This window comes from Aeromicrobium wangtongii, from assembly GCF_024584515.1.
In the GTDB taxonomy this organism is placed as follows: domain Bacteria; phylum Actinomycetota; class Actinomycetes; order Propionibacteriales; family Nocardioidaceae; genus Aeromicrobium; species Aeromicrobium wangtongii.
Genome location: NZ_CP102173.1, coordinates 279,355 through 336,565 on the forward strand (window position 1 = coordinate 279,355; position 57,211 = coordinate 336,565).

Annotated in this window: 54 protein-coding genes and 1 tRNA gene (2 of these 55 running past the window's edge); 42 read left to right on the forward strand and 13 right to left on the reverse strand. The window is 70.4% G+C overall.

Annotation, left to right across the window (positions count from 1 at the left end; translation table 11 throughout):
• Positions 1-1,718, reverse strand: partial view of a DEAD/DEAH box helicase gene (locus NQV15_RS01430; RefSeq protein ID WP_232403181.1) — the 5' portion only. The gene continues 598 nt to the left of window position 1, outside the view; only the first 1,718 of its 2,316 coding nucleotides appear in the window; the start codon lies at positions 1,716-1,718; its stop codon lies beyond the left edge, outside the window.
• Positions 1,719-1,845: 127 nt separating this feature from the next.
• Between NQV15_RS01430 and NQV15_RS01435 the strand changes: the two genes are divergently transcribed.
• From NQV15_RS01435 to NQV15_RS01445, 3 genes are all read left to right on the forward strand, one after another.
• Positions 1,846-2,187, forward strand: a complete 342-nt coding sequence (locus NQV15_RS01435; RefSeq protein WP_232403182.1) for an anti-sigma factor antagonist — start codon at positions 1,846-1,848, stop codon at positions 2,185-2,187.
• Positions 2,188-2,285: 98 nt separating this feature from the next.
• On the forward strand, positions 2,286-4,769 hold the full coding sequence (locus tag NQV15_RS01440; RefSeq protein ID WP_232403183.1) for a sodium-translocating pyrophosphatase: 2,484 nt from the start codon (positions 2,286-2,288) through the stop codon (positions 4,767-4,769).
• Positions 4,770-4,884: 115 nt separating this feature from the next.
• Positions 4,885-6,351 carry a DUF7059 domain-containing protein gene (locus NQV15_RS01445; RefSeq protein ID WP_232403184.1) on the forward strand — a complete coding sequence of 489 codons (1,467 nt, stop codon included), beginning with the start codon at positions 4,885-4,887 and terminating at the stop codon, positions 6,349-6,351.
• A gap of 26 nt (positions 6,352-6,377) precedes the next feature.
• Here the strand turns inward: NQV15_RS01445 and NQV15_RS01450 are convergent, their stop codons facing one another.
• Positions 6,378-6,869: a GNAT family N-acetyltransferase gene (locus NQV15_RS01450; protein ID WP_232403185.1), complete on the reverse strand. Its 492-nt coding sequence runs from the start codon at positions 6,867-6,869 to the stop codon at positions 6,378-6,380.
• Positions 6,866-8,077: an MFS transporter gene (locus tag NQV15_RS01455; protein ID WP_232403186.1), complete on the reverse strand. Its 1,212-nt coding sequence runs from the start codon at positions 8,075-8,077 to the stop codon at positions 6,866-6,868. Before NQV15_RS01455 ends, NQV15_RS01450 begins: the two co-directional genes overlap by 4 nt.
• Before the next feature lie 135 nt (positions 8,078-8,212).
• On the opposite strand from NQV15_RS01455, the gene topA reads away from it, so the two are divergent.
• The 5 genes from topA (at position 8,213) to NQV15_RS01480 (ending at position 16,582) form a co-directional block, all read left to right on the forward strand.
• Positions 8,213-10,993 (forward strand): type I DNA topoisomerase, encoded by a 2,781-nt coding sequence (gene topA / locus NQV15_RS01460; protein ID WP_232403187.1) that lies wholly within the window; start codon positions 8,213-8,215, stop codon positions 10,991-10,993.
• A gap of 64 nt (positions 10,994-11,057) precedes the next feature.
• Positions 11,058-13,157, forward strand: a complete 2,100-nt coding sequence (locus NQV15_RS01465) for a PI-PLC domain-containing protein (RefSeq protein ID WP_232403193.1) — start codon at positions 11,058-11,060, stop codon at positions 13,155-13,157.
• Between the two features lie 112 nt (positions 13,158-13,269).
• On the forward strand, positions 13,270-13,914 hold the full coding sequence (gene tmk / locus NQV15_RS01470) for a dTMP kinase (RefSeq protein ID WP_232403194.1): 645 nt from the start codon (positions 13,270-13,272) through the stop codon (positions 13,912-13,914).
• Positions 13,911-15,068: a DNA polymerase III subunit delta' gene (locus NQV15_RS01475; protein ID WP_232403196.1), complete on the forward strand. Its 1,158-nt coding sequence runs from the start codon at positions 13,911-13,913 to the stop codon at positions 15,066-15,068. The genes tmk and NQV15_RS01475 overlap by 4 nt, the downstream gene beginning before the upstream one ends.
• The gene (locus tag NQV15_RS01480) at positions 15,065-16,582 is read left to right on the forward strand and encodes an alpha/beta hydrolase (protein ID WP_232403199.1); all 1,518 of its coding nucleotides are present in this window, start codon (positions 15,065-15,067) and stop codon (positions 16,580-16,582) included. Before NQV15_RS01475 ends, NQV15_RS01480 begins: the two co-directional genes overlap by 4 nt.
• 80 nt (positions 16,583-16,662) lie before the next feature.
• On the opposite strand, the gene NQV15_RS01485 is transcribed toward NQV15_RS01480, so the two are convergent.
• Positions 16,663-16,950, reverse strand: coding sequence for a chorismate mutase (locus NQV15_RS01485; protein ID WP_232403201.1), 288 nt, complete (start codon positions 16,948-16,950; stop codon positions 16,663-16,665).
• A gap of 97 nt (positions 16,951-17,047) precedes the next feature.
• On the opposite strand from NQV15_RS01485, the gene NQV15_RS01490 reads away from it, so the two are divergent.
• Both NQV15_RS01490 and NQV15_RS01495 read left to right on the forward strand, forming a co-directional pair.
• A tRNA-Thr gene (locus NQV15_RS01490) sits at positions 17,048-17,123 on the forward strand.
• Between the two features lie 113 nt (positions 17,124-17,236).
• The gene (locus NQV15_RS01495) at positions 17,237-17,932 is read left to right on the forward strand and encodes a GAF and ANTAR domain-containing protein (RefSeq protein ID WP_232403203.1); all 696 of its coding nucleotides are present in this window, start codon (positions 17,237-17,239) and stop codon (positions 17,930-17,932) included.
• Between the two features lie 12 nt (positions 17,933-17,944).
• On the opposite strand, the gene NQV15_RS01500 is transcribed toward NQV15_RS01495, so the two are convergent.
• Positions 17,945-18,661, reverse strand: coding sequence for an MBL fold metallo-hydrolase (locus NQV15_RS01500; RefSeq protein ID WP_232403211.1), 717 nt, complete (start codon positions 18,659-18,661; stop codon positions 17,945-17,947).
• 53 nt (positions 18,662-18,714) lie between these two features.
• Here NQV15_RS01500 and NQV15_RS01505 point away from each other — a divergent pair, with 53 nt between their 5' ends.
• The gene (locus tag NQV15_RS01505) at positions 18,715-19,344 is read left to right on the forward strand and encodes a TetR/AcrR family transcriptional regulator (RefSeq protein WP_232403213.1); all 630 of its coding nucleotides are present in this window, start codon (positions 18,715-18,717) and stop codon (positions 19,342-19,344) included.
• Here the strand turns inward: NQV15_RS01505 and NQV15_RS01510 are convergent.
• Entirely contained in the window at positions 19,272-19,628 is a 357-nt protein-coding gene (locus NQV15_RS01510) for an ArsR/SmtB family transcription factor (protein WP_232403222.1), read from the reverse strand. The two genes, NQV15_RS01505 and NQV15_RS01510, sit on opposite strands and share 73 nt — an antisense overlap.
• An 82-nt stretch (positions 19,629-19,710) precedes the next feature.
• Here NQV15_RS01510 and arsB point away from each other — a divergent pair, with 82 nt between their 5' ends.
• From arsB to NQV15_RS01525, 3 genes are read left to right on the forward strand one after another with little or no spacing between them, the layout of a single operon-like run.
• On the forward strand, positions 19,711-20,784 hold the full coding sequence (gene arsB, locus NQV15_RS01515) for an ACR3 family arsenite efflux transporter (RefSeq protein WP_257125080.1): 1,074 nt from the start codon (positions 19,711-19,713) through the stop codon (positions 20,782-20,784).
• Positions 20,781-21,197 (forward strand): arsenate reductase ArsC, encoded by a 417-nt coding sequence (locus tag NQV15_RS01520; protein ID WP_232403224.1) that lies wholly within the window; start codon positions 20,781-20,783, stop codon positions 21,195-21,197. The genes arsB and NQV15_RS01520 overlap by 4 nt, the downstream gene beginning before the upstream one ends.
• A gap of 5 nt (positions 21,198-21,202) precedes the next feature.
• Positions 21,203-22,540 carry an NAD(P)-binding domain-containing protein gene (locus NQV15_RS01525; RefSeq protein WP_232403225.1) on the forward strand — a complete coding sequence of 446 codons (1,338 nt, stop codon included), beginning with the start codon at positions 21,203-21,205 and terminating at the stop codon, positions 22,538-22,540.
• 80 nt (positions 22,541-22,620) lie between these two features.
• On the opposite strand, the gene NQV15_RS01530 is transcribed toward NQV15_RS01525, so the two are convergent.
• On the reverse strand, positions 22,621-23,577 hold the full coding sequence (locus NQV15_RS01530; RefSeq protein ID WP_232403226.1) for a GGDEF domain-containing protein: 957 nt from the start codon (positions 23,575-23,577) through the stop codon (positions 22,621-22,623).
• 85 nt (positions 23,578-23,662) lie between these two features.
• Positions 23,663-24,838 carry a pyridoxal phosphate-dependent aminotransferase gene (locus NQV15_RS01535; protein ID WP_232403227.1) on the reverse strand — a complete coding sequence of 392 codons (1,176 nt, stop codon included), beginning with the start codon at positions 24,836-24,838 and terminating at the stop codon, positions 23,663-23,665.
• A 50-nt stretch (positions 24,839-24,888) separates the two neighbouring features.
• Here NQV15_RS01535 and NQV15_RS01540 point away from each other — a divergent pair, with 50 nt between their 5' ends.
• From NQV15_RS01540 to NQV15_RS01570, 7 genes are all read left to right on the forward strand, one after another.
• Positions 24,889-26,043 (forward strand): MFS transporter, encoded by a 1,155-nt coding sequence (locus NQV15_RS01540; RefSeq protein ID WP_232403228.1) that lies wholly within the window; start codon positions 24,889-24,891, stop codon positions 26,041-26,043.
• A 222-nt stretch (positions 26,044-26,265) separates the two neighbouring features.
• Complete coding sequence (locus NQV15_RS01545; protein ID WP_232403229.1) at positions 26,266-26,955, forward strand: sortase domain-containing protein; 690 nt, start codon at positions 26,266-26,268, stop codon at positions 26,953-26,955.
• A 22-nt stretch (positions 26,956-26,977) separates the two neighbouring features.
• Complete coding sequence (gene pyrE, locus NQV15_RS01550; RefSeq protein ID WP_232403230.1) at positions 26,978-27,625, forward strand: orotate phosphoribosyltransferase; 648 nt, start codon at positions 26,978-26,980, stop codon at positions 27,623-27,625.
• On the forward strand, positions 27,622-28,251 hold the full coding sequence (locus NQV15_RS01555) for a TrmH family RNA methyltransferase (protein ID WP_232403232.1): 630 nt from the start codon (positions 27,622-27,624) through the stop codon (positions 28,249-28,251). The genes pyrE and NQV15_RS01555 overlap by 4 nt, the downstream gene beginning before the upstream one ends.
• 62 nt (positions 28,252-28,313) lie before the next feature.
• Complete coding sequence (locus NQV15_RS01560; protein WP_232403238.1) at positions 28,314-29,678, forward strand: FAD-dependent oxidoreductase; 1,365 nt, start codon at positions 28,314-28,316, stop codon at positions 29,676-29,678.
• A gap of 67 nt (positions 29,679-29,745) precedes the next feature.
• Positions 29,746-30,765: a class II fructose-bisphosphate aldolase gene (gene fbaA, locus NQV15_RS01565; protein WP_232403239.1), complete on the forward strand. Its 1,020-nt coding sequence runs from the start codon at positions 29,746-29,748 to the stop codon at positions 30,763-30,765.
• 78 nt (positions 30,766-30,843) lie between these two features.
• Positions 30,844-31,257: a DUF3151 domain-containing protein gene (locus NQV15_RS01570; protein ID WP_232403240.1), complete on the forward strand. Its 414-nt coding sequence runs from the start codon at positions 30,844-30,846 to the stop codon at positions 31,255-31,257.
• Here the strand turns inward: NQV15_RS01570 and NQV15_RS01575 are convergent.
• The gene (locus tag NQV15_RS01575; protein WP_232403241.1) at positions 31,254-32,144 is read right to left on the reverse strand and encodes a diacylglycerol/lipid kinase family protein; all 891 of its coding nucleotides are present in this window, start codon (positions 32,142-32,144) and stop codon (positions 31,254-31,256) included. The two genes, NQV15_RS01570 and NQV15_RS01575, sit on opposite strands and share 4 nt — an antisense overlap.
• Positions 32,145-32,157: 13 nt before the next feature.
• Positions 32,158-33,120, reverse strand: a complete 963-nt coding sequence (locus NQV15_RS01580; protein ID WP_232403242.1) for an EamA family transporter — start codon at positions 33,118-33,120, stop codon at positions 32,158-32,160.
• Between the two features lie 39 nt (positions 33,121-33,159).
• Here NQV15_RS01580 and NQV15_RS01585 point away from each other — a divergent pair, with 39 nt between their 5' ends.
• The 15 genes from NQV15_RS01585 (at position 33,160) to NQV15_RS18100 (ending at position 47,427) form a co-directional block, all read left to right on the forward strand.
• Positions 33,160-33,693, forward strand: a complete 534-nt coding sequence (locus tag NQV15_RS01585; protein ID WP_232403244.1) for a CGNR zinc finger domain-containing protein — start codon at positions 33,160-33,162, stop codon at positions 33,691-33,693.
• A gap of 93 nt (positions 33,694-33,786) precedes the next feature.
• Positions 33,787-35,070, forward strand: coding sequence for an adenylosuccinate synthase (locus NQV15_RS01590; protein WP_232403245.1), 1,284 nt, complete (start codon positions 33,787-33,789; stop codon positions 35,068-35,070).
• An 8-nt stretch (positions 35,071-35,078) separates the two neighbouring features.
• Positions 35,079-35,921 carry a DUF72 domain-containing protein gene (locus NQV15_RS01595; RefSeq protein WP_232403246.1) on the forward strand — a complete coding sequence of 281 codons (843 nt, stop codon included), beginning with the start codon at positions 35,079-35,081 and terminating at the stop codon, positions 35,919-35,921.
• A gap of 82 nt (positions 35,922-36,003) precedes the next feature.
• Entirely contained in the window at positions 36,004-37,200 is a 1,197-nt protein-coding gene (locus tag NQV15_RS01600; RefSeq protein ID WP_232403247.1) for an Ig-like domain-containing protein, read from the forward strand.
• Positions 37,201-37,385: 185 nt separating this feature from the next.
• Positions 37,386-38,354 (forward strand): hypothetical protein, encoded by a 969-nt coding sequence (locus NQV15_RS01605; RefSeq protein WP_232403248.1) that lies wholly within the window; start codon positions 37,386-37,388, stop codon positions 38,352-38,354.
• Between the two features lie 89 nt (positions 38,355-38,443).
• On the forward strand, positions 38,444-39,700 hold the full coding sequence (purD, locus tag NQV15_RS01610; protein ID WP_232403249.1) for a phosphoribosylamine--glycine ligase: 1,257 nt from the start codon (positions 38,444-38,446) through the stop codon (positions 39,698-39,700).
• Positions 39,697-41,118, forward strand: a complete 1,422-nt coding sequence (gene purB / locus NQV15_RS01615) for an adenylosuccinate lyase (RefSeq protein WP_232403250.1) — start codon at positions 39,697-39,699, stop codon at positions 41,116-41,118. Before purD ends, purB begins: the two co-directional genes overlap by 4 nt.
• A 13-nt stretch (positions 41,119-41,131) precedes the next feature.
• Positions 41,132-41,518 carry a DUF3592 domain-containing protein gene (locus tag NQV15_RS01620; RefSeq protein ID WP_232403251.1) on the forward strand — a complete coding sequence of 129 codons (387 nt, stop codon included), beginning with the start codon at positions 41,132-41,134 and terminating at the stop codon, positions 41,516-41,518.
• Positions 41,519-41,527: 9 nt separating this feature from the next.
• Positions 41,528-42,391: a phosphoribosylaminoimidazolesuccinocarboxamide synthase gene (locus NQV15_RS01625; protein ID WP_232403252.1), complete on the forward strand. Its 864-nt coding sequence runs from the start codon at positions 41,528-41,530 to the stop codon at positions 42,389-42,391.
• Between the two features lie 69 nt (positions 42,392-42,460).
• Positions 42,461-44,017 (forward strand): long-chain-fatty-acid--CoA ligase, encoded by a 1,557-nt coding sequence (locus tag NQV15_RS01630; protein ID WP_232403253.1) that lies wholly within the window; start codon positions 42,461-42,463, stop codon positions 44,015-44,017.
• Between the two features lie 389 nt (positions 44,018-44,406).
• Positions 44,407-44,649, forward strand: a complete 243-nt coding sequence (gene purS / locus NQV15_RS01635; RefSeq protein ID WP_232403261.1) for a phosphoribosylformylglycinamidine synthase subunit PurS — start codon at positions 44,407-44,409, stop codon at positions 44,647-44,649.
• Positions 44,646-45,317 carry a phosphoribosylformylglycinamidine synthase subunit PurQ gene (gene purQ, locus NQV15_RS01640; RefSeq protein ID WP_232403262.1) on the forward strand — a complete coding sequence of 224 codons (672 nt, stop codon included), beginning with the start codon at positions 44,646-44,648 and terminating at the stop codon, positions 45,315-45,317. Before purS ends, purQ begins: the two co-directional genes overlap by 4 nt.
• A gap of 26 nt (positions 45,318-45,343) precedes the next feature.
• On the forward strand, positions 45,344-45,562 hold the full coding sequence (locus NQV15_RS01645) for an SCO4848 family membrane protein (protein ID WP_232403263.1): 219 nt from the start codon (positions 45,344-45,346) through the stop codon (positions 45,560-45,562).
• 14 nt (positions 45,563-45,576) lie between these two features.
• Positions 45,577-45,855 carry a GNAT family N-acetyltransferase gene (locus NQV15_RS01650; RefSeq protein ID WP_232403264.1) on the forward strand — a complete coding sequence of 93 codons (279 nt, stop codon included), beginning with the start codon at positions 45,577-45,579 and terminating at the stop codon, positions 45,853-45,855.
• 162 nt (positions 45,856-46,017) lie between these two features.
• A complete protein-coding gene (locus tag NQV15_RS18100) occupies positions 46,018-47,427 on the forward strand; it encodes a DEAD/DEAH box helicase (RefSeq protein WP_304523591.1) in 1,410 nt (469 codons plus the stop codon).
• Between the two features lie 94 nt (positions 47,428-47,521).
• Here the strand turns inward: NQV15_RS18100 and NQV15_RS01660 are convergent, their stop codons facing one another.
• The gene (locus NQV15_RS01660) at positions 47,522-47,890 is read right to left on the reverse strand and encodes a hypothetical protein (protein WP_232403265.1); all 369 of its coding nucleotides are present in this window, start codon (positions 47,888-47,890) and stop codon (positions 47,522-47,524) included.
• Between the two features lie 126 nt (positions 47,891-48,016).
• On the opposite strand from NQV15_RS01660, the gene NQV15_RS01665 reads away from it, so the two are divergent.
• The 3 genes from NQV15_RS01665 to NQV15_RS01675 are packed head-to-tail and all read left to right on the forward strand — an operon-like array spanning position 48,017 to position 51,413.
• A complete protein-coding gene (locus NQV15_RS01665) occupies positions 48,017-49,198 on the forward strand; it encodes an Nramp family divalent metal transporter (RefSeq protein ID WP_232403476.1) in 1,182 nt (393 codons plus the stop codon).
• Between the two features lie 28 nt (positions 49,199-49,226).
• Positions 49,227-50,549, forward strand: coding sequence for a cation:proton antiporter (locus NQV15_RS01670; protein WP_232403276.1), 1,323 nt, complete (start codon positions 49,227-49,229; stop codon positions 50,547-50,549).
• A 3-nt stretch (positions 50,550-50,552) separates the two neighbouring features.
• Positions 50,553-51,413 (forward strand): Fpg/Nei family DNA glycosylase, encoded by an 861-nt coding sequence (locus tag NQV15_RS01675; protein ID WP_232403279.1) that lies wholly within the window; start codon positions 50,553-50,555, stop codon positions 51,411-51,413.
• 6 nt (positions 51,414-51,419) lie between these two features.
• On the opposite strand, the gene NQV15_RS01680 is transcribed toward NQV15_RS01675, so the two are convergent.
• A complete protein-coding gene (locus NQV15_RS01680; RefSeq protein ID WP_232403280.1) occupies positions 51,420-52,247 on the reverse strand; it encodes a DMT family transporter in 828 nt (275 codons plus the stop codon).
• Positions 52,248-52,265: 18 nt separating this feature from the next.
• On the opposite strand from NQV15_RS01680, the gene NQV15_RS01685 reads away from it, so the two are divergent.
• Complete coding sequence (locus NQV15_RS01685) at positions 52,266-52,904, forward strand: hypothetical protein (protein ID WP_232403282.1); 639 nt, start codon at positions 52,266-52,268, stop codon at positions 52,902-52,904.
• Between the two features lie 4 nt (positions 52,905-52,908).
• On the opposite strand, the gene NQV15_RS01690 is transcribed toward NQV15_RS01685, so the two are convergent.
• Entirely contained in the window at positions 52,909-55,305 is a 2,397-nt protein-coding gene (locus NQV15_RS01690; RefSeq protein ID WP_232403283.1) for a hypothetical protein, read from the reverse strand.
• Positions 55,306-55,431: 126 nt separating this feature from the next.
• Between NQV15_RS01690 and NQV15_RS01695 the strand changes: the two genes are divergently transcribed.
• Together NQV15_RS01695 and purL are read left to right on the forward strand one after the other, a co-directional pair.
• Entirely contained in the window at positions 55,432-56,517 is a 1,086-nt protein-coding gene (locus tag NQV15_RS01695) for an NADH:flavin oxidoreductase/NADH oxidase (protein WP_232403478.1), read from the forward strand.
• A 17-nt stretch (positions 56,518-56,534) separates the two neighbouring features.
• Positions 56,535-57,211: the 5' end (the start) of a phosphoribosylformylglycinamidine synthase subunit PurL gene (gene purL, locus NQV15_RS01700; RefSeq protein WP_232403284.1), read on the forward strand. It continues 1,630 nt past the right edge of the window; only the first 677 of its 2,307 coding nucleotides appear in the window; its start codon is at positions 56,535-56,537; its stop codon lies beyond the right edge, outside the window.

The window sequence follows — 57,211 nt, forward strand, 5'->3', positions numbered from 1 at the left end:
ATCTCGGTGATGGACCGCGCCGACGTGGAGTACTCGGGGTTGTCCCGGTGCACCATCGCGACCCCGTGCTCGACGTCGTACTCGTCCACGACGTGCACATCGCCCTGGTGCACGTAGACGGCTCCCTCGTGCACCGTCGAGTCCGCCGATCCGGCGTCGACCGTCCCGATGAGCCGCCCGGTCGAGGCATCGACGATCTGGACGGGGGCGCCACCGCTGGAGCGGATGTCGGCCAGGTCGCTGGCGCGCTCACGCTTGGTCCAGAACCATCCGGCCTGCCGCTTGCGCAACCAGCCGGCCGCCTCCAGCGCCTCGACCCCCTCGGCCGCTCGGGGGCCGAACATCGAGAAGTCCTCCTCGGTGAGGGGCAGCTCCTGGGCCGCAGCCGCCAGGTGGGGGCCGAGGACGTAGGGATTGTCCGGGTCGAACACGGATGCCTCGACCGCCGTGCCGAGCAGGGCCTCGGGATGGTGCACCAGATAGGTGTCGATCGGCTCGTCGCGCGCGACCAGGATCCCGATCGAGTCGCGTCCCGCCCGTCCGGCCCGGCCGAACTGCTGCTGCAGGGCGGCCCGGGTGCCGGGAAAGCCGACCGTGATGACGGCGTCGAGGCCGGCGACGTCGATGCCCAGCTCGAGGGCGTTGGTGCTGGCCAGCCCCAGCAGGTCTCCGCTCCGCAGCCGGTGCTCCAGGTCGCGGCGCTCCTCGGGCAGGTAGCCGCCGCGGTAGGTGGCGACACGCCCCACCAGCTCCGGGTCGACCTCGGCCAGTCGCCGCTGTGCCGTCGCCGCGACGGTCTCGGCGCCACGACGCGACCGGACGAAGGCGATCGTCCGGACCTTGCCGATCACCAGGTCGGTCAGCAGCTCGCCGGCCTCCGAGGTGGCCGAGCGTCGCACCACGGTGGCCGACTCCGGATCGAGCCCCGGAAGGATCGGCGGCTCCCACAGTGCGATCGTGCGGGCGGCGTGCGGGGAGGCGTCGTCGGTCACGGGCACCACGTCCAGCCCGGTCAGCCGTCCCGCGAACACCTCCGGCTCGGCGACGGTCGCCGACGACAGCACGAACGTCGGGTCGGCCCCGTAGTGCGCGCAGATGCGACGCAGCCGCCGCAGGACGTGCGCGACGTGGGCGCCGAACACGCCGCGGTAGTGGTGGCACTCGTCGATCACGACATGGGTGAGCCCACCCAGCACCCGGGCCCAGCGGGCGTGTGCCGGGAGGATCGAGTGGTGCAGCGTGTCGGGATTGGTGAGCAGGTAGTTCGCGTGGTCGCGGGCCCAGGCGCGTTCCTCCCGCGAGTTGTCCCCGTCGACGGTCGCCGGACGCGCGAAGGCCGAGGCCCCTGCGAGGCGGCGCAGCTGGTCGGCGGCGAGGGCCTTGGTCGGCGCGAGGTACAGCACGGTCGGGCGGCGATTGCCGCGCAGCGCGCTGCCGGTGCGTCCGGCGGCCAAGCCGGTCAGGGCAGGGGCCTGGAACACCAGTGACTTGCCCGAGGCCGTACCGGTCGAGATGACGGTGTGCCGACCGGCGTGCACGTGGTGCAGCGCCTCGGCCTGGTGGCCCCACAGGGTCTCGATGCCCTCAGCTGCGTACATGGCCCGGACGTCCGGGTCGATCCAGTCCGGCCACGGCTCGACGACGGCCTCGCGGGCGGGAACCTGCTCGACGTGGGTCACCCGGTCGCCGTAGCGCAGCACGAGATCGGCGGGGTCCACCCCCTGATTCTCCCAGAGCACAGGTCAGCGGCGCCCGCCCGCGTCTCCCGACGGCGGGCCCGCCGTGGTGATGCATGATTGAATGCAGCCCCGTACGGGTTTTGCGTGAGCACAAGGGAGATCGTTGATGGAGCTGGCACTGACGGCCCGCACGGATGGTGACTTCGAGATCATCGAGGTCGGCGGCGAGATCGACGTCTACACGGCGCCCCGCCTCCGCGAAGCCATCGTGGCCGCCGTCGATGCGGGCCACATCCGGCTGATCGTCGACGTCCGCAAGGTCGACTTCCTGGACTCCACCGGTCTGGGCGTCCTCGTGGGCGCCCTCAAGCGGGTGCGGGCCGACGGCGGATCGCTGGACATCGTCTGCACGCAGGAGCGCATTCTCAAGATCTTCCAGATCACGGGCCTGGACAAGGTGTTCGGTCTTCACGCATCGGTCGAAGAGGCTCGTACGGCACAGCCGTAACTTTGTGTCGATTTTCCGCAGTTCCTCCATGTAACGTGCGTCACGCGGTCTGCCCGCCAGCCCGCTGCAGTCCCTGACCTGCTCTCTGGAGGATTTTCATGGCGAACGCGACTCTCGTTGCGGCTGCCGGAGACATCGACCTGTCCAACGACAACACGATCATCGTGGCTGTCGTGGCGGGCATCGGTCTCCTGGCACTGATCATGGCCGCGGTCTTCCGCGCCGAGGTACTCAAGGCGTCCGAGGGCACCGAGAGGATGCAGGAGATCGCGTTCGCGGTCCAGGAGGGGGCCTCTGCCTACCTCGGGCGCATGTTCAAGACCTTGGCGGTGTTCGCGATCCTGGCGTTCGCCCTGCTGTTCCTGCTGCCGGGTGACGCCGACATCCGCATCGGCCGGTCGGTGTTCTTCCTGCTGGGTGCCGGCTTCTCGGCCGCGATCGGATATCTGGGCATGTGGCTGGCGACCCGGGCGAACCTGCGTGTGGCCGCGGCCGCCCAGGAGGCCGGACGCGAGGACGCGATGCGCATCGCCTTCCGCACCGGCGGGCACGTCGGCATGCTGACGGTGGGTCTGGGCCTGCTCGGCGCCGCCGCGGTCGTCCTGATCTACCAGGGTGACGCCCCGTCGGTCCTCGAGGGCTTCGGCTTCGGCGCCGCGTTGCTGGCGATGTTCATGCGCGTCGGCGGCGGCATCTTCACCAAGGCCGCCGATGTGGGCGCCGACCTGGTGGGCAAGGTCGAGCAGAACATCCCCGAGGACGATCCGCGCAACGCCGCGACGATCGCCGACAACGTGGGCGACAACGTGGGCGACTGCGCCGGCATGGCGGCCGACCTGTTCGAGTCCTACGCCGTGACCCTGGTCGCCGCCCTGATCCTGGGATCGGTCGCGTTCGGCGAGCAGGGCCTGGTGTTCCCGCTCATCGTCCCGGCCATCGGCGCCGTGACCGCGCTCCTCGGCGTCTACCTGACCCGCCCCCGTGCGGGGGAGGGCGGACTGACCACGATCAACCGCTCCTTCTACATCTCGGCGCTCATCTCGGCGATCGTCTCCTCGGTCGCGGCCTGGTTCTACCTGCCGTCGTCGTTCGACCAGCTCGACTTCGCCGCGGCCGGTGAGGAGAACGAGCTGGTCACGCAATTCTTCTCCACCACCGACACCGCCGCGCTGGACGGCGATCCCCGGGTCATCGCGATCGTCGCGGTCCTGATCGGCATCGTCCTGGCTGCGGTCATCCTGGCCCTGACCGGCTACTTCACCGGCACCGAGACCCGTCCGGTCAAGGATGTGGGCAAGACCTCGCTGACCGGCGCGGCCACCGTCATCCTGTCCGGGCTGTCGGTCGGCTTCGAGTCGGCCGTCTACACCGCCCTGGTCATCTCGGCGGCCGTGTTCGGCGCCTTCCTGCTGGGCAGCGGATCGATCGTGGTCTCGCTGTTCGCGGTGGCCCTGGCGGGCTGCGGGCTGCTCACGACCGTTGGTGTGATCGTCGCGATGGACACCTTCGGACCGGTCAGCGACAACGCACAGGGCATCGCGGAGATGTCCGGCGACGTCGACGAGTCGGGCGCGCAGATCCTCACCGAGCTGGACGCCGTCGGCAACACCACCAAGGCCATCACCAAGGGCATCGCGATCGCGACGGCCGTGCTGGCCGCGACGGCGTTGTTCGGCTCGTTCTCGGATGCCATCAAGGAGGAGTTCTCCAAGGTCCTGCGGTCGTTCGACATCCAGTCCCAGGCCGGCATCGCGGAGTTCCAGGACTTCGCCAGGGACATCACGTCCGGCGAGGTCGACTCGCTGCGCGGCGTGCTGAACGTCGGCGATCCCAGCCTGCTGGTCGGGCTGATCATCGGCTCCGCGGTCGTGTTCTTGTTCACCGGCCTGGCCATCAACGCGGTCGGCCGGGCCGCCGGTGCGGTCGTCTACGAAGTTCGCCGCCAGTTCCGCGACATCCCCGGGATCATGGAGGGAACCGGGCGTCCCGAGTACGGCAAGGTCGTCGACATCTGCACGCGTGACTCGCTGCGTGAGCTGGCCACCCCCGGCATCCTGGCCATCTTCGCCCCGATCGCGGTCGGTTTCGGCCTCGGCGTCGGCCCCCTGGGCGCCTATCTCGCCGGTGCGATCGGCACGGGTCTGTTGATGGCGGTGTTCCTGGCCAACTCCGGTGGCGCGTGGGACAACGCCAAGAAGCTGGTCGAGGACGGCAACCACGGCGGCAAGGGATCGCTCGCCCACGAGGCGACCATCATCGGCGACACGGTCGGCGATCCGTTCAAGGACACCGCCGGCCCGGCGATCAACCCGCTGCTCAAGGTCATGAACCTGGTGTCGCTGCTGATCGTCCCGCTGATCATCCGGTACTCGTACGGCGAGGACGCCAGCGACGTCATCCGCTACACGATTGCCGGCGTCGCCGTCGTCATCATCGCGGCCGCGGTCTACGCGTCCAAGCGCCGCCCGATCACGTTCGAGACCGGGAGCATCGACAACGACGGCACCGGCGGCACCGGCGGCAACGGAACGGGCGTCCACAACATGAGCCCCGACCCCGACAAGTCGGTCCCCGCCACCTGACCCCGCCCAGATTCCGCGAGTGGCGCAGATCGGACCTTTTGAGACGGCGTGTCGTCCCGGTCTGCGCCACTCGGGGGTGGGTCTGCGCCACTCGCAGATCTGAAAGGGTGGGGGCATGCTGCCCTCCCGTTTCGTCCCGGCCCTCCGCTCCGCCCTCGGGCGCGCCGACTTCACCGTCGACGCGGTGTACGCCCTGATCGGTGACGAGGCGCACCGCGCTCTGGGTCGCAACCAGAGCGTCCCGGCACTCCGTGCGACGCGCGGCGGGGGAGTCCTGGCGACCTTGGTGCGCCTGTTCGCGCTGCAGGTCCCCGTGGCGCGTGACGAGGCGGATGCGGCGCTGCCGGGCCTGGTCGACGCCCTCGCCGAGGCCGGCATGGTCGTGGCATCCGGCGGCGAGGTCCGCGCGCTGGTCGACATCCGGCCGTACGGCGACGAGGACCACGACTGGTGGATCGTGTGCGACCCGACGCCGGGCCTGGACGGCCGCCAGGCGCCCATGGATCCGTCCTATGTCCTGGGCATCAGCGAGGCGTCGTCGTCCCTGGCTCAGCTCACCATCCGCGAACCGGTCGGTCGCGCGCTGGACATCGGCACCGGGTGCGGGGTGCAGGCCCTCCACCTGGCGCAGCACGCGCGCGAGGTGGTCGCCACCGACGTCAACCCGCGCGCCCTCGCGATGGCCCACCTGACCGCCCGGCTCAACGAGCTGGACGTCGACGTCCGCGACGGCAGCCTGTTCGAGCCCGTGGCCGGCGAGCGGTTCGACCTCATCGCGACCAATCCGCCGTTCGTCATCTCGCCCCCCGGCAGCCAGGTGCTGGTGTACCGCGACTCCGGGATGCCCGGGGACAGCGTCGTGCGCCACCTGGTCGAGAACGCCGAGACGCACCTCACCGACGGGGGCTGGTGCCAGATCCTGGCCAACTGGGCGCACCGCGAGGGCACCGCGTGGGAGGACGAGCTGGGCCAGTGGCTCCAGGACCGTCCGCTGGACGCGTGGATCCTGCAGCGCGAGCTGGTCGACCCGCCGGCCTATGTCGAGATGTGGCTGGCCGACGCCGGGCTCGCGACCGCACCCGACTACGTCCAGCGCTACGACGCGTGGCTCGACTGGTTCGAGAGCGAGCGCATCGAGGCCATCGGCTTCGGCTGGCTCAGCCTGCGCAGGACCACGCAGACGCCGGTGCACCGCATCGAGGAGTGGACCGGCGAGATCGCCCCGCCCGTCGGTCCGGGCATCGCCGCCTGGGGCGATCGGATCGACCGTCTGCGCGGGTTCGGGGACGACGCCCTGCTGGACGTCACCTTCCGGCAGGCGATCGACCTGGTCCAGGAGACGCGTGGCGCGGCCGGTGCCGACGATCCCGAGAGCATCGTGATCCGCCTGCAGCACGGCGTCCGGCGTACCCGCCAGGTCGACACGGTCGAGGCAGGGCTGGTCGGCGCGAGCGACGGCGACCTGACCTCGGGTCAGATCCTGGACGCACTGGCCTCGCTGCTCGGCCGGGACGCCGGTGAGCTGCGCCGGACCTACGCGCCGGTCGTCCGCGAGCTCGTCGAGGAGGGTTTCCTCATCTAGCCGGCGGGGTCGTGCGCTGAGCCCGGTCAGTCGAGGTCGAGCTGCATGATCGTCAGATCGAGCCAGCGGCCGAACTTCTGACCGACCTGCGTCAGCTCGCCGACGGTCCGGAACCCCCGGCGCGCGTGGAGCTCGATCGAGAGCGTGTTGGTCGACTCGATCATGGCGACCATGCGGTGCAGCTGCGCCTCGCGCGCCCGGACGATCAGTGCGTCGATCAGGACTGACGCCAGACCCCGGCCCTGGTGCGTCGACCGGACGTACAGCGAGTTCTCGACGGTGTGCCGGTAGCCCGACTTGGGTCGCCACGGCCCGTACGAGGCATAACCCGCCACGACCCCCTCGACCTCGGCTACCAGGACGGGGAAGCCTGCCGACAGGCGTCCCTCGAGCCAGGCGCTGCGGTCGGCGAGGTCGACCTCGCTCTCGTCCCAGATCGCCGTCGTGTCGCGGACCGCCTCGTTGTGGATCACGAGCAGATCGGCGGCATCGGACGGCACGGCGTCCCGGATCGTCATCGCCGCACCCCGTCGATCGAGGCCAGCTCGGGGCTGGGACGCCAGCGGGGCACCATCTGCGCGAACAGGGCCACGCACGCGATCGCTGTCGCGATGGCACCGCCGATCACGAAGCCGCCCCAGGCGCCGACGCCGTCGATGCCTGCGCCGATGACAGGGGAGGAGACCGCCCCACCGACCGTGTAGGCGGTGCCCTGCCAGCCCATGGCCTCGCCACGACGCGCCTCCGGGACGAGCTTGGCGATCCACTCGGAGGCCGCAGTCATCGTCGGGGCGCACAGCAGCCCGGCCGGGATGACGAGCAACGACAGCGACCACACGCCGTCGGCCAGGCCGACCGGGATCGTGGCCAGCCCCAGCGCGAGCAGCAGGTACGTGGGCCGGATGGAGCGGCTCAACGATCCGTAGACCAGTCCGCCGACCAGCGACGACAGGCCCCACGCGCCGTACGCGATGCCGACCGAGCTGACCTCGTCAAGCTCGCGCAGCTCGGCGACGACCCCCAGGTCGGTGCCGAACAGGGCCGCCATCGCGCCACCGGACAGGAGGAAGAGGAACACCAAGGGTGCCGACACGAACGAGGTCGCGACGGGGGTCGTCTCCGGCTCCTCGGCGTCGACGGCTGTCACCGATCGGGTCGGCGGGTCCAGCACCCAGAAGATCAGGCCCGCGATCACCTCGCAGGCCCCGATCGCGTACAGCGCGGCCGCAGCACTGACCTGGGTCACCAAGAGTGCACCCACGGCCGGACCGATGATGAAGCTCGCCTCGGCGACGATCGAGTCGGCCGAGAACGCGGTGCGGCGCTGGCGCTCGGTGACCATGACGCTCAGCGCCAACCGCACGATCGAGAAGATCGGGATCAGGAACAGCCCCATGAGGAAGGAGACCGGGATCAACCACGCATACGTCGCCACCGTCGCCACGGGATAGAGCAGACCGATCATGACGATCGACGGCACGATGGCCCGGCGGATGCCGAGGCGGTCGATCAGGCGCCCGCGCCAGGGCGACCCGACGCCGGCGCCGACGGTCGTGGCCGCGGCGATGAGGCCGGCCTGCTTGTAGTCGCCGCCGAGCTCCTCCACGACGTACAGCGTCAGGACCAAGGGCGCGGCCAGCGCCGGGATGCGGGCGAAGAAGGCGGCGACGAACAGTGCGCGGAGCCGCCGATCGGACCACAGCTGCGCATACCCGGAGAAACCCACGGGTTCCATTGTTTCACCCGCCACGGACACGAAGAACCGCCGAGCGCCGCTCCGGTGCTTGGGACACGGCGGTGGGATCTGTCTTGACAGCACGCGCTACGGTCATCACCGTCTGACCAATTCAGGAGTTGCCCAGTGACCAGTCTCGTCATCGTCGAGTCCCCCAACAAGGTTCGCAGCATCGCGGGCTACCTCGGGGACGGCTATGTCGTGGACGCCTCCGTGGGCCACATCCGCGATCTCCCGCGCGGCGCCGACGAGGTGCCGGCCGCCTTCAAGGGCGAGTCCTGGGCGCGCCTCGGGGTCAACATCGACTCGGAGTTCGAGCCGATCTATGTCGTCTCCGCCGACAAGAAGTCGCAGATGGCCAAGCTCAAGAAGCTCCTTAAGGATGCCGACGAGCTCGTCCTGGCAACCGATGAGGACCGCGAGGGCGAGGCCATCGCGTGGCACCTGTTCGACGAGCTCAAGCCGAAGGTGCCGGTCAAGCGCATCGTCTTCAACGAGATCACCAAGGACGCGATCCAGCACGCGATCGCCCACCCCCGTGACATCGACATGGACCTGGTCGACGCGCAGGAGGCCCGCCGCATCCTGGACCGCCTGTACGGCTACGAGGTCAGCCCGGTCCTGTGGAAGAAGGTCATGAGCGGCCTGTCCGCCGGCCGCGTGCAGTCCGTCGCGACCCGCCTGGTCGTCGAGCGCGAACGTGAGCGGATGGCGTTCCACGTCGCGTCCTACTGGGACCTCGAGGCCACGTTCGACGCCGGCGAGGGCTTCGACCCCCAGCAGTTCCCGGCCAAGCTGTTCAGCCTCGACGGCAAGCGCATCGCCTCGGGCAGCAACTTCGACAACACGGGCGCGTTGACGTCCGACAAGGTCGCCCACCTGGACGAGGCACAGGCCGGCGCGCTCGCCGACGCGCTGACCGACCAGCCGTTCACGGTCCGCTCGGTCGAGGAGAAGCCCTACACGCGCCGCCCGTACGCGCCGTTCCGCACCACGACGCTGCAACAGGAGGCATCGCGCAAGTTCGGCTTCGGCGCCGCCCGCACGATGCAGGTCGCCCAGCGGCTGTACGAGAACGGGCACATCACGTACATGCGCACCGACTCCACGACGCTGTCGCAGACCGCGCTGGAGGGCGCCCGCGCCCAGGTGCTGGAGCTGTACGGCAAGGAGTACCTGCCCGAGAAGCCGCGCGTCTACGCCAGCAAGGTCAAGAACGCGCAGGAGGCCCACGAGGCCATCCGTCCCGCGGGTGAGGCGTTCAAGACGCCGCAGCAGACCGGCCTCAGCGGCGACGAGCTGCGCCTGTACGAGCTGATCTGGAAGCGCACGATCGCCTCGCAGATGAATGACGCCAAGGGCAACTCGGTCTCGATCCGCATCGGCACGACCGCCACGACCGGCGAGGACGTCGTCTTCAGCTCCTCGGGCCGCACCATCACGTTCTACGGCTTCCTCAAGGCCTATGTGGAGTCCAGCGACGACGCGGAGGCCCAGGGCGACGACCAGCAGACCAAGCTGCCGAATCTGTCCGAGGGGCAGACCGTCACCGCCGCCGAGCTCGGCAAGGCCGGTCACGAGACCAAGCCGCCGTCGCGATTCACCGAGGCGTCGCTCATCAGCGAGCTCGAGACCCGGGAGATCGGCCGTCCGTCGACGTACGCGTCGATCGTCGGCACGATCCAGAACCGCGGCTACGTGTACAAGAAGGGCACCGCGCTGGTGCCGGCCTGGATCGCGTTCAGCGTCATCCGGCTCATGGAGCAGCACTTCCCGCGGCTGATCGACTACAACTTCACCGCCGAGCTCGAGGACGTCCTCGACGAGGTCGCGAACGGCCGCGAGGACCGCCTCAACGTCCTCACGGGCTTCTGGACCGGCTCCGGCGAGAGCGACACGGGCCTCAAGCGCCTGATCGAGAACCTGCCGGACATCGACGCACGCGGTTTGGCGACGTTCCCCCTCGGCGAGGACATCGACCTGCGGGTCGGCCGCTACGGACCGTACGTCGAGGGCCCCCCGTTCACGGAGGGCGAGGACGGCAAGAAGGTCCCGACGCGGGCCAACGTGCCCGACGACCTGCCGCCGGACGAGCTGACCCTCGACAAGGCCAAGGAGCTGCTCGCCACGCCGGCCGGCCTGGAGAAGGAGCTCGGCAAGCACCCCGAGACCGGGCTGATGATCACGGCCAAGAACGGCCGGTTCGGCCCGTACGTCACCGAGGCGCTGCCCGAGGACGCCAAGAAGACCGACAAGCCGCGCACCGCGAGCCTGTTCAAGAACATGGACCTGGACTCCATCACGCTCGACCAGGCCGTGCAGCTGCTGACGCTGCCGCGGGTCGTCTACATCGAGGACGGCGTGGAGGTCACGGCGCAGAACGGCCGCTACGGGCCCTACCTGAAGAAGGGCACCGACTCGCGCTCGCTGGACAGCGAGGAGCAGCTGCTGACGATCACCGAGGACGAGGTGCGGGCCATCTACGCCCAGCCCAAGACCTATGGCCGCAAGGCAGCCGCGGCTCCGCTGAAGGAGCTCGGCAACGACCCGGTCAGCGGCGCCCCGGTCGTCGCGAAGGACGGCCGCTTCGGCATGTACGTCACCGACGGCGAGTACAACGCGACGCTGCGCAAGGACGACTCGCTGGAGACGTTGACGCCCGAGCGGGCCTTCGAGCTGCTGGCCGAGCGTCGTGCCAAGGGCCCGGCCAAGAAGGGCGGCAAGAAGACCGCCAAGAAGGCCACGAAGAAGACGACCGCCAAGAAGGCTCCGGCCAAGAAGGCTCCGGCCAAGAAGGCGGCGACGAAGAAGGCCGCCGCCAAGAAGACGACGACGACCAAGAAGGCCGCCGCGAAGAAGACGACGGCCAAGAAGGCGACGACCGAGGCGGCCGCCAAGAAGGCCTGACCGGTCGGGGGTCCTCCGCCGTACAGTGGGGGCGGGCGTTTTCGTCTCTGACCGGAGGACCGTCGTGAGGACCCTGTCGCGTGCCCTTGTCGTGCTCGGCTCGGTCACGCTCCTGATCGGACTCGTGGCCGGGGTCGTCAACCGCCAGGTGCTGGACGGCGGCCGGTTCGCCGGGCACGTCGACGCGATCCGGGAGGACCCGCAGGTGGCCCGCCAGATCGGGCTCCTCGTCACCGACCGGATCCTGGCGCAGGAGCCGGACCTCACCGGACTGCGGCCGCTGCTGGAGTCGGCGTCCGCGACGCTCGTCGCCAGTCCTGCGCTCGGACCGGTCGTCCGCGGGACGGTGGCCCCGTTGCACGATGCCCTGACGTCCGACGACGGCGGCCAGGTCATCCTGCGACTCGCCGACGTCGGTGCGCTGCTGGTCACGGCGATCACGACCCTCGCGCCGCAGACCGAGGCGGCCATCCCGCCCGACCTCGACGTGACGCTCGCGTCGATCGGTGCGCAGGAGCTCACCGGCGATCTCATCGAGGCGGCCGACGACGTGGCCCTGCTCGCGGCGGTGCTGCCCGTCCTGGGGCTGCTGATGCTCGTGGCCGCGGGGGCGCTGGACCGGCGAGGGTGGCGCGGGGTCGTGCGGGCGACCGGGACCGGGGCCCTGGGCGCCGCGGGCGTCCTGGTGGTTCTGCTGCTGGTCGCCAGCTGGTGGGCGTCGCGGCTCGACGACTCGATCCGGGACGCGCTGGTCGCTGCGGCCTGGCGTGAGCTCGATGGCTCGTTCTGGGCCGTGGCGGGCGTGGTCGCCGCGGCCGGTCTGCTGATGCGGCTGGTGGCGAGTCCTGGCCTGGACCTGGATCCGTCGACATTGGCCTCGCGGGGGTGGCGGACGCTGTCAGGGGTCGGCTCGACGCCCCGGACCGAGCTGTTCCGCGGCGGGGCCGTGGTGCTCGTCGGCGGTCTCATGGTGGTGCGTCCCCTGCTCGTGCTCTCGCTCGTGGGCGTCATCGCAGGAGCAGCGCTGGTGCTGATCGGGGCTCGGTCGCTGCTGCGGGTCGGCGCCGCGTGGTGGGTCGCGCGACGCCCCGATCGGGTCCGGCGCGATCGTCAGGGTCTCGTCGCCCGGGCCGGGCCGATCGCCGCGCTCGCAGGTGCGGTGGCACTCGTCGCGGCGTTCGTGGTGGGGGCGTGGCCGGCAGGTCGTGACCTCCCGGCGTTCTCGGCCACGGACGGCACGGCGTGCAACGGTCACCGGGAGCTCTGTGACCGCAGGTTCGACGAGGTCTCCTATGCCGGCACCCACAACTCGATGGCGGCGGCCGACCAGCCCGGATGGTTCCTGGCCGAGCAGCCCTACGGCATCCTTCGTCAGCTCGACGACGGCATCAGGGTGCTGCTGATCGACAGCTGGAACGGTCAGGGCACCGAGCGTCCGGGCGTCATCGCCAATGCGGGCGCCGATCGCAAGAAGGCGCTCGCCGAAGCACGGGCGACATACGGCACCCGCGTGCTGCAGAGCGCGTTGCGGATCCGCGACGCCCTCGACCTCACGCCCACCGGCCCGGTCCGCCCGTACCTCTGCCATGCGCTGTGCGAGCTCGGCTCGACGGACTGGGAGCCGCTGATGGTGCAGGTCAAGACCTGGCTGGACCGCCACCCGCGCGAGGTGGTGACCTTCTTCGTGCAGGACGAGGTGTCGCCCGAGGACACCGCCGCCCTGGTCCGGCGCGCGGGCCTGGCCTCGTACGTCCACACACCCGTCGCGGGGCAGCCGTGGCCGACCCTCGGCGAGATGATCGCCTCGGGTCGCCGGGTGGTCTTCCTGCTCGAGAACGCCTCCGGCGGGTCCGCGGACCCGTGGCTCATCGACGCGCGCACGGCGGTCCAGGACACGCCCTACTCGTTCAGGCGGCCCTCGGAGTTCACCTGCACGCGGTTCCGCGGGCCGGCGGATGCCTCCCTGTTCCTCGTCAACCACTGGCTGAGCAACTTCGACTCCCGTGTCACCGACGCCGCGAAGGTCAACGCGGAGGACGTCTTGTGGCCCCGGTTGAAGACGTGCGAGGCGGAGCGAGGCCGACGGCCCAACTTCGTGGCCGTCGACTACTACGACCGGGGCGATCTGCTCCGTGCCGTCGACCGGCTCAACGGGGTCTCCTGAGCGCTGGGTTCGTGGCGGTGTCGGCGTCGAGCCCTAGGGTGGGCAGATGGCGCGGACCTCCTCCCCGATCTCCTCGACCGGCCCTCACCCCACGCCGACTAGGCTCGGCCCCATGGATCCCCTCTTCGTCGAGACCGGGCTGTTCCTCTGTCTCGAAGGCGGTGAGGGCGCGGGCAAGTCGACCCAGGCTGCCCTGCTGGTCGACTGGCTCGAGAGCCTCGGCCACCCCGTGCTGCTGACCCGCGAGCCCGGAGGCACCGAGGTCGGCAAGATCCTGCGCGGCATCGTCCTGTCCAATGACACCGGCGAGCTGTCCCCGCGCACCGAGGCGCTGATCTACGCCGCCGACAAGGCCGAGCACGTCGATCGCGTCGTCCTGCCGGCGCTGGACGACGGCAGCATCGTGCTGACAGATCGATATGTCGACTCGACGCTGGCCTATCAGGGTGCCGGGCGCGAGATCGGCATCGCCGAGCTGGAGGCCGTCGCGCGCTGGGCCACATCAGATCTGCGCCCGAACCTGACGATCGTGCTCGACGTCGACCCGGCCGTGGGCCTGGCCCGCTTCGAGGGCGCCGACCGCATCGAGGCCGAGCCGCTGGAGTTCCACCAGCGGGTCCGGCAGCACTTCCTCGACCTCGCGGCCGTCGATCCCGCGCACTACCTCGTGCTGGACGCGAGCCGCCCGGCCGAGGACATCCACCGCGACGTGCGGGCGGCGGTCGAGCCGTGGTTGACCCAGGTGGGTGCCCGGTGACCGTGGCACCCGGATCGGTGTGGGCCGAGCTGGTCGGTCAGGAGCCCGTCGTCGAGACACTGCGCAGTGCCGTCGCGTCCGCCGGTGGTGACGGCCGGTCGATGACCCACGCCTGGCTGTTCACGGGTCCGCCGGGATCCGGCCGCTCCAATGCGGCGATGGCCTTCGCGACCGCGCTGCAATGCGAGCTCGGCGGCTGCGGCCAGTGCCACTCCTGCACGACGGCGCGGGCCGGCAGTCACCCGGACATCACGCTCATCACGACCCAGGGCCTCACGATCGGCGTCGAGGGCATCCGCGAGTACGTGCGGGCCTCGTCGCTGCGTCCGGCGCTGGGTCGCTGGCAGGTGCTGATCGTCGAGGACGCCGACCGGCTCACCGACCAGGCCGCCGCGGCGCTGCTCAAGGCGATCGAGGAGCCGTCCCGGCACACGGTGTGGATCCTGTGCGCGCCGGCCGCCGACGACGTCATGATCACCCTGCGCTCGCGCTCACGCTCGGTCATCCTGCGCACGCCCGGCACCGAGGCGATCGCCCGGTTGCTGGTCGAGCGCGACGGCATCGAGCCGGCGATGGCGCACGCCGTCGCGGCCGCCTCGCAGGGGCACATCGGTCGGGCCCGCGGGCTGGCCCGGGATGCGGGGGCCCGAGATCGGCGCAAGATGATCCTGTCGATCCCGCTGGCTCTTCGCGGGATCGGCGAGTGCATGTCGGCGGCCCAGCGGGTCAGCGACGAGGCCACGACCCGTGCCGCCTCGTTCTGCGACGCCGCTGACGAGCGCGAGCTCGCCGAGCTGCGCCAGGCCTGGGGCGTCGAGGACCGGGGGCGGCGTCCTGCGGGCTACGCCGGGGCGGTCTCGACGCTGGAGAAGGATCAGAAGCGTCGGCGCACCCGCATGACCCGCGACGCGATCGACGGTGTCCTGCTCGACCTGTTGTCGTTCTGCCGCGACGTCCTGGCGGTGCAGTGCGCCGGTGGCACCGAGCTCGTCAACGCCGATGTCGCCGACGACATCGCTGAGGTCGCCCGCCTGTGGACGCCTGAGTCGACGATCGGGGCCATCGATGCCATCGTCGAGTGTCGGCAGGCGCTGACGGCCAATGCTGCTCCACTGCTCGCTCTCGAGCGCATGATGATGGGACTTCGCCGGTGACCCGTGCTCGCACCCCGCTGCTGATCGGACTGGTCGTGGCCCTGCTGCTCGGGCTGGTGGTCTACGCCGCCTACGCCACCCGCGCAGCCGACTTCGACGCACCGTCCCCGCTGGACGCCGCCGCACCGCAAGGCCTGGAGAAGTTCTACACCCAGGACCTGGACTGGTCCGAGTGCGGCCGAGCGCACTGCGCGTGGGTCACGGTGCCGATCGACTACGCCGATCCCGACGGCCCCACCACCAGAGTGCGGATGGCCCTCTACCCGGCCACGGGGGAGTCGAAGCGCTCCGTGTTCGTCAACCCCGGTGGCCCCGGAGGGTCGGCGATCGACTTCGCCGGCACGATGGCCGGATCGCTGGGTGGCGACGTCCGCGAGCACGCCGATGTCGTGGGTGTCGACCCACGTGGTGTCGGGCTCAGCACGCCCCTGACCTGTTTGTCAGACCGGGACTTCGACGCCTACACCGCCAGCGACCCGGACCCCGATGACGCGCAGGAGATCGCGGCGCAGCGCAAGGGCTTCACCGAGCTCGGCGAGGCCTGTGTCGACGGTTCGGGCGACCTGGCCGCCCACGTGTCGACCGTCGAGGCCGCCCGTGACATGGATGTCGTGCGGGCCCTGCTCGGACGCAAGAAGCTCGACTGGTTCGGTGCCTCCTACGGCACCGAGCTCGGGGCGGTCTACGCCGAGCTGTTCCCCGATCGCGTCGGGCGCATGGTGCTGGACGGCGCGGTCGACCCGACGCTGGACAGCGTCGAGTCCAGCTTCGGCCAGGCCACGGGTTTCCAGCGCGCGTTGCAGGCCTATGCCGAGGACTGCGTCGCCCGCGACGACTGCCCCCTGGGCGATGACGCCGACGCCGGGGTCGCCAAGATCGCCGATCTCATGGATCAGCTCGACGCCAAGCCGCTGCCCGGTGACGGCAAGCGGCAGCTGACCGAGGGGCTGGCCTTCTACGGCATCGCCGTCACGCTGTACGAGAAGGAGGCCTGGCCGACGTTGACGCAGGCCCTCCGGGCGGCGTTCAACGGTGACGGCAAGATCCTGGTCGCCCTGTCGGACATCTACTTCGGCCGTCAGGACGACGGCACCTACGAGTCCAACCAGGGCCAGGTCATCAGCGCGGTCAACTGCCTGGACACCCCGGAAGGGCTCACCGAGGCCGATGTCGAGGCGCAGATCCCGCGGTTCGTCGCCGCGTCACCGGTGTTCGGCCGGGCGCTCGCCTGGGGAGCACTCGGCTGCTCCGACTGGCCGATCGAGGCGACCAGCCCGCTGCCGGAGATCGACGGCAAGGGCGCGCCGCCCATCGTCGTGGTCGGCACGACCCGCGACCCGGCCACGCCCTACGAGTCGGCGAAGGCCCTCGCCTCCCAGCTGGACTCGGCCGTGCTGCTGACCCGCGACGGTGACGGCCACACCGCCTACCTGTCCGGCAACGCCTGCATCACCAAGGCGATCGATCGCTACCTGGCCGACGGCACCGTCCCCAAGGACGGCACCCGCTGCTGATCGCGCGGCGGCGGGTCTACCGATCTTTCTGCGTTCCTGCAGCCAGGACGACCGAAAGGACGAAAGATCGGTCCACGGGGTCAGGCGCGGGCGTTCTCGTGGTGGTGGATGACCTCGGCGATGATGAAGTTCAAGAACTTCTCGGCGAACTCCGGGTCGAGATCGGCATCGATGGCCAGCGCCTTGAGCCGGGTGATCTGACGTTCCTCGCGCTCAGGATCGGCCGGCGGCAGGTCGTGCTCGGCCTTCAGCCGGCCCACGCGCTTGGTGTACTTGAAGCGCTCAGCGAGCACGTGGATGAGCGCGGCATCGATGTTGTCGATGCTGGCGCGGATCTCTTCCAGCTCGGCGCGGGTGGTGTCGGTCACGGGTGCGAGTCTACGATGACCGGCCCGGTGGAGGACCGCCGCGATCACCGGGTACAGTTTGTTCTCGGTTCGGCGGGCGATCCTCGTACGGACCTTGGCCGCCTTAGCTCAGTCGGTAGAGCGTTTCACTCGTAATGAAAAGGTCGTCGGTTCGATTCCGACAGGCGGCTCCACCTCAGGTCCGTGACCTGCAGCGATGGGGATGGCAACGGCGCGGCAGCGTCGGCGGCTCGTTCGGCGAGGGGTGCAGCGCGCCCGGGCCCGGAATCTCTGTCAGACTCGTGGGATGCACCGTGACTACTCCGGAGACCAGTACGCCCGTATCGCGCGCGCCTTGAGCAATGAGCTCGGTGTCGCGCAGACGCACGATTCTGCGACCCGGACCGCCCTGCAGATCGTCGAGGGGTGCGACCATGCCGGCATCTCGCTGGTGTCCAAGCGCGGCAAGATCACGACGGTGGGGCCGACCGACGACATCGCCGTCCGCGCCGATCAGCTGCAGTACGAGACCGGTGAGGGGCCGTGCCTGCAGTCCATCCGCGAGCAGGACACCGTCTACTCGCCCGATCTCTCCAGCGAGGAGCGGTGGCCGCGGTGGGCTCCGGAGGTCGCATCCTCACTCGGCATCCGCAGCGCCCTGAGCCTGCAGCTGTTCGTCGGTCCTGACGCCATGGGATGCCTGAACCTGTACGCCGACGAGCCGCAGGCGTTCGGGCTGGACGACAGGGTGTCCGCGCACGCACTCGCCGCTCACATCGCGGTCGCGATGACGGCTGCGGCGGACCAGGCGAACATGGACTCCGCGCTGGTCAACCGGACGATGATCGGCCAGGCCGAGGGAATGCTGATGCAGGCGCTGCAGATCTCCGGCGACCAGGCCTTCGCCGCGATGGTTCGCATCTCGCAGCACCGCAACGTCAAGGTGAGTCGGGTGGCGGAGGAGATCGTCAAGAAGGGCATCCACCCCGATCTGTTCGACTGACCCGGCGTGTTCTCAGGCCTCGGCGACGGCCCGGTAGGCCGCCAGCAGCTCGGGGACGCCGCCGCGCCACGGAGCGCCGTGACCGGGGACGACCCAGTCGACGTCCAGGCCCTCGAGGCGTGACAGCGATGCGGTGGCGGTGGCGGGGTCGTCGGTGAACGGTGCCGGCTGCGGTCCCTGGCTGCCGGTCAGCACATGACCGGTCGTGAGGCCGTCACCCACGAACACCGCCGCGACGGCAGGCACGTGGATCGCGATGCTGCCGGGGGAGTGGCCGGGCAGCCCGATGATCTCCGGAGCTCCGGGCAGGTCGAGCACCTGGCCGTCCGCGATCTCGCGCACCTGCTGGACGTGCTGCGTGCGCATCCCGCCCTTGCGGACCGAGTAGCCCAGGAAGCGCAGCAGCGGACCGATCCGCAGGCCGCCCCAGGCGGGCTTGGTCGACTCCTCGCCGCGGGCCCGGGCCGCATCGGCCGCGTGCACGAAGACCGGAACGCCGCGCTCTCGGCGGAGCCGCTCGGCGAACCCGATGTGGTCGCTGTCGCCGTGGGTGAGGACCACGCCGCGGATGTCGGCGGTGGTCCGTCCGATCGCGGCGAGCTCGCGCTGTAGATCACGCCAGTGACCCGGCAGGCCGGCGTCGATCACGGTGATGCCGTCGCCGGCGATCACGAGGTGGGCCGCCACGATGTCATTGCCGATGCGGCGAAGCTGCGGGGTGAGTTCCATGATGGCTACGATACATAGCCATCATGGCTATGTCCAGTAGCTATACTCGGCTCATGCCTACCCCTGACCGCACCTCCCTGCCCGCGATCGTCGCCGCCGGCGAGGCGATCCTGGACGCCGATGGTCTCGCGGCCGTGACCATGGCGGCCGTGGCGCAACGTGTCGGCGTGCGTCCGCCCTCGCTCTACAAGCGGGTGAGCAGTTGCGACGAGCTGATCGGCCTGATCGCGCAGGCGGCTGCCGGCGATCTGGGTGCCCGGCTCGCAGCGGTGGGGCCCGCCGCCCCGCGCGGCCGGCTGGAGGAGCTGGCCGTCGTGGTGCGGGAGTTCGCCCGGGCGCGGCCCGCGGCGTACCGCCTGGTGTTCACCGCCGGCGGGGAGGGGGTGGGCCTGTCGCGCGATGTGCTGCGCGACACGAGCGCCCCGCTGTTCGAGGTGGTGGCCGAGCTCGCCGGTCCCGCCCACGCTCTCGAGGCGGCGCGCACCGTCACCGCATGGGTCACCGGCTTCATCGCGATGGAGCTGGGAGGCGAGTTCCAGCTCGGCGGTGAGATCGACGCGGCCTTCGACTACGGGATCGACCGCATCGCCGATGCGATCACCGGTGGAGGTCAGGAGCCGGCGGGCGCCCCGGCGGCCAGTGTCGCGGCGAGGCCCTCGAGCGATCCGGGGACGACCGCGTAGTAGCTCCAGATGCCGCGCTTGGTGCGGCTCAGCAGCCCGGCGTCGACCAGGATCTTGAGGTGGTGGCTGACGGTGGGCTGGCTGAGGCCGACCGGCTCGGTCAGGTCGCAGACGCACGCCTCGGCGCCGTCGTGCGCGGCGACCATCGACAACAGGCGTACGCGGGTGGGATCGCCGAGGGCCTTGAACCTGGCCGCGAGCGCGATGGCATCGGCCGCCGAGATGGCCTCGGACACCAGGGGCGCGCAGCACGCGCTGAGCTCGTTCTGCAGGGATGTCGCCATGGCGCCACCCTAGACCACTCATTGACATCCGTCGATGGGTTGCTACGCTCGCCCCATTGACAATCTTCGATGGGATGACGTGGTGACGACTCACGAGGAGCAGGTCGTTCCGGCTCGGCTCTCGACACTGGACCGCTTCCTGCCGGTCTGGATCCTGGCCGCGATGGCGGCCGGGCTGCTGCTGGGACGCCTGTGGCCGGGGGTCGCCGACGTCCTGGACGCCGCCACGATCGGATCGGTCTCGCTGCCGATCGCGGTGGGCCTGCTGGTCATGATGTACCCGGTGCTGGCGAAGGTCCGTTACGACGAGAGCCGCCGCGTGCTGGCCGACCGCCGCCTGCTGGCCGCCTCGGTCGTCCTGAACTGGGTCGTCGGCCCCGCGTTGATGTTCGCGCTGGCGTGGCTGCTGCTGCCCGATCTGCCCGAGCTGCGCACCGGGCTGATCATCGTCGGGCTCGCCCGCTGCATCGCCATGGTGCTGATCTGGAACGACCTGGCCTGCGGCGACCGGGAGGCCGCAGCGGTGCTCGTCGCGGTCAACAGCGTCTTCCAGGTGCTCGCCTTCGGGTTGCTCGGCTGGTTCTACCTGCAGGTGCTGCCCGGCTGGCTGGGCCTGTCCACGACCAGCGCCGAGTTCTCGGTGGTCACCATCACCGTCAGCGTGCTGGTGTTCCTCGGCATCCCGCTCGTCGCGGGCTACGCGACCCGCACGGTCGGCGAGCGCCGGTGGGGCCGCGAGGCGTACGAGGCGAAGTTCCTGCCCCGCATCGGGCCGTGGGCGCTGTACGGGCTGCTGTTCACGATCGTGGTCCTGTTCGCGCTGCAGGGAGATGCTGTCACCAGCAGCCCTCTGGACGTCGTCCGGGTCGCGCTGCCGCTGCTGGTGTACTTCGTCGTGATGTTCGGTCTTGGCATGGGGGCCGGCCGGCTGCTCGCGCTCGGGTACCGACGATCGACGACGCTGGCGTTCACCGCAGCCGGCAACAACTTCGAGCTCGCGATCGCGGTGGCCATCGGCACCTTCGGGGTCACCTCCGGCCAGGCGCTGGCCGGCGTCATCGGCCCCCTCATCGAGGTCCCCGTGCTCGTCGCCCTGGTCTACGTCGCCCTGTGGATGCGTCCGGCCTTCACCCGTTCCGAGAGGTCCCTCCGATGACCCAGCCCCACGACCGACCCTCCGTCCTGTTCGTGTGCGTGCACAACGCGGGCCGCTCCCAGATGGCCGCAGGCTTCCTGCTCGAGCTGGCGGGTGACCGCATCGACGTCCGGTCGGCCGGCTCCCAGCCCGGAGCCGCGGTCAACCCCGTCGCCGTCGAGGCGATGGGCGAGGTCGGTATCGACATCTCCGGCGCGCACCCCAAGATCCTGACCGCAGACGCGGTCGAGGCATCCGATGTCGTCATCACGATGGGCTGCGGCGACGCGTGCCCGTACTTCCCCGGCAAGCGGTACGAGGACTGGGTGCTCGACGATCCCGCCGGGCAGGGCATCGAGGTCGTCCGACGGGTCCGGGACGACATCCGCGAACGCGTCGAGACCCTGATCCGATCCCTCACCACGAAGGACTGAGCACCATGACCGACTCCACAGACCTGCCCGTCGTCGTGATCGGCGCCGGCCCGATCGGGCTGGCCGCCGCGGCGAACCTCGCGACCTACGGGGTCGACGCGATCGTGCTGGAGTCCGGTGAGCGCCCCGGCGCCGCCGTCGCCCAGTGGGGCCACGTGCAGCTGTTCTCGCCCTGGTCCGAGCTCGTCGACCCCCGCGCCCGCCGCATCCTCGAGGACGCCGGATGGGTCGCGCCGGACGCCGACACGGTGCCCACCGGCGCCGACTGGGTGGCCGGCTACCTGGAGCCGCTGGCAGCGGTCCTCGGCAACGTCTCGTGCTCCCACCGGGTCACCGCGGTCACCAAGTCCGGCCGCGACCTCTTGGTCGACGACGACCGCGACGCGACCCCCTTCGTCGTCCACGTCACGACCCCGGACGGGCCGCAGCGGATGCTCGCCCGTGCCGTCGTCGACGCCTCGGGCACCTGGCACGGGACCAACCCCCTGGGCAGCGACGGCGTCCCGGCTGCCGGCGAGGTCGAGCACGCCGACCGGATCTCCTACCGGGTGCCCGACCTCGCCGACCCCGGGACCCGCGCGCGTTACGCCGGGCGGCACGTCGTGGTCGCCGGCACCGGCGCGTCCGCGAAGACCGCGATCGTCGCCCTGCGCGCGCTGGCCGAGACCGAGTCGACCACCATCACGTGGCTGATGCGCCGCGGCGACGTTCAGCCCGCATTCGGCGGCGAGGACGCCGACGAGCTGGCCGGGCGGGGAGCCCTCGGCACCAGCGCGCGGCGCGCGGTCGAGGACGGATCCGTCACGACGGTCACGGGCTTCCACGCCGTCGCGGTGGCCGCGTCGGGAGGCCGCCTGCGCGTAGAGTCCGCCGACGGCCGGTCGGTTGACGCCGTCGACGAGATCATCGCCCTCACGGGCTTCCGGCCGGACCTTGGCCTCCTGGGTGAGGTTCGCACCGATGTCGACCCTGTCCTGGGCGCGCCCCGCGATCTGGCCCCGCACATCGACCCGCGCTTCCACTCCTGTGGATCGGTGCAGCCGCACGGGGTCGACCTGCTGTCGCACCCGGAGCGGGACCTGTTCGTCGTCGGGATGAAGTCGTACGGCCGGGCCACCTCGTTCCTCGCGCTCACGGGATTCGAGCAGGTGCGATCGGTGGCCGCGCACCTGGCCGGTGACCACGAGGCAGCAGCCAAGGTCGATCTGGTCCTGCCGGAGACCGGGGTCTGCGGAGGCGCCGGCGACTTCGGAGCCGCAGCCGACAGCGGCTGCTGTGCCGCCCCGGAACCCCAGTCGCTCGGCCTCACGATCGGGGTCGGCCGTCCCGCTGAGTCATCCTGACTCACCTGAGGGGGCGCGTGGTCACGCGCCTCGTCCTCACGGACCGGCCCGACGAGCCGTGCCGCCCAGGGCGCGGTGGATCAGTCGGGGGCGAGCAGCCTGCGGCGTTTCCTCTCGTAGAGGTCCCGGTCGGCCCGGCCCAGCAGCGTCTCCTGGGTGTCCGACGGCTCCGCTGTCGCGAGACCCCAGGTCCAGGCGGTGATCGACTTCCCACGCAGCCGTTCCATGATGGTCGCGGCGGCCGTCGGCGACGTCTCGGGGAGCAGGATGACGAACTCGTCGCCCCCGATGCGGGCGATGACATCGCTGGGGCGCAGCGACTGGTGCAGCCGGGCGACCAGGTCGACCAGGGTGCGGTCGCCGGCGGGGTGGCCGAAGCGGTCGTTGATCGCCTTGAAGCCGTCCAGGTCGATCGCGGCGACCGTCAGCGGTGTCCCGGCGCGGGCAGCTCGTGACAGCTCCCGGTTCAGCTGGGAGGAGAGGCCGATCCGGTTGAACGCCCCCGTCAGGGGGTCGGACCGGATCTGCCGGTCGAGCTCGGCGCGCAGGAAGAGGGCCGCCTCGAGGCAGAAGAACGACCCCAGCGCGAGATTGGACCAGGTCGTGAACAGCTCCCGATGCTCGGTCGTCACCAGCGCGGCCGCCGAGAACGCGAACAGGCCGGCGGTCGTCCAGCGTGCGATGGCCGGTCGGAAGAACCACCCCAGGTAGCAGCCGATCATCGGGTAGAGCACCAGGTTGTTCACGGTCTGGACCTGGTCGCCGCCCTGGTGGATCTGGAGTGCGGTCACCACGATGAACAGCCAGCAGCCGACCAGTCCGGCGGCCGGGTGGAACCGGCTGCGCAGGAGCCACGGGAGCGCCGCGATGACCAACGCGATCCCGGTGACCAGGAACGTCCACGCCGGGGAGAGGTTGGCCGAGCCGGTGATCAGGTCCAGGACGCCGGTGGCAGCAATGACTCCAGCGGCCAGGGACGTGACGCGGGCGAACGCCGTCGACCTGGCCGCTGAACTCGCAAATCTGTCAAGGAGCATCGGCATTCCGTTCTGAACTGTTACAGACTGCCACGAAGCCGACCGCTGTACGGCGCAATTGCGTGGAATGCCGCCATCCCGGGGCTCACGACCGCACGGCCTGCAGACGTTGCAGTGCCTCTGCGATGACCTCCGGCCGCTTGCAGAACGCCCAGCGCACGAGCGGGCGCCCCGGGTCATCGGCTCGCCCGTGCGACGACGGGTCGTGGAAGACCTGGTGGGGGATGGCGACGACGCCCGCGCGGCCGGGCAGCATGCGGCAGAACTCCAGACCGTCGTCGAAGCCGAGCGGACGGATGTCGGTCGTGGCGAAGTACGTCCCCTCCGGGACGAGGACGTCGAACCCGATCTCGGCCAGACCGTCGCACAGCCGGTCGCGTTGCGACTGCAGGCGGGCGGTGAAGTCGGCGAAGTACGAGTCGTCCGCCTCCAGGGCGTGCGCGATGGCCGGCTGCAGCGGAGACCCGGAGGTGTAGGTGAGGAACTGCTTCGCGCCGGTCATGGCGCGCACCAGCGGTGCCGGCCCGGTGGCCCAGCCGATCTTCCATCCGGTGAACGAGAAGCTCTTGCCGCCGCTGGAGATCGTCAGGGTCCGCTCGGCCATGCCGGGCAGGGACGCGATCGGGATGTGGGGGAGCCCGTCGAACGTCAGGTGCTCGTAGACCTCGTCGCTGATGACGACGAGGTCGTGCTCGATCGCGATGGCGGCGATCGCGTCGAGCTCCTCGCGGCGCAGCACCGTCCCGGTCGGGTTGTGCGGGGAGTTGAGCAGGATCGCGGTCGTGCGCGGCGACACCGCGGCCCGCAGCTCGTCGATCGGCAGCCGGAAGTGCGGAGCCCGCAGCGTGACCGGACGCCGCACCGCACCGGTCATCTGCAGCATCGCGACGTACGAGTCGTAGTACGGCTCGAGGGCGATGACCTCGTCGCCGGGGTCGATCAGGCCCAGCAGCGCCGATGCGATCGCCTCGGTCGCGCCAGTGGCGACCGCCACCTCGGTGTCCGGGTCGACGACGAGACCGTAGAACCGCTGCTGGTGGGCGGCGATCGCGGCGCGCAGCTCCGGCACGCCGATGCCCGGCGCGTACTGGTTGCGTCCGGTGCGCAGGGCGTCGACGGCGCGCTCGATCACCTCGCCGGGCCCGTCGGTGTCGGGGAAGCCCTGGCCGAGGTTGACCGCGTCGTGGCGAAGGGCCAGCTGGCTCATCTCGGCGAAGATCGTCGTCCCGAGGCCGGCGATCCGACTGCTGGAGGTCTTCACGCCGTCGACTCTAACCGCGGGTGGACGCTCCGGCCCCTACGATGGCGCGGGTGACGGATGTTCGGCGGACGCGGATCGCGGTGGCATCGGGATTCTTCCTGCAAGGACTCGTGTTCGCCGCAATCGTCACCCAGGCGCCGCGCATCAAGGACCGCTTCGACATCGGCGATGGCGGCCTGACCGGCATCCTGGTCCTGGTGGCCGCGGTGTCGGGTGTCGGCAGCGTCCTCGCCGGGATGATCGCCGAGCGCCGGTCCAGCGCCGTCGCATTCCGCATCGCTCTGCTGACGATCGGTCTGGGCGCGCTGGTCGTGGGGCTCGCGCCCACGGCCCCGGCACTGGTGGCCGCGTTCGTGGTCTACGGCCTCGGGGTCGGTGCGGTTGATGCGGGCATGAACATGCAGGGCGTCCGGGTGCAGGAGGCCTACGGCCGCAGCATCATGGCCAGCTTCCACGGGATGTGGTCGGTCGGCGGGATCCTGGGCGCGCTGTACGCCGCAGGGGTCGCCGAGGTGGGTGTGCCGTTCGCCGTGTCGCTCGTGCTGGTCGCCGCCGTGACGGGCACGGTGGCGATCGTCTCCGGGCGGCACTTCATCGACGCCCGCGAGCGCGATCCAGGGCTCTCTGCGGCGGGACTGCAGCTGCCGTGGCGTCCCGTCCTGGTGTTCGGCCTGGTGGTGCTGGTCTTCTACGCGGCCGACACGGGCATCCTGACGTGGAGCAGCGTCTATCTCGAGGACGCCCTGGACGCGTCGACGACGGTGGCGCCGCTGGCCTACGGGGCCTACCAGGGGGGCGCGCTGGTCTCCCGGTTCGGTGGCGACCTGCTGGTGCGTCGCATCGGGGCGGCGGCCGTCGTCGCGATCGGCACGTCCACCGGCATCGTCGGCCTGGGAGTTGTCGTGACCTCGCCGGCGCCTGCCGTCGCGATCATCGGCTTCTTCGTCGTCGGGCTGGGACTCGCGATCCTCGCGCCGCTGTCGTTCGCCTCGCTGGCGGCGGCCGTCCCACCTGCGTCGCGCGACGTCGCGATCGCGCGCATGAACATCGCCAACTACCTCGGCGCAATCGCCGGCGGCGGCCTCATCGGCGCCGCGGCATCGGCGGACCACTTGCGCTGGGCCTTCGTCATCCCGCTGGTGACGGTGCCGGTCGTGCTCCTGGTGGCCCGTTCGTTCCGGGCCGGGGACGCCGCATCGGTCTGAGCCGCGCGAGCCGATGGACCTGGCTGAGAATAAAAGTCGCCCCACCGTTCTCGGGGGGTGAAACGGTGGGGCGACAACAGGCGCCTACGGCGATTAGCACGTTGACCCTGCAAGAGAAATACTACTGCACGCCACCACACGTCCGTGACCAAATCACGTAAACCAATCCGAAGATCTTCCTGAACATCGCGCGGCGGGGACGAGGATGGGAGGATTTTGCCCATGACCGCAACGTTGGCCCCCGTCGAGCCGCCCCGGCGCCCACGTGCCGGACCGGTGCGCCGGATCGTGCTGGGCCTGGGCCTGGTCATGATCCTGACCGGGTTGGGGTTCCTGGGCTACTGCGGCTGGCAGTACTACGGCACCAATGTGGTCTCCAAGCAGAAGCACGCCGAGATCAAGCAGAGCATCGCCGGCAGCTGGGACGAGGGCGTCGACGGCAAGGGGGTCGGCCTGTTGCGGGTCGAGCGCTTCGGCCGGGACTACGAGGTCCCGATCGTCAAGGGATTCAGCGACAAGGCGCTCGCCGAGGGCATCGGCTGGGACACCAAGAGCGCGCGGCCCGGCGAGATCGGAAACTTCGCGATCGCGGCGCACCGCGTGACACATGGAGAGCCGTTCGCGAAGTTCCCCGACCTGCGCAAGGGCGACGAGGTCGTGGTCGAGACGCGCACCAAGGTCTTCACCTACCGCCTGCGCCAGGGCGGCACCGACATCACGGTCGACTTCTCGGTCGGCTGGCCGCTGCAACGGGTCCCCGCTCCCGACGCGGCCGGCGAACGTCCGACCAAGGCGGTCATCACGCTGCTGACCTGCTCGGAGCTGTTCCACACCCGCAACCGCAGCGTCGTGATCGGCGACCTCGTCTCCCAGGAGGACAAGCGGACGGGCAAGGTGACGAAGGTCCGCTGAGCCGCCGCCCTAGGCTGTGCGCATGCAGGACTACCAGCGGGACTTCATCGAGCTCGCCCTCGACCACGACGTGCTGCGCTTCGGCGAGTTCACCCTCAAGTCCGGGCGCACCTCGCCGTACTTCTTCAACGCCGGCCTGTTCAACACCGGCGCACGACTGGCCGGTCTCGGCCGGTTCTACGCCGATGCGATCGTCGCCAGCGGCATCGAGTTCGACGTCCTGATGGGCCCGGCGTACAAGGGCATCCCGATCGCCTCGGCGGCGGCGGTGCAGCTGGCGCAGGTCCACGGCCGGGACGTCCCGTGGTGCTTCAACCGCAAGGAGGCCAAGGACCACGGCGAGGGCGGGACGATCGTGGGATCCGCGCTGGAGGGCCGGGTGCTGGTCGTCGACGACGTCATCACCGCCGGCACCGCGATCCGTGAGGTCAAGCAGATCCTGGACGCGGCGGGCGCGACCTGCGCCGGCGTCGTGGTCGCCCTCGACCGGCAGGAGCGGGGCCAGGGCGAGCTCTCGGCGATCCAGGAGGTCGAGCGCGACTTCGGCGTGCCGGTGATCTCCATCATCGGCTTCGACCAGATCATCGAGTACATCGAGCAGACCGGCCGCCATGGCGAGCACCTCGACGCCGTGCGGGGGTACCGCGAGGAGTTCGGCGTCGGCGCATGAGCACCGCACAGGACGACACCGCGGTCGTGACGGTGGGCGTGGGGCCGTGGGAGGGCGAGTGGCCGACCGACGACCGGTACGACCCCGAGCTGCTGCGCGACGGCGACCGCCGCAACGTCGTCGACCAGTACCGCTACTGGCGGCTCGAGGCGATCGTCGCCGACCTCGACGCGCGCCGGCACCCGTTCCACGTCGCGATCGAGAACTGGCAGCACGACTTCAACATCGGCTCGATCGTCCGGACGGCCAATGCCTTCGCCGCCGCGGAGGTGCACATCATCGGCAAGCGTCGGTGGAACCGGCGCGGCGCGATGGTCACCGACCGCTACCAGCACGTCCGCCACCACGAGAGCGTCGAGGCGTTCGCGGCCTGGGCGGCGGGCGAGGGCCTGCCGGTGCTGGGCATCGACAACGTCGACGGCTCCGTGCCGATCGAGACGGCCTCCCTGCCGGCGGCGTGCGTGCTGGTGTTCGGCCAGGAGGGTCCGGGGCTCTCGGAGCAGGCGCGCGCGGTGTGCGACCGGACGCTGTCCATCGCGCAGTTCGGCTCGACCCGCTCGATCAACGCCGGAGCGGCCGCCGCGATCACGATGCACGCCTGGATCCGTCAGCACGCCGACATCTGAGCCACCCGGAGCCGTGCCTGCGTCGCTCGGCTGGTTCGCGCGGCGAACCGTAGGCTCTCGACATGAGCAGACGAGTGGTCGTCATCGGTGGCGACGCAGCAGGGATGACGGTCGCGGCAGGGGTACGGCGCCGACTCCCCGCCGATGACGAGGTCATCGTGCTCGAGCGCGGCCGCTGGACGTCGTACTCCGCCTGCGGCATCCCGTACTGGATCGCCGGTGACGTCGCATCACCCGACGCGCTGGTGGCGCGCACCCCCGAGCAGCATCGCGCCCACGGCATCGACGTGCGCCTGGGTGTCGAGGCGGTCGGCATCGACCCGGGTGCGCGCACCGTCAGCGTCGCCGGCGGGGACGACATCGCCTACGACCGCCTGGTCATCGCCACCGGTGCCGAGCCCGTCCGGCCCGACCTGCCCGGCATCGACGGCGAGGGCATCCACGGCGTCCAGTCGCTCGACGACGGGCAGGTGATCCTCGACGAGCTGGAGCGCGGCCCCGCGCGCGTCGTGGTCGTCGGCAGCGGGTACATCGGCCTGGAGATGGCCGAGGCGTGCGTCGCCCGCGGCTTCGACACGACCGTGATCGAGCGGGCGCCCACCGTGATGCCGATCATCGAGACGCCGCTGGGCGAGCAGGTTGCCAAGGCGATGCTGGAGCGTGGCATCCGCCTGCGCGCCGGGGCCGGCGTGACGGGCTTCGTGCTGGACGCCGGCGGGCGCGTCGCCGCCGTGCGGATCGGCGAGGAGGAGGTGCCGGCCGACCTGGTCATCCTCGGCCTGGGCGTCACCGCACGCTCGGCGCTGGCCAAGGACGCCGGGCTGCCGCTGGGCGCCAAGGGTGGCATCGTCGTGGACGACCGGCAGCGGGTCACCGGGTTCCCGGGCATCTGGGCGGCCGGCGACTGCGTCGTCAGCCGCGACCGGCTCACGGGCGACCTGATCCACCTGCCGCTGGGCACCCACGCCAACAAGCAGGGCATGGTGGCCGCCGACAGCATTGCGGCGGACCTGCTCGGCGAGCCGCCCCGGCTCACGTTCCCGGGCGTTGTGCAGACCGCGATCACCAAGTTCTGCTCGTTGGAGATCTCGCGGACCGGGCTCGGCGAGCAACAGGCCCGCGATGCCGGCTTCGACCCCGTGGTCGTCTCGATCGAGACGACCACGGTTGCCGGCTACATGCCGGAGGCCGGCACCATGACGGTCGTGATGGTCGCCGACCGCGGGTCGCGGCGGCTGCTCGGCGCGCAGATCGTCGGCGCCGAGGACGCGGCGCTGCGCATCGACGTGGCGGCGACCGCCCTGGCCACCGGTCTGACGGTCGACGACGTCGTGATGCTCGACCTCGCGTACGCCCCACCGTTCGCATCGGTCTGGAGCCCTGTCCAGGTCGCCGCCCGGGCCGCGGTCAAGGCGCTGGCGGGGTAGTTCACGAGTCGGCCCCCAGACTGGAATACTGGCCACGCACCCCCGCCTTCCCAGCCAGGAGATCAGCATGCCCGTCGCCACACCTGAGGTCTACGCCGAGATGCTCGACAAGGCCAAGAGCCAGTCCTTCGCGTACCCGGCCATCAACGTGTCGTCCTCGCAGACGCTCAACGCCGCCCTTGCCGGATTCGCCGAGGCCGAGAGCGACGGCATCATCCAGATCTCCACCGGCGGCGCCGAGTACCTGTCCGGCCCCACCGTCAAGGACATGGTCTCCGGATCGCTGGCCTTCGCCGCCTTCGCGCAGGAGGTCGCCAAGAGGTACCCGGTGAACGTCGCGCTGCACACCGACCACTGCCCCAAGGACAAGCTGGACGGCTTCGTGCGTCCGCTCATCGCGGCGTCCGCAGAGCGCGTCGCGGCCGGCGGTCTGCCGTACTTCCAGTCGCACATGTGGGACGGCTCGGCCGTGCCGCTGGAGGAGAACCTGCAGATCGCCGAGGAGCTGCTGGCCAGCGCCGCGGCCGCCAACATCATCCTCGAGGTCGAGATCGGCATCGTCGGCGGCGAGGAGGACGGCGTCGAGGGCGGCATGGGTGAGCACCTGTACACGACGCCCGAGGATGCGCTGGCCACGGCTGCGGCCCTCGGCCTCGGCGAGAAGGGGCGCTACCTGACGGCGCTGACCTTCGGCAACGTGCACGGCGTGTACAAGCCGGGCAACGTGACGCTGCGTCCCGAGATCCTCAAGGCCGCCCAGGAGGCCGTCTCGGCCAAGTACGGCAAGGACTCGCCGTTCGACCTGGTGTTCCACGGCGGTTCGGGCTCGCTGCCCGAGGAGATCTCGGCGGCCGTCGACTACGGCGTCGTCAAGATGAATGTCGACACCGACACGCAGTACGCGTTCACGCGCCCCGTCGCCGGTCACATGCTGGCCAACTACGACGGCGTCCTGAAGATCGACGGCGAGGTCGGCAACAAGAAGCAGTACGACCCCCGCGCCTGGGGCAAGGCCGCCGAGGCCGGCATGGCGACCCGTGTCGCCGAGGCGTGCGCCGCGCTCCGCAGCGCCGGCACCAAGCTCTGAGCTGAGGACGAGAGAATCGGGGTTCGTCCGCACCAGTGCGGTCAAACCCCGATTCTCTCGTCCCCGTAGGGTCGTGTCATGACCAATCTCTTCGGTGAACCGCCCGCCACGTTGTTGCCCGAGGATCCCGGTGCCGCCGAGCTCGCGGCAGGGGACAGCCCGCAGACCGTCGCCTCGCTGCACCCGGACTCCGCGCTCGCCTGGGTGACCCTGGCCGAGATGGCCCTGGCCGAGGGCCGCGACCTGGAGGGCTACGCCTTCGTCCGCACCGGCTACCACCGCTCGCTGGACCTGCTGCGCCGCAACGGCTGGAAGGGCCACGGGCCGCTGCCGTGGGAGCACGAGCCGAACCGCCCGTTCCTGCGCTCGCTCGCAGCGCTGGCCGATGCGTCCGAGCGCCTCGGCGACGAGGGCGAGGCACACCGGTGCCGCGAGTTCCTGCACGAGTCGAGCCCCGAGGCGTACGCCGAGCTCGTCGCGCCGAAGGGCTAGGGGACGTAGACGGTCAGCGCGCCGGGCTGCACCCGCCACGAGTAGTGCCGGGACGGCTCGGTGAGCTCGCCGTCGCTCGTGCAGCGCAGCGCGTCGCCGGTGACCAACACATCGCGACCGCGCAGGTACACGACGTCGTCGCGGCGGTGGTGGTCGCCGCGCCGCACGCTGAAGGCGTAGGCGATCCGCCGGCGCGGTGACTCGGTGTAGGAGACCGACACGTCCAGCAGCCCGTCGGACGGATCGGCCTGGGGCAGCAGGGGAGCGCCGCCACCGACGTACCGGCCGTTGCCGACGGCGACCTGGATGACCGGCGACTTGCGGCGCAGCCTCTTGCCGTCGACTGTGATGCGCAGCTTCGCCCCCGGCGTCGTGAGGCCCTTCAGGCCGGTGATCGCCGCGCCGACCAGGTAGCCGACCGGCCCGAACGCCTTCTTCCACGGCCGCGCGGCCGCGGCCGCCTCGGCCCCGATGCCGATGTGCGCGGCGTTGACGACCACCTGGTCGGTCCCGTCGATGATCAGGTCGATGGGGCGGGTGCGGCCCGCCGCGATGACCTTCGCGGCGTCCACATGCCCCGGCGGCAGGCCGAGGGTCGCCGCGAAGTCGTTGCCGGTGCCGAGGGGGATGAGTCCCACGATGACGTCGGCGAGCCGTCCAGCGGCGTGGAGCGCCTGCGCGACCGCGTGCAGGCTGCCGTCGCCGCCCAGGACCACGACCCCGTCCAGGTCGGGGCGTTCCGCCAGCTCGTCGGCCAGGTCGGCCGGGCTGGACGTCTTGACCACCTCGACGTCGACCTCGTCCTGCAGGGCAGCCAGAACCTCACCGACGGCGGTGTCGTCGGTGCTGCCGGCGTCGGCGTTGGCGATCGCGAGAAGACGGGTCATTTGGGTCGAGAGCCTACGGGGTCACGCCCGCCGGTGGGGCCTCCGCGACCTTCGGCTCGCCGAGCCGCACCAGGACGACCCCGGCCAGGATGCACACGCCTCCCAGCAGCTGGATGGCGCGCGGCGCCTCGTCCAGCAGCAGCCACGCGAACACCACGCCGGCCACGGCCTCGGCCAGGCCGACGAACGAGGCCAGGCGCGAGCCCATCAGCCGGCTGCCCGCGATGCCCAGGACGTAGGGCACGGCCGCGGTGACGACGCCCAGCACGAGCAGCGTCACCCACCAGGGGACGGCCCGGCCGTCGAGGATGACGTCGGCGCGGCTCGCGGCGAACGGGACGATGCCGATCGCCCCGGCCGCCAGCAGCGTGACGCCGCCGAGCAACAGGCCGCCCGCGGCCAGCACGATGCCGGGCAACCCGTTCTGGTCGTCGGCCGACACGATCCAGTAGAACGCGGCGCACACCATGGCGCCCAGTGCCCACAGCACGCCGATGCCGTCCAGCTCGGCGCCGGAGACCAGGTCGAGCACCAGAGCCAGCCCCACGAGTGCGGCGAGCGCGCCGGCCACCGTCAGCCGGCCGGGACGCTGGCCGTGCCGCAGCCACATCCACCCGACGACCGCCACGGGGGCGGTGAACTCGATCAGCAGCGCGACGCCGACCTGCATCCGGTCGACGGCGTTGAAGTACGACAGCTGGCACGCGGCGACGGCTATCAGGCCGTACGCGATGACGAGTCCCGCCTGGGCGCGCAGCAGGTGCCACCGTCCGCGCAGCGTCATGGCCGCCGGGACGACCAGGACCGCCGCAGCGATCAGGACGCGCGCGGTCACGGCCGAGCCAGGGGTCCAGCCCGCCGCGATGAGGCCCTTCGCCAGTGGCCCGGACGCGGCGAACGTGACCGCCGCGGTCAGCCCCAGCAGGAGCCCCGGTGCGGTGCGGGTCGTCGCCGTGTCATGGGTCAAAGCACTCATGACATGTGACATTAGATCGCGCGTGTGTAAGGTGTCAACATGGTCTTCGCCCATGACACCGAGCTGGCGCTCGCCGCCGCCGTCCTGATGGTCAACTCGGCCCAGGAGCCCGACACCCTCACGACCGTGGAGGACGTCGCCGCGTTCTACGACCAGCAGGGCTACACCGGACGTCTCGACGGCGACGCCGCCGAGCTCAAGGAGCTGCGGGCCCTGCGGTCCCAGCTGCGCGAGCTGTTGACGGCCGACCGCGACGGCGCGGTGGGCGTCGTCAACAAGATCCTGGCCGAGGGGTCGGCGCTGCCCCAGCTGCGTCGTCACGACGGGCTCGACTGGCACCTGCACGCGACCGGCGACGAGCAGCCGTTCGCGCTGCGGGTCGCGATCGAGACCGCCATGGCCATGGTGGACGTCATCCGGGCCGACGAGATGTCGCGCCTCGACGTGTGCGCGGACGACGACTGCGACGGCATCGTGCTGGATCTGTCACGCAACCGGTCGCGGCGGTTCTGCAGCACGGCGTGCGGCAACCGGGCCGCCGTCGCCGCGTATCGCGCACGCCAATCCGGCTGACCACCGCTCGCGGGGACTTCGGTTCGCGGTAGAGTGGGCCGGTAAGAGCCCCTGAGAACGGGGCTTGTCGCATGTGTGAGGTGGTGCATCTCCATGCCCGCAGTCGTCATCGTCGGAGCCCAGTGGGGCGACGAAGGCAAGGGCAAGGCCACGGACATCCTGGGTAGCCGGGTCGACTACGTGGTGAAGTTCAACGGCGGCAACAACGCCGGTCACACGGTGGTGATCGGTGACCAGAAGTACGCGTTGCATCTCCTGCCCAGTGGCATCCTGAGCCCCGGCTGCGTGCCGGTCATCGGCAACGGCGTCGTCGTGGACCTGAAGGTCCTGTTCGAGGAGATCGACGGGCTCGACGAGCGCGGCATCGACACCTCGCGCCTGGTGGTCAGCGCCAATGCGCACGTCATCGCCGACTACAACCGGACGATGGACAAGGTCGCCGAGCGCTTCTTGGGCAGCCGCAAGATCGGCACGACCGGTCGCGGCATCGGCCCGACGTACGCCGACAAGATGAACCGGATCGGCATCCGCGTCCAGGACCTGTTCGACGAGAAGATCCTGCGCCAGAAGGTCGAGGGTGCGCTGGAGCTGAAGAACCAGATCCTCACCAAGATCTACAACCGCCGCGCGGTCGAGGTCGACGAGGTCGTCGAGGAGCTGCTGTCGTACGTCGACCGCCTGCGTCCGATGGTCGCCGACACGCCGCTGCTGCTGCACGACGCGCTCAAGGCCGACAAGACCGTCCTGCTCGAGGCCGGCCAGGCCACCCTGCTGGACGTCGACCACGGCACCTATCCGTTCGTGACGTCCTCGTCGGCCACCACGGGCGGCGCGTGCACCGGCTCGGGCATCGCTCCGACCGAGATCACCCGTGTCATCGGCATCGTCAAGGCCTACGCCACGCGCGTGGGTGAGGGCCCGTTCCCCACCGAGCTGTTCGACGCCGACGGCGAGCGCCTGCGCCAGAACGGCGCCGAGTTCGGCACGACGACCGGGCGTCCGCGCCGCTGCGGCTGGTACGACGCCCCGATCGCGCGCTACGCGGCACGCATCAACGGCGTCACCGACTTCGTGCTGACCAAGCTCGACGTGCTGACCGGCTGGGACGAGATCCCGGTGTGCGTCGCGTACGACGTCGACGGCGAGCGGGTCGAGGAGATGCCCATGACGCAGACCGGCTTCCACCACGCGAAGCCCATCTACGAGATGCTCCCCGGCTGGCACGAGGACATCTCCGGTGCCCGGACGTTCGAGGACCTGCCGAAGACCGCCCAGGAGTACGTCCTGGCGCTCGAGGCGATGTCGGGTGCGCGCATCTCGACGATCGGTGTGGGACCCGACCGCGAGCAGTCGATCGAGCGTCACGCCCTGCTGTAGGCGATGCGATGACGGGGGCGGTGCGGATCGGTATCTCCGGCTGGAGGTACCCGCCCTGGCGCGGGGTCTTCTACCCGAAGGGCCTGCCGCAGCGTGCCGAGCTCGAGCACGCGTCGCGGCAGGTCTCGACGATCGAGATCAACGGATCGTTCTACTCGCTGCAGCGTCCCGACAGCTATCGCGCCTGGTACGCCCAGACGCCTGAGGACTTCGTGTTCTCGGTCAAGGGCGGACGCTTCATCACCCACATGAAGAAGCTCGCCGACGTCGAGACCCCGTTGGCGAACTTCTTCGCCTCCGGGGTGCTGGCGCTGGAGGAGAAGCTCGGACCGTTCCTGTGGCAGCTGCCCCCGATGCTCGGATTCGATGCCGACCGGTTGGCGCACTTCTTCGAGCTGCTGCCGCGCTCCACGGCTGCGGCCGCGACACTCGCGGCCGGTCACGACGAGCGCCTCGAGGGCCGGGCGCTGCTCGAGACCGCGGCCGACCGTCCCCTGCGCCACTGCCTGGAGGTGCGGCACGACACCTTTCTCGCCCCGGAGTTCCTGACCCTGCTGCGCGAGCACGGCATCGGCCTGGTGGTCGCCGACACCGCGGGACGGTGGCCGCTGATCCGCGAGGTCACGGCCGACTTCGCGTACGTCCGCCTGCACGGCGACGTCGAGCTGTACACCAGCGGATACTCCGAGCGGGCGCTCGACGAGTGGGCCGCGCTGATGCGTGGCTGGGCCGAGCAGGGACATGACGTCTACGCCTACTTCGACAACGACGTGAAGGTGCACGCGCCCTTCGACGCGATCGCGCTGGCCGATCGACTCGCCGACCTGGTGCCAACTGTCAACCTGTCTTGATTCCATGTTTAGATGGAAGAGTCGGCTCCGCCGGCAAGTCCCCGGGGGGTCCGAGGGACTCAGGCAAGGGAAGTAGTTGTTCATGAATCACACATCCACACGCCGCCGTGCAGGCGCAGGTGTCGCCATCGGCGCACTGGCCGCCTCGGCCTTGATCTTCACCCCGTCCGCGCAGGCTGCGACGACCGCCGATGTCCGTGAGTCGCAGATCGCACCGAATGCGTCGACCTACGCCGGCTGGCACCAGGGCGTCGACAATGCCGCAGCGGACGCCGCGCGGGTCGTCAACGAGGGCCTGCAGCTCAAGGGCCGCTCCCAGGTCATCAAGGGCTACGCCGACAACGACAACACGGTCGGCTCGAACAAGAACTTCGATCTGTCCACGATCGAGAACGCGGCCGCGTACACGGTCAAGTCCGGCACCGCCTCGCTGCAGATCCCGGTCTTCGTCGACCTGGACGGGGCCGGCCCCGACGCCGCCGTCTTCACCACGCTCCGTACGCCGCTGGGCTCCGGCAGCGAGGTCAAGCTGAGCGACAACTGGGAGGTCAGTCGCGCCTTCGGCTCGATCCCCGCCAACACGCCGACTCCGCTGAGCGACATCGTCGCCGCGCTCGGCAGCACCTACAAGGTCATCGCCTTCGGTGTCTACAACGAGTCGGGCACCTCGGTCGTCTCGGACATCACGTTCGACGGCACCAAGTACCTGTTCGCCAACAGTGCACCGGTGATCAAGGACCAGAAGGTCAGCACCAAGATGAACACCGCGGTCACGCTGCCGCTGACCGCGACCGATGTCGACGGCAATGAGCTGGCGTACACCATCACCGGTGTCGTGGGCGGCTCCGTGACCGGCTCAGGCGCGAAGCAGACCTTCACACCGACCAAGAACTTCAAGGGCGCCGCGAGCGTGAAGTACACGGTCGACGACTCGCGTGGCGGCACCGCATCGGCCACCATCTCGATCCAGGTTGCCAAGCAGAAGGGCAAGGTCGAGCTCTACCGCATCCACCCGGCCGGCAAGGTCTCGATCCGCAACACGGTCAGCCTCTACGCCAAGGTCACGATCGAGGGCAAGCAGGCCGACCGGGGCATGACCGTCTACGGCTACGCCAAGGGCAAGAAGGTCGTCACGGGCAAGATCAACAGCTACGGGAAGGTCAAGCTGACGCTGCCGGACAAGCTGCCCGCCGGCAACGCGACCCTCAAGGTCACCCTGGTCGGCTCGTCGACCCGGATCGGTGACAGCGACTCGATCAAGGTCAAGGTCAAGAAGTAACGCGTCCCGCCCTGATCATCGAGGGCCCCTTCCTCGCGGGGAAGGGGCCCTCGGTTGCGTTGCGCAACATAAATTTTGCGCAATTACAGGCAAGGTGTCGCTAATTGGTGTTCAGTGGGTGAGCCAGGTCACTGGCGCACCCACCGGAGACCCGGGGTGTTCAAGCATCGCAAGGAGAACTGCCCATGACACAGACAGCAACGCGGCTCCGCCGCACCGGAGGTGCAGGTGTCGCCGTCGGCGCCCTCGTCGCCTCGGCCCTGATGTTCGCCCCGTCCGCTCAGGCGGCCGCACAGGTGAACGTCACCAACGCCGAGGTGCTGCCCACAGAGACGACCGCCAACTACACCAGCTGGCACCAGGGCTACGCCAACAACCCCGGCGGCGCGAAGGTCACCACCAAGGGCCTCGAGCTCTCCGGTGGACCGTCACAGGTCATCAAGGGGTATGCGGACAACGACACCACGATCGGGAACAACAAGAACTTCGATCTCGCCGCCAAGATCACCGGTGCCGACTTCACCGCGACCACGGGCGTCGCGACGCTGCAAGTCCCCCTGCGCAGCACAGCGATCGCCGGCAACCAGTTCGCCACCATCCGCAGCCTCGCGGACGAGGGCAGCCGCATCAAGCTCACCGACGAGTGGGTCTCGAGCAAGGCCATCGGTTCGACGATCGCCGCCAACACGCCGACGCCTCTGCGCGACATCGTCACGGCGCTGGGCACCAGCTACAAGGTCATCGGCTTCGGCGTCCAGGCTGACAACAACGCGGTCATCAGCGACATCACATGGGACGGCGTGACGTACACGTTCAAGGAGCCCTCGGCCGCCCCGGCGCCCAAGCTGTCGTCCGTCGTCGACATCTACCGGGTCAACCCGAAGTCCGGCAAGATCACGACCAAGAACACGGTCAGCTTCTACGCCTCGGTGACGATCGACGGCAAGGCCGCTCCGGCCGGCACCGTCGTCAACGGCTACGCCAAGGGCAAGAAGGTTGCCACCAGCAAGGTCAACAGCAAGGGCAAGGTCAAGCTGGTCCTCAAGGTCAAGCTGCCCAAGGGATCGTCCACCCTCAAGGCTGAGCTGCCCAGCTCCGGCACCGTCAAGGGATCGACCGACTCCGTCAAGGTGAAGGTCATCAAGAAGAAGTAGTACTGCGCACGCAGAGGGGCCCCGTCCGGACGGACGGGGCCCCTCGTCATGTCCGGGACGGGGACCGGCGCCCAGTAGGCTGGCGTCCCGTGAAGACTCTCGTCATCGGCACCGGCGGCCGCGAGCACGCCCTCGCTCTTGCTCTGTCGCGCGATCCGCAGGTCACCGAGGTGCACGCGGCCCCCGGCAACCCCGGCATCTCGACCATCGCCACCCTGCACGACGTCGATCCGCTCGACGGCCCGGCAGTCGCGGCGCTGGCCGGCTCGCTGGGCGTCGACCTCGTCGTCGTCGGCCCCGAGGCTCCGCTCGTCGCAGGTGTCGCCGACGCCGTGCGTGAGGTGGGCATCGCCTGCTTCGGCCCGTCGAAGGAGGCCGCGCAGATCGAGGGGTCCAAGGCCTTCGCCAAGCAGGTCATGGCCGCAGCCGAGGTGCCGACCGCGATGGCGCACGTGTGCGAGACGCCGCAGCAGGTCGCCGATGCGCTGGACGCCTTCGGGCCGCCCTACGTCGTCAAGGACGATGCGCTGGCCGCCGGCAAGGGGGTCGTGGTGACGAACGACCGCCAGGCCGCGATCGACCACGCCGCCGCCTGCGACCGGGTGGTGATCGAGGAGTTCCTCGACGGACCCGAGGTGTCGTTGTTCGCGATCACCGACGGCGAGACGGTCCTGCCGCTGCAGCCGGCGCAGGACTTCAAGCGTGCCTTCGACGGCGACGAGGGACCCAACACCGGCGGCATGGGCGCGTACACACCGCTGCCGTGGGCGCCGGAGGACCTGGTGGCCGAGGTGACCCGCCGGGTGCTCGTGCCGACGGTCAAGGAGATGGCCAGGCGCGGCACCCCGTTCCAGGGGCTGCTCTACGCGGGCCTGGCCCTGACCGGACGCGGTGTCCGCGTCATCGAGTTCAACGCGCGCTTCGGCGACCCGGAGACGCAGTCCATCCTGGCGATGCTGCGCACCCCGTTGTCCGCGCTCCTGCACGGCGCCGCGACCGGGACGCTGGCCGAGGTCGGGCTCCCGCAGTGGGAGCGGGCCTCGTCGGTCACGGTCGTCGTCGCCGCCGAGGGCTACCCCGAGGCGCCGGTCAAGGGGGATGTCATCGAGGGGGTCGACGCCGCGAACGAGCTCGACGGGGTCGACGTCATCCATGCCGGCACCGACGTCGTCGACGGCCGTCTCGTGACGGCCGGCGGTCGTGTCCTGTCGGTCACCGCGACCGGCGCGGACCTCGCGGAGGCACGCAGACGCGCGTACGCCGGCGTCGACCGCATCTCCATCCGGGGCAGCCACCACCGCACCGACATCGCCCTCGTGGCGGAGCAAGGGACAATGAAGTCGTGACCACACCGAACGTCCTCGCCAGCCGCTACGCCTCGCCCGAGGTGGCCCGCATCTGGTCGCCCGAGCACAAGATCGTCCTCGAGCGCCGGCTGTGGATCGCCGTCCTGCGCGCCCAGAAGGACCTCGGCGTCGAGACGCCCGACGGCGTGATCGAGGCGTACGAGTCGGTCATCGACCAGGTCGACCTCGCCTCGATCGCCGAGCGCGAGAAGGTCACCCGGCACGACGTGAAGGCCCGCATCGAGGAGTTCGCGGCGCTGGCCGGCACCGAGCACATCCACAAGGGCATGACCTCGCGCGACCTGACCGAGAACGTCGAGCAGCTGCAGATCAAGGCGTCCCTGGAGGTCATGCGTGACCGCGGGGTCGCGACGCTGGCGCGGCTGGGACGTCTGGCCGCCGAGCACGCCGAGCTCGTCATGGCCGGCCGCAGCCACAATGTCGCCGCCCAGGCCACGACGCTGGGCAAGCGCTTCGCGACCGTCGCCGATGAGCTCATGGTCGCGCTCGACCGGCTCGAGGACCTCATCGCCCGCTACCCGTTGCGCGGCATCAAGGGGCCCGTCGGCACGGCGCAGGACCAGCTGGACCTGCTCGGTGGCGACGAGGCGAAGCTGGCCGATCTCGAGCAGCGGGTCGCCCGGCACCTGGGCTTCGACAAGGTGCTGACCAGCGTCGGTCAGGTGTACCCGCGCTCGCTGGACTACGACGTCGTCACGGCGCTCGTCCAGCTGGCGGCGGCACCGTCGAACCTGGCCACGACGATCCGCCTGATGGCCGGCAACGAGATCGTGACCGAGGGATTCAAGCCCGGTCAGGTCGGCTCCAGCGCGATGCCGCACAAGATGAACACCCGCTCGTGCGAGCGGGTCAACGGCCTGGCGGTCATCCTGCGCGGCTACGTCTCGATGATCGGCGAGCTCGCGGGCGACCAGTGGAACGAGGGCGACGTGTCGTGCTCGGTCGTGCGCCGGGTGGCCCTGCCGGACGCGTTCTACGCCGCCGACGGATTGTTCGAGACGTTCCTGACCGTGCTGGACGAGTTCGGCACCTTCCCCGCGGTCATCCAGCGTGAGCTCGATCGGTACCTGCCGTTCCTGTCGACCACCAAGGTCCTGATGGCGGCGGTCCGCCAGGGACGTGGCCGGGAGACGGCCTACGACGCGGTCAAGCAGCACGCGGTCGCCGTCGCGCTGGAGATGCGCGAGAAGGGCGCCGCCGAGAACGACCTGTTCGCGCGGCTGGCCGCCGACGAGCGTCTCGGCCTGTCCGAGCAGGACCTCGCGAGCCTGGTCGCGTCCCCGATCGACTTCACGGGCGCAGCGGTCAGCCAGGTCCACGCCGTCGTGGCGCGCGTCGAGCAGATCCTTGCCGAGCATCCCGCCGCGGCGCAGTACAGCCCCGGATCGATCCTGTAGGCGCGCGATCGCGGTGAGCCTGATCGTCCTCCCGCTCATCCTGCTGCTGGCAGGAGGATGGCTCGCGGGGTGGGGGATCAGGCGGCGCCATGCCCAGCCCGCCGTCCCCGACGGCTGGAGGCGGGTCGTCGGCACGGTCATCGAGGTGGGCGACGGTGACGCCCGGCCTCCGCGGATCCAGTACCGGGCGCCCGACGGCCGGCGGCTGCGCGTCCCCGGACCGTCCGCGACCCCGCTGGCGGTGGGGGACGAGGTCGCGGTGCTGCTCGATCCGGCGGACTACACGCGGGCCCGGCTGGAGCTGACGACGCTGGAGGGCGCACGGGTCGTCCGGCTGCTGATCGCCAGCGGCGCGGTGCTGCTGGTGATCGGCGCACTGGGTGCCGTGGTTCTGCTCTAGGCTGTGCGCGTGCCACTCGACATCCCCGGAGCCACCCACCTGCACTCCGGCAAGGTCCGCGACCTGTACGAGGTGGAGTCGGGTCACCTGCTGATGGTGGCCTCCGACCGCATCTCGGCCTTCGACTTCATCCTCTCGCCGGGCATCCCCGACAAGGGCGAGATCCTCACCCGGATGTCGCTGTGGTGGTTCGACCAGCTCGCCGACCTGGTGCCCAACCACGTCGTGTCGACGCAGGTGCCCGAGCGTGTCCGCGGTCGCGCACTGATCGTCGAGAAGCTCGACATGTTCCCGGTCGAGTGCGTCGCTCGGGGCTACCTGACCGGTTCGGGCCTGCTCGACTACCAGGCCACGGGCGAGGTGTGCGGGGTGCCGTTGCCTCGCGGACTGGTCGACGGGTCCCGCCTGCCCGAGCCGATCTTCACCCCGGCCACGAAGGCCGAGCTCGGCGAGCACGACGAGAACGTCTCGTTCGAGCACATCACCGGCACCGTGGGGGCAGAGACCGCGAACGCCCTGCGCGACCTGACGTTGACGATCTACGCCCGGGCCGAGCAGATCGCCCGCGAGCGCGGCATCGTCCTGGCCGACACGAAGCTGGAGTTCGGCGCCCGCCCCGACGGCACGATCGTCCTGGGCGACGAGGTGCTGACCCCCGACTCGTCCCGGTTCTGGCCGGCCGACTCGTGGCAGCCGGGCCGGGCGCAGCCGTCGTACGACAAGCAGTTCGTGCGCAACTGGCTGATCTCGCCCGAGAGCGGCTGGGACCGCGCGAGCAACACGCAGCCGCCCTCGCTGCCCGCCGAGATCGTCGAGAAGACGCGCGAGAGGTACGTCCAGGCGTACCAGCAGCTGACCGGCGAGACGTTCTGAGGTCACGCGGCGAGCCAGGTGACTCCCCAGTAGTCTGACGAGAGACCGTCGTCACACCAAGGAGCGATAGTGGCCAATCTTGCCGCCCTGCTGGAGAATTCCGCCGAGAAGTACGCCGATCGCACCGCGATCGTCTTCGGTGACACGCGCCTGACGTACGCACAGGTCGACGGGGCTGCCAACCAGGTCGCCAACCTCCTGGTCGCGCGCGGGATCGAGCCCGGCGACAAGGTGGCGCTGTCGTCGCCGAACCTGCCGTACTTCACGATCGTCTACTACGGGATCCTCAAGGCCGGCGGCACCGTGGTGCCGCTGAACGTCCTGCTCAAGCCGCGCGAGGTCGCCTACCACCTGGCCGACTCGGGCGCGAAGGCCTACTTCGCCTTCGAGGGCACGCCGGACCTGCCGATCGGCGAGAACGCCTGGGAGGGCTTCCAGGCGACCGACACGTGCTCGGAGTTCTTCCTGATCCGCATGGACGCCAAGTGGCCGGCGCCGATCTCGCCGCCGGAGTACTTCGCCCCGCTGGTCGCGGAGCAGCCGACGACCTTCGAGACCGTCGAGCGCGATGACGACGACACCGCGGTCATCCTGTACACCTCGGGCACCACGGGGCAGCCCAAGGGCGCCGAGCTGCGCCACCGCAACATGCGCGACAACGCGCTGTCGAGCAAGGACCTGTTCGGGGCGGACGCGTCGAACCCCGACACGTACCTGTGCGTGCTGCCGCTGTTCCACTCGTTCGGGCAGACCGTCATCCAGAACGGCGCCTTCGCCTTCGGCGGGACCGTGGTGATGCTGCCGCGGTTCGAGGCCAAGGCGGCACTCGACCTGATGCTGCGCGAGAAGGTCACCTTCTTCGCGGGCGTCCCCACGATGTACTGGGGGCTGCTCGCCGCCCTGGACGACAGCGTCGACGTGGCCACGCTCGCGGCGAACCTGCGGGTCGCGGTCGCCGGTGGAGCGGCCCTGCCCGTGGAGATCCACAAGCAGTTCAAGGACCGGTTCGGCGTCACGATCCTGGAGGGCTACGGGCTCTCGGAGACGTCCCCGGTCGCCTCGTTCAGCGTCTACGGCCAGGAGCCGCGGGTCGGCTCGATCGGTGTGCCGATCCCGGGTGTCGAGATGAAGCTGATCAACGACGACTGGACCGATGTGCCTGACGCCCCCGACGCGGTCGGTGAGATCGCGATCAAGGGCCACAACGTCATGAAGGGCTACCACGGCCGCCCGGAGGCGACGGCCGCGGCGATCCATGACGGCTGGTTCCGCTCCGGCGACCTGGCCAAGAAGGACGAGGACGGCTTCTACTACATCGTCGACCGGTCCAAGGACATGATCATCCGCGGCGGCTACAACGTGTACCCGCGCGAGATCGAGGAGGTGCTGATGACGCACCCGGCGGTCTCGCTGGTCGCGGTCATCGGCGTCCCGAACGACCAGCACGGTGAGGAGATCAAGGCCGTCGTGGTCAAGAACAAGGATCACGATGACGTCAGCGAGGACGATCTCGCGGCTTGGGCCAAGGAGCAGATGGCGGCCTACAAGTACCCGCGCATCGTCCAGTTCGTCGACGAGCTCCCCATGACGTCCACGGGCAAGATCCTCAAGCGCGAGCTGTCCTGACCCCACCCACCCCCAGCCTCATCGCTGACGCGTGGCTTGCGCACGGCGAGGCGTGGCTTGCGCACGGCGAGGCGTGGGTTGCGTACGGCGAGGCGTGGCTTGCGCACGGCGAGGCGTGGGTTACGCACGGCGAGGCGTGGGTTACGCACGGCGAGGCGTGGGTTACGCACGGCGAGGCGTGGCTTGCGCGCCATCCAAGGTGGACAGAACCCACGCGTCAGCGGGCGTAACCCACGCGTCAGCGTGCGTAACCCACGCGTCAGCGTGCGTAACCCACGCGTCAGCGTGCGTAACCCACGCGTCAGCGTGCGTAACCCACGCGTCAGCGGGCGGAACCCACGCGTCAGCGTGCGTAACCCACGCGTCAGCGGTCCAGTAGGATTCTGGGCATGCCTCGCATTGTCGTCGACGTCATGCCCAAGCCGGAGATTCTCGACCCGCAAGGCAAGGCCGTCCACGGCGCCCTGCCGCGGCTGGGCTTCCACGCCGTGACGGATGTCCGTCAGGGCAAGCGCTTCGAGCTCGAGGTCGAGGCCGCCGACGACGCGACCCTCGCCGAGGTGCACGAGCTCGCCGGGACCCTGCTGTCCAACCCGGTCATCGAGGACTACGCGGTCCGGGTCGAAGCATGAAGATCGGCGTCGTCACGTTCCCCGGCTCGCTCGACGACGTCGACGCGCAGCGCGCGGTGCGCCTGGCCGGCGGTGAGCCGGTCGCGCTGTGGCACGGCGATCACGACCTGTTGGGCGTCGACGCGGTCATCCTGCCGGGCGGCTTCTCGTACGGCGACTACCTGCGCTGCGGCGCCATCGCCCGCTTCGCCCCGGTCATGACCGAGGTCGTCGCGGCGGCCCAGGGCGGCATGCCGGTGCTGGGCATCTGCAACGGCTTCCAGATCCTGTGCGAGTCGCACCTGCTGCCGGGCGCGCTGATCCGCAACAACCACCGCACGTTCGTGTGCCGCGACCAGGTGCTGCAGGTCGAGAACGCCTCGACGGCGTGGACCACCGCCTACACCGCCGGCCAGCAGATCACCGTCCCGCTCAAGAACGGTGAGGGCGGCTTCGTCGCCGACACCGAGACCCTCGACCGGCTCGAGGGGGAGGGGCAGGTCGTGGTCCGCTACGTCGGCCAGGACCCCAACGGCTCGCTGCGCGCGATCGCCGGCATCACCAACGAGCGCGGCAACGTCGTGGGCCTCATGCCCCACCCCGAGCACGCGATCGAGGACCTCACCGGCCCCGGCACCGACGGGCTGGGCTTCTTCACCTCCGCCGTGCAGGCCCTCATGTCGGTCTGACCAAGCGGGCTGGAACAATCTGCGGCATGGATCTTCCCCTCGCCTGGTCAGTGCTCCTGCTCGTGGCAGGGCTGTGGAACGTCGCGATCTGGCCCCAGTTCTGGCGCCGCATCGTCAAGGACGAGCGCGCCCGCACCGCCGACGGCGCGACGACGACGTTCTACCGTGTCCACGCCGTCATCATCGGCCTGTCGTTCGTGTTCGGCGTGGCCATTGCGGTGCTCGGAATCCTGACGCTGTTCTGAGCGTTGGACCGGGCATGACCAACAACGTCGTGCACAACACCGATCAGCGCCGCTACGAGATCCTCGTCGACGGGATCCTCGCCGGGTTCGCCGAGGCCCACGAGGACGGGGACGTCGTGACGATGCCCCACACCGAGATCTTCGAGCAGTTCGGGGGCCAAGGGCTCGGCAGCGAGCTCGTGTCGGGGGCGCTGGACGACATCCGCGTCCGCGGGAAGAAGATCGTCCCGACCTGCTCCTACGTGGAGCGCTTCGTCCAGAAGCACCGTGATTACGCCGATCTCGTGGCCTGAGTGCGGCGTCACACGCTCCCGAATCGTTGCCGGCGGCTGGCGCCTGATAACATGTGAATACGTGAACGCGCCGATCTGGCGCTGTTCCGGCCCGACGAAGTAGCGCGATCACTCGCGTGAAATGGATATCGGGCTTCGTTTCCCGAATCGTCTGAGAGTTTCTTGAACCAGCCTGCCGGCAGCACTGCGCTGCCCACCTTCACATCCCTCGATCTTCCCGCCGCGTTGGTATCCGCGTTGGCACGCCAGGAGATCCTCAACCCCAGCCCGGTCCAGATGGCGGTCATCCCCGACGCCCTCGCCGGTCGCAACGTCCTCGGCCGTGCCCGCACCGGCTCAGGCAAGACCCTGGCCTTCGGCCTGCCGGTCCTGGCCCGACTCGCCGGACGCACCAGCCGTCCCAAGGCCCCCCGCGGCCTGATCCTGCTGCCGACCCGCGAGCTGGCCACCCAGGTCCGCTCCGCGATGGAGCCGCTCGCCCAGAAGATGGGCCTGCGCCTCACGACCGTCTACGGCGGCGTCCCGATCAACAAGCAGATCAACACGCTCAAGAACGGCGTGGACATCGTCATCGCGACCCCCGGTCGCCTGACCGATCTGCTCGACCGTCGCTGCATGACGCTCGACGACATCGAGATCACGGTCCTCGACGAGGCCGACCACCTGTGCGACCTGGGCTTCTACAAGCCGATCGACGCGATCTTGGCCAAGACCCGCGAGAGCAGCCAGCGGCTGCTGCTGTCGGCGACGCTCGACGGCGACGTCAACAAGCTGGTCAAGCGCCACCTGCCGCAGCACGTGATGCACGAGGTCGACTCGGGCGAGAGCGCCGTCGACACGATGGAGCACCACGTGCTGATCAGCTCGGCGACCGACAAGTCCAAGGCTGCCTTCGACCTGCTGCGCGCCAACCCGCGCAGCATCGTGTTCACCCGGACGCGTCGCGGCGCCATGCGCCTGGCCAAGCAGCTGACGCAGAACGGCATCGAGGCCGTCGACATGCACGGTGACCTCTCGCAGCGGCACCGCGAGCGCAACCTCGAGGCCTTCAGCACCGGTCGCGCCAGCGTCATCGTCGCCACGGACGTCGCCGCCCGCGGCATCCACGTCGACGGCATCGGCCTGGTCGTGCACTACGACGTCCCCGCCGAGCACAAGGCCTACCAGCACCGGTCGGGTCGCACGGCCCGCGCCGGCGAGTCGGGAGCCGTGGTCACCATGACCACCCCCGAGGCGCTGCGCGACGTCATCCAGCTGCAGAACAAGGCCGGCGTCACGGCCCGTCACCACGATGTGCGCACCGCGCCGTCGCCGATGACGGTCGACGCTCTGTCCGGCGCGGGCACCGAGGCGCCCCACGCCTCGACCGTGCGCCAGGGCGCCCGCTCCGCCGGCAACGGCGGCGGACGCACTCGCGGCAGCAGCGGACGGCCCCAGGCCGGCGGCTTCCGTGGCAACGGTGGCGGACGCCCGCAGGGCAGCGGCGGCAACCGCGGCGGTGGCGGCGGACGTCGTCGCTCCGGCGGCTCAGGTGGAACCGGTGGCTCGACCCGGGTCTACTCCTCTTCGTAACATCTGCTGAACGACGAACACACGGCGCCATTCCCGGTCACGCACCGGGAGTGGCGCCGTTCGTCGTTCAGCAGGGACGCGCCATGAGCCGAGCTCAGGCCACCGGCAGCATCGCGTCCGCGTGGATGACGTCCTTGTGGAAGCGCTTGTGGATGTAGAGCTTGTCGCCGAGGGTCGTGCACTTCCACCACAGCCCGCTGGGCGGACCGATGCGGGTGGCGCGTGGGAGCTCGCGCAGCACCTTCCGGGGCGTGCCCTGCGTCCACTTGCCGCAGTCGAGCACGAGGATGCGCTGATTGGTGACGACGACGGCCTCGTAGCGGTTCCAGAAGATCCACAGGTAGGTCAGGGCGCCCCACCAGCCGCTGATGCGCTGGCCGGCCATGACGGCCACCACGGGCTCGTCCGGGCGCAGGAACTGCTTGGAGTTCTCGGTGATCTTGTCGCGAATCATGATGGCCATGCCCGGACGCTAGGGCACCGGCCGCGGCGAGGCGGGGAGCCTCGCCGACCGAGTCGGTGCGAGCGGCCACGGTGCGCCATGCTTGGGGGCATGCTCGTGAAGGCCCGTATGCCGCGCATCGGTCTGCTGGGTCCTGCGTTCATCGCCGCAGTGGCCTATGTCGACCCGGGCAATGTGGCCACCAACGTCTCGGCGGGCTCGAAGTTCGGCTACACCCTGGTGTGGGTCGTCGTGATGGCCAATGCCATGGCGGTGCTGGTGCAGTACCTGTCGGCGAAGCTGGGCATGGTCACCGGGATGTCCCTGGCCGGCCACATGGGGCAGCGCCTGCCGCGGAGACGGCGGATCGCGTTCTGGTTGCAGGCCGAGGCGATCGCGGTGGCCACCGACCTGGCCGAGGTCGTCGGCGGGGCCATCGCCCTCAACCTGCTGTTCGACCTGCCGCTCATGGTCGGTGCGGTCATCACCGCGGCCGTGGCCATGGTGATCCTGCGCATCGGCGACGTGCGCGGGCAGCACGCGCTGGAACGCGTCATCATCGGCTTCCTGATGCTGATCGCCGTCGGTTTCATGGCCGGGTTGTTCATCGACCCGCCACCCGCCGGCCCGCTCGCGGGAGGCCTGGTCCCGTCGTTCGAGGGTGCCGAGAGCGTCCTGCTGGCCTCCGGCATCATCGGGGCGACCGTCATGCCGCACGTCATCTACCTGCACTCGAGCCTCACGACGTCCCGGCTGGGCAGCCGCGGCGAGGGCCGCAGCATGCGGGAGCTGCTGGCCGCCACCCGCACCGATGTGGCGCTGGCGCTGATCCTGGCGGGGGTGCTGAACCTGTCGCTGCTGGTCGTCGCCGCGACCAGCCTGGACGGCCTGCCGGGCACCGACACCCTCGAGGGCGTGCACGCCGTGGTGACCTCCGAGCTGGGTGCCGGCGTCGCGCTGCTGTTCGCGGTGGCGCTCCTCGGCTCCGGCCTGGCGTCGACATCGGTCGGCAGCGCCGCAGGAGCCGAGGTCATGCAGGGACTGCTCGGTGTGCGCATGCCGGTCCTGTTGCGCCGGGTCATCACGCTGATCCCGGCCCTGGTCGTCCTCGGGCTGGGTGCCGAGCCGAGCCGGGCCCTCGTGGTGTCGCAGGTGGTGCTCTCGATCGGCATCCCCTTCGCGCTCGTCCCGCTCATGGTGCTGACCTCCCGTCGCGACGTCATGGGCGAGCACGTCAACGCGCGGGGGACGACGGTGGCCGCCGGGGTCGTCGCGACGATCGTGATCGCGCTCAACCTGTCGCTGCTGTGGCTGACGTTCGTGGGTTGAGTCACGCCTCGCGGGGTACTGCCGTCGGGTGGAGCACCTGATCGACGCCAACTTCGTGTATCTGCTGATCGGGCTGGCGCTCCTGATCGCGGTCGTCCTGCCCGCGGCCCTGCGCACCGTGGCGCTCTCACCGCCCGTCGTGCTGCTGGCGCTCGGGGCGCTGATGGGGCTGCTGCCGCTGCCGGACGCGGCCCAGCTCAAGCCGATCGAGGACCGCGCCGTCCTGGAGCACCTGACTGAGCTCACGGTCATCATCTCGCTGATGGGGGTGGGGCTGGCGCTCGACCGTCCCCTGAACATCCGTTCGTGGGCGTCGTGGCAGCGTTGGGGAGCGACGTGGCGGCTGCTCGCGATCGGCATGCCGCTGGCGATCGCGACGACCGCCTGGCTCGGCTGGTGGGTGTTGGGCCTTGCCCCGGCCTCGGCGATCCTGCTGGGTGCCGCGCTCGCCCCCACCGACCCGGTGCTGGCCTCCGACGTCCAGGTCGAGGGGCCCACGACCGACGAGGCCGATGAGGAGAAGATCGACGAGCGCGACGAGGTGCGGTTCGCCCTGACGTCCGAAGCGGGCCTGAACGACGGGATGGCCTTCCCGTTCGTGCACCTGGCGATCCTCGTGGCCGGTGCCACGACCCTCGGCGACTGGGGGCCGACGTGGTTCGCCTGGGACCTGGTCGGCATGGTCGTGGTGGGCGTCGTGATCGGGATGCTGACGGGCTGGGCGCTGGCCAGGGCGGCCTTCCGCTCGCGGCGGCCCTCGATCCGCACCGCCGAGACCGGTGAGCCGCTGCTGGCGCTCGCCGCGGTGCTGCTGTCCTACGGGCTGGCCCAGGTCGCCCACGGCTACGGCTTTCTCGCGGTGTTCGCCTGCGCCATGACGCTGCGATCGATGGAGCGGAGCGCCGACTACCACGCCCTGATGCACCAGGTCGTCGAGCGGCTCGAGCGTCTGCTGACGCTGATCGTCCTGCTGGTGCTCGGAGTCGCGATGACCAATGGTCTGCTGGGCTCGCTGAGCTGGCGGGGCGCCGCGCTGGGCATCGGCCTGGTGCTGGTGGTCCGCCCCGTCACGGCCTGGCTGGCCCTGCGGATCGGTGCGGGCGTGCGGACCCGCGAGGGGGAGAAGGGGCTGGGTCGCCGGGAGCGGCTCGCGACGGCCTTCTTCGGCATCCGGGGCATCGGCTCGATCTACTACCTGGCCTATGCCACCGGTGCCGAGGAGTTCAGCGACGTCGACACCCTGTGGTCGACGGTCGCCTTCGTGATCGCGGTGTCGGTCGTCCTGCACGGGGTCACGGCCACCCCGGTCATGCGATGGCTGGACGACCGCCGAGCCACGGTCGAGAATTGACCCATGCCCGAGCTGCCCGAGGTCAACGCCCTGGTCGAGTTCCTCGACGCGCAGATGGCCGGGGCGGTCGTCGCCGGGGTCGAGCTGGCGTCCTTCGCGGTGCTGAAGACCTATGACCCGCCGGCGTCCGCACTGCAGGGCATGGAGGTCACCGGGGTCAGCCGGCACGGCAAGTTCATCGACATCGACGTCAGCGGCATCCATGTGATCATCCACCTGGCGAAGGCGGGTTGGCTGCGATGGTCCGAGAAGCTGCCCGACACCCGGCTCAAGCTGGGAGCAAGCAACATCGCGGCGCGCGTGCGCCTGGACCGTGGGGACGGCCCGACGATCGGCTTCGACGTCACGGAGGCCGGCACCCGCAAGGGCCTGGCGATGTACATCGTCCACTCGCCGGACGAGGTCCCCGGCGTCGCCGCACTGGGCCCCGATCCGCTCGCGCCGGGGTTCGAGCTGCGGCCGGTGCTGGCGCGGCGCATGCAGGTCAAGCGGCTGTTGCGCGACCAGAAGATCATCGCCGGGGTCGGCAACGCCTACAGCGACGAGATCCTGCACGCGGCCCGCCTGTCGCCGTTCGCGATCGCCGAGAACCTGTCGGAGGACGAGATCGGCCGCCTGGAGGATGCCGTGCAGACCGTCTTGCGCGAGGCCGTCGAGGAGGCGCGGGGCAAGCCGGCGGACGAGCTGAAGGACGACAAGCGCACCCGCATGCGCGTGCACGGCCGGGCGGGGGAGACCTGCCCCGTCTGCGGCGACACCGTGCTGGAGGTCGTCTACGCCGACTCCTCGCTGCAGTACTGCCCCACGTGCCAGACCGGCGGCAAGCCGCTCAAGGACCGGACGACGAGCAAGTTCCTGAAGTAGCCGGGGCTAGCCGGCGGCCACCAGGGCGACCGCGACCGCGGCGGCCAGCAGGCCGACCCCCTGCCAGCGCTGCACCCGCTCGCGCAGGACGACCGCGGCCAGCAGCACCGTGCTGGCCGGGTAGAGCGATGAGATCACCGAGACCACCGACAGCAGGCCGTGCTGGGTCGCGTAGAGGAACGCCCCCTGGGCGACGGCCCCGAGCGGCCCCATCATGGTGGCCTTCCACGCGGCTCGTTCCCGCGGGATCCACGACTGCCGCAGGACGATGGCCGTCACGATGATGCTCAGGATCGACGTGATCTGTGACATCGCGAGCGGGTACAGGCCGCCGTCCTCGCCCACCTGGCCCAGGCAGGTGAACAACAGGCCGAAGCCGATGCCCGCCAGCACGCCGTCCAGGACACCGGAACGGTGGGCGGGGCTGTCGTCCGACACCCGCGAGATCAGGACGATCGCCGGGAAGGCCAGGATGACCCCGAGCAGCGTCAAGGACGACGGACGCTCCCCGGTCGCCAGGCCGACCGCGACCGGGATGAGGGCGGTGCCGACGCCGGACAGCGGCGCCACGACGCTCATCCGCGCCGTGGACAGGCCGCGATACAGGAAGGCGGCACCGAAACCGCCGCCCAGCCCGGCCAGCGCGCCGTACGCCAGGTCGTGCGTGGTCGGGGACCCGCCCACGATCAGTGCCGCTGCGATGCTGAGGACGCCGGACGACGACTGGCCGACGACCGCGATCTGCCAGGGCGGTACCCGTTTGGAGAAGATGCCGCCGAGGAAGTCGGAGGTGCCGTAGGCCCATGCCGACAGCAGGGACAGGAGGATTGCCACCGGCGCAGCATACGATGCATGAGTATGAGATTCCGCCGCACAGGAGCGCTGGGTGCGCACGCCAATGCCGCCGTCCACGAGTTCGCCGCACGCGTGGACGGAGGGACGACCGAGGTGGCCGCCCGGGCCGCCCAGGTCATCACCGTGGCCGTGCGACTCCTGCGCATCCCCACGGCGCTGATCGGTCTCGGGTCGATCCCGTTCATCGTCGCCGCGCTCGTGATCGCGATCCTGTCCGGCGGTGTGGCCGGGCTGGTGCTCGGCCTGCTCGGGCTGGTCATGGCCGGAGCCAATGTGGTGTTCTGGATCCGCCGGCGCAATCTGCTCAAGGCCGTCGACGATCCCGACCAGCTGGCCACGGAGCTGGCCATCATGCTCACGATGACCGGCAAGGTCGACGAGGCCCGGGGTGCACTGACCCGGATCGCCGGCGGCGGCGGCTGGCGCGTCCTGGAACGGCTGCGCGGTCTGTGGCAGGGCGCGCAGATCCCGGGACGGTGGATCGACCAGATCGACGACCTGCCGCGGGCCCGCTACTTCGGGCCACCCCGTCTCGGGACGACCATCTCGATGGCCGTCACGGCGCTGTGGCTCGTGCCGATCTCGGTGATCGTGGCCCTGTTCGCCGTGATCGGGTACCTCGCCGGTTCGCTCTGAGCCGTCAGGCCCCCGGCCCCGACATCTCGGCGCTGCGGCCCATGCGGTCACGGATCGCCGGGGTGAGGTCGGTCGCGCGCCGTGCCATGTCCAGGACGGACTGGGCGACGCGGCCGGCGAACCACCGCGCGCCGTGGGCGTCCAGCTCGTCGGCCAGGGCCACGATGGCAGGGATGTCGTAGTCGCGAACGGCCCGGGCGAAGTCCTGCCAGATCAGCGGGGTGCCGCTGGGGTCGACGAGGTGGTCGACCGCGTCGCCCAGCATGCCGACCTGCGGTGGCCCGCCGATGAGCACGGCGGTGCCGGCGGCCTCGATCTGGGTCAGCAGCAGGTGCCGTTCGCGGGCCTCGTCGATGACGCCGCCGAGAATCTCCATCGCCAGCTCCGGCTCGGCCAGCGCATCGTGGGTGCTGGCGAGCATGACCCGCCGGATCAGCTCGAGATGGGGGACCCGGGACGGGTGCCGGTTCGCCTCGGCCAAGAGGACGCGCGCCTCGTCGGGACGGCCCGTCTGCACGAGGCACTCCGCGGTCATGGCCTCGACCCAGCCGCGGACCTGGTGCGGGTCGTGGCTGCCGACGCCGGCGAGGAACTCCGCAGAGGCAGCCAGGGCCGCCGGGATGTCGCCGCGTCCCATCGAGACGTACGTCTGCAGGGCCGCGGCGAGCCGACCGCTACCGGTGCGGGCGAACACGCCGGACGCGTACTCGCGCAGGGCATGGTCGGCTCCCTGCAGGTCGAGGGCCGACATCAGTGACAAGATGTGGACCTCGCGCGCCATGTCGAGGTGGTACGCGGTCACCGCGTCCTGCCGCTCGGCCAGGATGGCGAGTGCGAAGTCGGCCGACTCGACGGCCTGGTCGGGGCGCCCTGCCTGGAGCAGCACCGACGAGAGGCTGGCGAAGGCCACCGCCCGGTTGCCGGTCGACAGGTCGGTCGAGAACGCCACGGACCGCATCCGGTGCGCGAGCTTCTCGTCCCCCGAGGCCCACGACCGTGAGGTCAGGTCGGCCAGCGTGCGCACGACCTCGCGCGAGCGTCGTCGTTCCGGGTCACCGGCCACGACCGCCCGATGGGTCAGCCGGGCCCTCTCCACGTCGTCCTCGAGCAGGGTGGCCACCCGCAGGTAGGCCAGGAGCTCGTCCTCCGACAGATGGATCGGATCGAGCTGCCGGAAGACTTCCATGACCCCCTCGGGGTCGCCGAGCTCGTTGAACGCGAAGCCGCGCTCGAGCGGGGCGACGAGCTCGTGCTGGTCGTTGACGGCCGGATCGGAGTACACCAGCGCACGTCGGTAGGCACCCAACAGATTGGCGTGCCGCGCCGCATGCGCCGCCAGACCCACCGGCAGCAGCCGGCCGGTCGAGCGCCACCAACCGGCCGCTTGTGCTGCCACGGCGGGGTGGGCCAGGGTCCGGGGCACGCTGTAGACGAAACGGTCGAACAGCTCGATGCGACGATGCGAGCTCAGTCTCCAGGCGATCAGCGTGCCCTCGGCGGGGACCGTGAACTTCAGCAGGTCGTGGCGGAGCGTCAGGACGCCGTGCGTCACCGCGGTGGCGACTGCCTCCTCGCCGCAGCAGCCGCGGGCCTCCGCCGCGTCGAGCTGGCCCAGCATGGCTGCCAGGTGCAGCAGGTCCTGGATCGGTGCGGATTCGCCCCCCCGCTCGGGCCATGCGTCCGGCAGCCCGGCGAGCAGCCGCGTGCTGGTCCCCGGACGGGCCGGGTCGGGCACGAGGACGCGGTCGACCACCACGAGGAGGCCGGACTCCACCGCGGCATCGGCCAGATGCTTCAGGACGCCGGGGGAGCCGCCGCTGCGTGCCAGCAGCAGGTCCACGACCTCCGGATGGGGATCGGCCCCGAATCGCCCGCGCAGGAGGTCGGCGAGGGTCGCAGCGTCCAGTGGCTCGGTCGTGACCAGGGTGCCGGCGGCGGCGAGCCGCGGGTGGTCGCGCAGACCTTCGGGGGTCGTTGTCGCGACGAGCCGGATCAGGCGCCTGGTCGCCAGCCGGGTGAGCACCTCGAGGCTGTCCGCATCGCACAGGTGTGCCTCAGCCAGCACGACGTGCGGTGTCGCCGGCCGGTCGCGCAGATCTTCTGCCACCCACCGTTCGACCTCGTCCAGGTCCGGCATCGAGCGCAACGAGCTGTCGAACAGCTGCGAGACGGCCAGCCGCTCCAGGTCCTGGTCGCCGGGGCGCGCGGCGTGCCGGCTGAGGGTGCTCCCGCTGGCGGGCAGGGTGATCTCCCCGGCGAGCAGCGTGCGACCGGTGCCCGTGGGACCGACGACCAGGAGGAGCGACGACTCACCGAGACGGTCGCGGGCGTGCTCGACGAAGGTCGCCGGGAACGTCGACGGCCAGGGGCCCGCAACGGCGACAGCAGAGTCCTTCGGCACGTCCCGCTCCCCTCTGGGTGGCCCCGGATGCGCTCACGATAGCGGTACGGAGGGGCCAGACCGCGGGGCGGCGAGGCAGCGACCCGTCCGGACGTGCGGAATGCGGGAGCGCTGCGCGCGGTTGAGATCCACGTGCCCCAGCTCTTCGACCCCCTGACCATGCGCGGCGTCACCGCGCGCAATCGCATCTGGCTGGCTGCCATGTGCCAGTACAGCTGCTTCGAGCGCGACGGGATGCCGACCGACTGGCACCTGGTGAACCTCGGGCAGCACGCCACCGGCGGATTCGGTGTGGTGATGACCGAGGCGACAGCGGTCGTCCCGGAGGGCCGGATCAGCCCCGAGGACACCGGCATCTGGTCGGACGAGCACATCGCGCCCTGGCGCCGCATCGCCGACTTCGTCCGGGAGCAGGGTGCGGTGCCCGCGATGCAGCTCGCCCACGCCGGGCGCAAGGCGTCGACGTACGGCCTGGGCGGCTCGGACGGCACCGTGCCGCCGGCCGAAGGGGGATGGGAGCCCGTGGCTCCCTCAGCCGTGGCCTATGAGGGGTACGCGACGCCGCGCGAGCTGACCACAGCGGAGGTCGAGCAGATCCCGGCGGCCTTCGCCGCCGCTGCCGCGCGCGCCGACCGCGCCGGCTTCGACGTGGTCGAGATCCACGCCGCCCACGGCTACCTGCTCCACCAGTTCCTGTCACCGCTGTCCAACCAGCGCACCGACCAGTACGGCGGCTCGTTCGAGCACCGCACGCGCCTGGTCGTCGAGGTCGTCGATGCGGTGCGTGAGGTGTGGCCCGCGGACAAGCCGCTGTTCATCCGGTTCTCCGCGACCGACTGGGCCGACGGCGGCTGGGACGTGGAGCAGACCGCGCGCCTGTCCGGGCAGCTGAAGGGGCATGGCGTCGATCTGGTCGACGTGTCGTCCGGAGGCCTGGTCGCGCACCAGCAGATCGCCGTCTGCCCCGGCTACCAGGTGCCGTTCGCCGCCCAGGTCCGCGACGAGGCGGATGTCCCGGTCGTCGCGGTCGGTCTGATCACCGAGCCGAAGCAGGCCCAGGCCGTGCTCGACGAGGGGTCCGCCGACGCGATCATGCTGGCCCGGGTCGCCATCCGTGAGCCCGGCTGGCCGCTGCGGGCCGCGCACGAGCTGGGCCTGGAGGCCAAGGACGCCCCGTATCCGCCCCAGCACGTCCGTGGTGCGTGGCGCTGACCGATAGGATCGGGCGCGTGACTGAAGCAGCCTCGCGCACCGTCCTGCACGGCCTCGACACGGTGGCCCTCGCCGCCACGACCCCTGATCAGTCACAGCCGTGGGCTGAGCTGGGTCTCAAGGCCGATGAGTACGACCGCATCCGGGAGATCCTCGGCCGGCGCCCGACCGGCGCCGAGCTGGCGATGTACTCGGTGATGTGGAGCGAGCACTGCTCCTACAAGTCCTCCAAGGTGCACCTCAAGAAGTTCGGCGACCTCCCGCAGGAGACCCCGCTGGGCCGGACGCTGGCCGGCATCGGTGAGAACGCCGGTGTCATCGACATCGGTCAGGGCTACGCCGTGACGTTCAAGGTCGAGTCGCACAACCACCCGTCGTACGTCGAGCCCTACCAGGGTGCCGCGACCGGCGTCGGCGGCATCGTGCGCGACATCCTGGCGATGGGTGCGCGCCCGGTCGCGGTCATGGACCCGCTGCGCTTCGGACCGCTCGACGCCGACGACACCAAGCGCGTCATGCCCGGCATCGTGGCCGGTGTCGGTGGCTACGGCAACTGCCTGGGCCTGCCGAACATCGGCGGTGAGGTCGTCTTCGACGAGACCTACCTCGGCAACCCCCTCGTCAACGCCCTGTGCGTCGGCGTCCTGCGGCACGAGGACCTCCACCTGGCGTTCGCGTCCGGCGTGGGCAACAA

Excerpts from the sequence above, each read along its gene's own strand:
- NQV15_RS01590 (WP_232403245.1), top strand. The coding sequence starts at position 33,787 with ATGCCCGCAGTCGTCATCGTCGGAGCCCAGTGGGGCGACGAAGGCAAG.
- purS (WP_232403261.1), top strand. The coding sequence starts at position 44,407 with ATGCCTCGCATTGTCGTCGACGTCATGCCCAAGCCGGAGATTCTCGAC.
- purQ (WP_232403262.1), top strand. The coding sequence starts at position 44,646 with ATGAAGATCGGCGTCGTCACGTTCCCCGGCTCGCTCGACGACGTCGAC.
- NQV15_RS01440 (WP_232403183.1), top strand. The coding sequence starts at position 2,286 with ATGGCGAACGCGACTCTCGTTGCGGCTGCCGGAGACATCGACCTGTCC.
- NQV15_RS01585 (WP_232403244.1), top strand. The coding sequence starts at position 33,160 with ATGGTCTTCGCCCATGACACCGAGCTGGCGCTCGCCGCCGCCGTCCTG.
- NQV15_RS01595 (WP_232403246.1), top strand. The coding sequence starts at position 35,079 with ATGACGGGGGCGGTGCGGATCGGTATCTCCGGCTGGAGGTACCCGCCC.
- NQV15_RS01545 (WP_232403229.1), top strand. The coding sequence starts at position 26,266 with ATGACCGCAACGTTGGCCCCCGTCGAGCCGCCCCGGCGCCCACGTGCC.
- fbaA (WP_232403239.1), top strand. The coding sequence starts at position 29,746 with ATGCCCGTCGCCACACCTGAGGTCTACGCCGAGATGCTCGACAAGGCC.
- NQV15_RS01570 (WP_232403240.1), top strand. The coding sequence starts at position 30,844 with ATGACCAATCTCTTCGGTGAACCGCCCGCCACGTTGTTGCCCGAGGAT.
- NQV15_RS01445 (WP_232403184.1), top strand. The coding sequence starts at position 4,885 with ATGCTGCCCTCCCGTTTCGTCCCGGCCCTCCGCTCCGCCCTCGGGCGC.
- NQV15_RS01525 (WP_232403225.1), top strand. The coding sequence starts at position 21,203 with ATGACCGACTCCACAGACCTGCCCGTCGTCGTGATCGGCGCCGGCCCG.
- NQV15_RS01450 (WP_232403185.1), bottom strand. The coding sequence starts at position 6,869 with ATGACGATCCGGGACGCCGTGCCGTCCGATGCCGCCGATCTGCTCGTG.
- NQV15_RS01580 (WP_232403242.1), bottom strand. The coding sequence starts at position 33,120 with ATGAGTGCTTTGACCCATGACACGGCGACGACCCGCACCGCACCGGGG.
- NQV15_RS01435 (WP_232403182.1), top strand. The coding sequence starts at position 1,846 with ATGGAGCTGGCACTGACGGCCCGCACGGATGGTGACTTCGAGATCATC.
- NQV15_RS01505 (WP_232403213.1), top strand. The coding sequence starts at position 18,715 with ATGCCTACCCCTGACCGCACCTCCCTGCCCGCGATCGTCGCCGCCGGC.
- NQV15_RS01495 (WP_232403203.1), top strand. The coding sequence starts at position 17,237 with ATGCACCGTGACTACTCCGGAGACCAGTACGCCCGTATCGCGCGCGCC.
- NQV15_RS01530 (WP_232403226.1), bottom strand. The coding sequence starts at position 23,577 with ATGCTCCTTGACAGATTTGCGAGTTCAGCGGCCAGGTCGACGGCGTTC.
- NQV15_RS01645 (WP_232403263.1), top strand. The coding sequence starts at position 45,344 with ATGGATCTTCCCCTCGCCTGGTCAGTGCTCCTGCTCGTGGCAGGGCTG.
- NQV15_RS01575 (WP_232403241.1), bottom strand. The coding sequence starts at position 32,144 with ATGACCCGTCTTCTCGCGATCGCCAACGCCGACGCCGGCAGCACCGAC.
- NQV15_RS01685 (WP_232403282.1), top strand. The coding sequence starts at position 52,266 with ATGAGTATGAGATTCCGCCGCACAGGAGCGCTGGGTGCGCACGCCAAT.
- NQV15_RS01660 (WP_232403265.1), bottom strand. The coding sequence starts at position 47,890 with ATGGCCATCATGATTCGCGACAAGATCACCGAGAACTCCAAGCAGTTC.
- tmk (WP_232403194.1), top strand. The coding sequence starts at position 13,270 with ATGGATCCCCTCTTCGTCGAGACCGGGCTGTTCCTCTGTCTCGAAGGC.
- NQV15_RS01500 (WP_232403211.1), bottom strand. The coding sequence starts at position 18,661 with ATGGAACTCACCCCGCAGCTTCGCCGCATCGGCAATGACATCGTGGCG.
- NQV15_RS01510 (WP_232403222.1), bottom strand. The coding sequence starts at position 19,628 with ATGGCGACATCCCTGCAGAACGAGCTCAGCGCGTGCTGCGCGCCCCTG.
- NQV15_RS01600 (WP_232403247.1), top strand. The coding sequence starts at position 36,004 with ATGAATCACACATCCACACGCCGCCGTGCAGGCGCAGGTGTCGCCATC.
- NQV15_RS01605 (WP_232403248.1), top strand. The coding sequence starts at position 37,386 with ATGACACAGACAGCAACGCGGCTCCGCCGCACCGGAGGTGCAGGTGTC.
- NQV15_RS01520 (WP_232403224.1), top strand. The coding sequence starts at position 20,781 with ATGACCCAGCCCCACGACCGACCCTCCGTCCTGTTCGTGTGCGTGCAC.
- NQV15_RS01560 (WP_232403238.1), top strand. The coding sequence starts at position 28,314 with ATGAGCAGACGAGTGGTCGTCATCGGTGGCGACGCAGCAGGGATGACG.
- NQV15_RS01675 (WP_232403279.1), top strand. The coding sequence starts at position 50,553 with ATGCCCGAGCTGCCCGAGGTCAACGCCCTGGTCGAGTTCCTCGACGCG.
- NQV15_RS01555 (WP_232403232.1), top strand. The coding sequence starts at position 27,622 with ATGAGCACCGCACAGGACGACACCGCGGTCGTGACGGTGGGCGTGGGG.
- NQV15_RS01650 (WP_232403264.1), top strand. The coding sequence starts at position 45,577 with ATGACCAACAACGTCGTGCACAACACCGATCAGCGCCGCTACGAGATC.
- pyrE (WP_232403230.1), top strand. The coding sequence starts at position 26,978 with ATGCAGGACTACCAGCGGGACTTCATCGAGCTCGCCCTCGACCACGAC.